45 protein-coding genes, 2 tRNA genes and 2 pseudogenes (1 of these 49 running past the window's edge) are annotated in these 57,671 nt (G+C 56.5%); 27 read left to right on the top strand and 22 right to left on the bottom strand.

From position 1 onward, the window contains the following. From ACQR35_RS09620 to ACQR35_RS09610, 3 genes are all read left to right on the top strand, one after another. Positions 1–871, top strand: partial view of an FGGY-family carbohydrate kinase gene (locus tag ACQR35_RS09620; protein WP_430269891.1) — the 3' portion only. It extends 602 nt beyond the left edge of the window; the window shows 871 of its 1,473 coding nt (coding positions 603–1,473); its start codon lies beyond the left edge, outside the window; its stop codon occupies positions 869–871. Positions 872–1,185: 314 nt separating this feature from the next. Beyond that, positions 1,186–1,341, top strand: coding sequence for a hypothetical protein (locus ACQR35_RS09615; protein ID WP_430269890.1), 156 nt, complete (start codon positions 1,186–1,188; stop codon positions 1,339–1,341). Between the two features lie 130 nt (positions 1,342–1,471). Beyond that, the gene (locus ACQR35_RS09610) at positions 1,472–1,678 is read left to right on the top strand and encodes a type II toxin-antitoxin system Phd/YefM family antitoxin (protein WP_430269889.1); all 207 of its coding nucleotides are present in this window, start codon (positions 1,472–1,474) and stop codon (positions 1,676–1,678) included. A gap of 71 nt (positions 1,679–1,749) precedes the next feature. On the opposite strand, the gene ACQR35_RS09605 is transcribed toward ACQR35_RS09610, so the two are convergent. The 3 genes from ACQR35_RS09605 to ACQR35_RS09595 all read right to left on the bottom strand — a co-directional run bounded on the left by ACQR35_RS09605 (position 1,750) and on the right by ACQR35_RS09595 (position 3,812). Then, on the bottom strand, positions 1,750–2,529 hold the full coding sequence (locus tag ACQR35_RS09605; protein ID WP_430269888.1) for a hypothetical protein: 780 nt from the start codon (positions 2,527–2,529) through the stop codon (positions 1,750–1,752). Between the two features lie 5 nt (positions 2,530–2,534). Beyond that, positions 2,535–2,795, bottom strand: coding sequence for a hypothetical protein (locus ACQR35_RS09600; protein ID WP_430269887.1), 261 nt, complete (start codon positions 2,793–2,795; stop codon positions 2,535–2,537). Positions 2,796–3,134: 339 nt separating this feature from the next. Then, on the bottom strand, positions 3,135–3,812 hold the full coding sequence (locus ACQR35_RS09595) for a DUF6308 family protein (protein WP_430269886.1): 678 nt from the start codon (positions 3,810–3,812) through the stop codon (positions 3,135–3,137). 959 nt (positions 3,813–4,771) lie between these two features. On the opposite strand from ACQR35_RS09595, the gene ACQR35_RS09590 reads away from it, so the two are divergent. The 4 genes from ACQR35_RS09590 to ACQR35_RS09575 all read left to right on the top strand — a co-directional run bounded on the left by ACQR35_RS09590 (position 4,772) and on the right by ACQR35_RS09575 (position 11,467). Continuing rightward, positions 4,772–5,206, top strand: coding sequence for a hypothetical protein (locus ACQR35_RS09590; protein ID WP_430269885.1), 435 nt, complete (start codon positions 4,772–4,774; stop codon positions 5,204–5,206). Between the two features lie 395 nt (positions 5,207–5,601). Continuing rightward, positions 5,602–8,304: a DNA methyltransferase gene (locus ACQR35_RS09585; RefSeq protein ID WP_430269884.1), complete on the top strand. Its 2,703-nt coding sequence runs from the start codon at positions 5,602–5,604 to the stop codon at positions 8,302–8,304. Beyond that, complete coding sequence (locus ACQR35_RS09580; RefSeq protein ID WP_430269883.1) at positions 8,301–10,277, top strand: DEAD/DEAH box helicase; 1,977 nt, start codon at positions 8,301–8,303, stop codon at positions 10,275–10,277. The genes ACQR35_RS09585 and ACQR35_RS09580 overlap by 4 nt, the downstream gene beginning before the upstream one ends. Further along, on the top strand, positions 10,274–11,467 hold the full coding sequence (locus ACQR35_RS09575) for a GIY-YIG nuclease family protein (protein ID WP_430269882.1): 1,194 nt from the start codon (positions 10,274–10,276) through the stop codon (positions 11,465–11,467). Before ACQR35_RS09580 ends, ACQR35_RS09575 begins: the two co-directional genes overlap by 4 nt. Positions 11,468–11,930: 463 nt before the next feature. Here ACQR35_RS09575 and ACQR35_RS09570 read toward each other — a convergent pair whose 3' ends face one another. Together ACQR35_RS09570 and ACQR35_RS09565 are read right to left on the bottom strand one after the other, a co-directional pair. Beyond that, complete coding sequence (locus ACQR35_RS09570) at positions 11,931–12,536, bottom strand: hypothetical protein (protein ID WP_430269881.1); 606 nt, start codon at positions 12,534–12,536, stop codon at positions 11,931–11,933. A 1,203-nt stretch (positions 12,537–13,739) separates the two neighbouring features. After that, entirely contained in the window at positions 13,740–14,366 is a 627-nt protein-coding gene (locus tag ACQR35_RS09565; protein WP_430269880.1) for a helicase associated domain-containing protein, read from the bottom strand. A 388-nt stretch (positions 14,367–14,754) separates the two neighbouring features. On the opposite strand from ACQR35_RS09565, the gene ACQR35_RS09560 reads away from it, so the two are divergent. Together ACQR35_RS09560 and ACQR35_RS09555 are read left to right on the top strand one after the other, a co-directional pair. Next, on the top strand, positions 14,755–14,925 hold the full coding sequence (locus ACQR35_RS09560) for a hypothetical protein (protein ID WP_430269879.1): 171 nt from the start codon (positions 14,755–14,757) through the stop codon (positions 14,923–14,925). A gap of 667 nt (positions 14,926–15,592) precedes the next feature. Further along, positions 15,593–15,739, top strand: a complete 147-nt coding sequence (locus tag ACQR35_RS09555; RefSeq protein ID WP_430269878.1) for a hypothetical protein — start codon at positions 15,593–15,595, stop codon at positions 15,737–15,739. On the opposite strand, the gene ACQR35_RS09550 is transcribed toward ACQR35_RS09555, so the two are convergent. The 12 genes and pseudogenes from ACQR35_RS09550 to dnaA form a co-directional block, all read right to left on the bottom strand. Then, positions 15,736–16,296, bottom strand: a complete 561-nt coding sequence (locus tag ACQR35_RS09550; RefSeq protein ID WP_430269877.1) for a thermonuclease family protein — start codon at positions 16,294–16,296, stop codon at positions 15,736–15,738. The two genes, ACQR35_RS09555 and ACQR35_RS09550, sit on opposite strands and share 4 nt — an antisense overlap. 434 nt (positions 16,297–16,730) lie before the next feature. Next, positions 16,731–16,803 (bottom strand) — tRNA-Ala (locus ACQR35_RS09545). 68 nt (positions 16,804–16,871) lie between these two features. Next, positions 16,872–16,988, bottom strand: a complete 117-nt coding sequence (locus ACQR35_RS09540; RefSeq protein WP_430267633.1) for a DLW-39 family protein — start codon at positions 16,986–16,988, stop codon at positions 16,872–16,874. A 60-nt stretch (positions 16,989–17,048) separates the two neighbouring features. Then, positions 17,049–17,122 (bottom strand) — tRNA-Ile (locus ACQR35_RS09535). 65 nt (positions 17,123–17,187) lie between these two features. Beyond that, a complete protein-coding gene (locus ACQR35_RS09530) occupies positions 17,188–17,916 on the bottom strand; it encodes a DUF3566 domain-containing protein (protein WP_430269876.1) in 729 nt (242 codons plus the stop codon). Next, positions 17,913–20,660, bottom strand: a complete 2,748-nt coding sequence (gene gyrA / locus ACQR35_RS09525; RefSeq protein WP_430267631.1) for a DNA gyrase subunit A — start codon at positions 20,658–20,660, stop codon at positions 17,913–17,915. Before gyrA ends, ACQR35_RS09530 begins: the two co-directional genes overlap by 4 nt. A gap of 64 nt (positions 20,661–20,724) precedes the next feature. After that, a complete protein-coding gene (gyrB, locus tag ACQR35_RS09520) occupies positions 20,725–22,704 on the bottom strand; it encodes a DNA topoisomerase (ATP-hydrolyzing) subunit B (RefSeq protein WP_430269950.1) in 1,980 nt (659 codons plus the stop codon). A 480-nt stretch (positions 22,705–23,184) separates the two neighbouring features. Further along, on the bottom strand, positions 23,185–23,718 hold the full coding sequence (locus ACQR35_RS09515; protein WP_430269875.1) for a DUF721 domain-containing protein: 534 nt from the start codon (positions 23,716–23,718) through the stop codon (positions 23,185–23,187). Next, the gene (recF, locus tag ACQR35_RS09510; protein WP_430269874.1) at positions 23,708–24,928 is read right to left on the bottom strand and encodes a DNA replication/repair protein RecF; all 1,221 of its coding nucleotides are present in this window, start codon (positions 24,926–24,928) and stop codon (positions 23,708–23,710) included. Before recF ends, ACQR35_RS09515 begins: the two co-directional genes overlap by 11 nt. Before the next feature lie 12 nt (positions 24,929–24,940). Further along, positions 24,941–25,888: pseudogene (gene gnd / locus ACQR35_RS09505) on the bottom strand (phosphogluconate dehydrogenase (NAD(+)-dependent, decarboxylating)); the annotation flags it as partial. 44 nt (positions 25,889–25,932) lie between these two features. Continuing rightward, positions 25,933–27,057, bottom strand: coding sequence for a DNA polymerase III subunit beta (gene dnaN, locus ACQR35_RS09500; protein WP_430267628.1), 1,125 nt, complete (start codon positions 27,055–27,057; stop codon positions 25,933–25,935). Between the two features lie 406 nt (positions 27,058–27,463). Then, positions 27,464–28,882, bottom strand: a complete 1,419-nt coding sequence (dnaA, locus tag ACQR35_RS09495; protein WP_430269873.1) for a chromosomal replication initiator protein DnaA — start codon at positions 28,880–28,882, stop codon at positions 27,464–27,466. Between the two features lie 486 nt (positions 28,883–29,368). On the opposite strand from dnaA, the gene rpmH reads away from it, so the two are divergent. The 8 genes from rpmH to ACQR35_RS09455 all read left to right on the top strand — a co-directional run bounded on the left by rpmH (position 29,369) and on the right by ACQR35_RS09455 (position 35,135). After that, a complete protein-coding gene (gene rpmH / locus ACQR35_RS09490) occupies positions 29,369–29,506 on the top strand; it encodes a 50S ribosomal protein L34 (RefSeq protein ID WP_003800212.1) in 138 nt (45 codons plus the stop codon). Positions 29,507–29,546: 40 nt separating this feature from the next. Beyond that, on the top strand, positions 29,547–29,957 hold the full coding sequence (gene rnpA, locus ACQR35_RS09485) for a ribonuclease P protein component (RefSeq protein ID WP_430267626.1): 411 nt from the start codon (positions 29,547–29,549) through the stop codon (positions 29,955–29,957). Next, a complete protein-coding gene (gene yidD / locus ACQR35_RS09480; RefSeq protein ID WP_430267625.1) occupies positions 29,950–30,342 on the top strand; it encodes a membrane protein insertion efficiency factor YidD in 393 nt (130 codons plus the stop codon). Before rnpA ends, yidD begins: the two co-directional genes overlap by 8 nt. 17 nt (positions 30,343–30,359) lie before the next feature. Beyond that, entirely contained in the window at positions 30,360–31,313 is a 954-nt protein-coding gene (yidC, locus tag ACQR35_RS09475; RefSeq protein WP_430269872.1) for a membrane protein insertase YidC, read from the top strand. Next, the gene (locus tag ACQR35_RS09470; RefSeq protein ID WP_430267623.1) at positions 31,313–31,852 is read left to right on the top strand and encodes a protein jag; all 540 of its coding nucleotides are present in this window, start codon (positions 31,313–31,315) and stop codon (positions 31,850–31,852) included. Before yidC ends, ACQR35_RS09470 begins: the two co-directional genes overlap by 1 nt. Positions 31,853–31,919: 67 nt before the next feature. Next, complete coding sequence (rsmG, locus tag ACQR35_RS09465) at positions 31,920–32,570, top strand: 16S rRNA (guanine(527)-N(7))-methyltransferase RsmG (protein ID WP_430267622.1); 651 nt, start codon at positions 31,920–31,922, stop codon at positions 32,568–32,570. Between the two features lie 89 nt (positions 32,571–32,659). Continuing rightward, a complete protein-coding gene (locus tag ACQR35_RS09460; protein ID WP_430267621.1) occupies positions 32,660–33,727 on the top strand; it encodes a ParA family protein in 1,068 nt (355 codons plus the stop codon). 67 nt (positions 33,728–33,794) lie between these two features. Next, the gene (locus ACQR35_RS09455; RefSeq protein ID WP_430269871.1) at positions 33,795–35,135 is read left to right on the top strand and encodes a ParB/RepB/Spo0J family partition protein; all 1,341 of its coding nucleotides are present in this window, start codon (positions 33,795–33,797) and stop codon (positions 35,133–35,135) included. 4,511 nt (positions 35,136–39,646) lie between these two features. On the opposite strand, the pseudogene trxA reads toward ACQR35_RS09455, so the two are convergent. From trxA to ACQR35_RS09430, 5 genes and pseudogenes are all read right to left on the bottom strand, one after another. Beyond that, a pseudogene (gene trxA, locus ACQR35_RS09450) lies at positions 39,647–39,994 on the bottom strand (thioredoxin); the annotation flags it as partial. Between the two features lie 11 nt (positions 39,995–40,005). After that, on the bottom strand, positions 40,006–40,962 hold the full coding sequence (gene trxB, locus ACQR35_RS09445; RefSeq protein WP_430269870.1) for a thioredoxin-disulfide reductase: 957 nt from the start codon (positions 40,960–40,962) through the stop codon (positions 40,006–40,008). A gap of 139 nt (positions 40,963–41,101) precedes the next feature. Continuing rightward, positions 41,102–42,841 (bottom strand): ABC transporter substrate-binding protein, encoded by a 1,740-nt coding sequence (locus ACQR35_RS09440; RefSeq protein WP_430269869.1) that lies wholly within the window; start codon positions 42,839–42,841, stop codon positions 41,102–41,104. 152 nt (positions 42,842–42,993) lie between these two features. After that, positions 42,994–44,940 carry a murein biosynthesis integral membrane protein MurJ gene (gene murJ, locus ACQR35_RS09435; RefSeq protein ID WP_430269868.1) on the bottom strand — a complete coding sequence of 649 codons (1,947 nt, stop codon included), beginning with the start codon at positions 44,938–44,940 and terminating at the stop codon, positions 42,994–42,996. Positions 44,941–44,988: 48 nt separating this feature from the next. Continuing rightward, positions 44,989–45,495 carry an NUDIX hydrolase gene (locus ACQR35_RS09430; protein ID WP_430269949.1) on the bottom strand — a complete coding sequence of 169 codons (507 nt, stop codon included), beginning with the start codon at positions 45,493–45,495 and terminating at the stop codon, positions 44,989–44,991. A 163-nt stretch (positions 45,496–45,658) separates the two neighbouring features. Between ACQR35_RS09430 and ACQR35_RS09425 the strand changes: the two genes are divergently transcribed. The 10 genes from ACQR35_RS09425 to ACQR35_RS09380 form a co-directional block, all read left to right on the top strand. After that, complete coding sequence (locus ACQR35_RS09425) at positions 45,659–47,173, top strand: CCA tRNA nucleotidyltransferase (RefSeq protein WP_430269867.1); 1,515 nt, start codon at positions 45,659–45,661, stop codon at positions 47,171–47,173. Further along, entirely contained in the window at positions 47,174–47,758 is a 585-nt protein-coding gene (locus ACQR35_RS09420) for a histidine phosphatase family protein (protein ID WP_430269866.1), read from the top strand. A gap of 597 nt (positions 47,759–48,355) precedes the next feature. Continuing rightward, on the top strand, positions 48,356–48,496 hold the full coding sequence (locus tag ACQR35_RS09415) for a hypothetical protein (protein ID WP_430267613.1): 141 nt from the start codon (positions 48,356–48,358) through the stop codon (positions 48,494–48,496). Between the two features lie 232 nt (positions 48,497–48,728). Next, positions 48,729–50,228 (top strand): glycosyltransferase family 87 protein, encoded by a 1,500-nt coding sequence (locus tag ACQR35_RS09410; RefSeq protein WP_430269865.1) that lies wholly within the window; start codon positions 48,729–48,731, stop codon positions 50,226–50,228. 33 nt (positions 50,229–50,261) lie between these two features. After that, complete coding sequence (locus tag ACQR35_RS09405; protein ID WP_430269864.1) at positions 50,262–51,767, top strand: phytoene desaturase family protein; 1,506 nt, start codon at positions 50,262–50,264, stop codon at positions 51,765–51,767. A 43-nt stretch (positions 51,768–51,810) separates the two neighbouring features. After that, positions 51,811–53,130 carry a sensor histidine kinase gene (locus ACQR35_RS09400; protein WP_430267610.1) on the top strand — a complete coding sequence of 440 codons (1,320 nt, stop codon included), beginning with the start codon at positions 51,811–51,813 and terminating at the stop codon, positions 53,128–53,130. Next, entirely contained in the window at positions 53,127–53,783 is a 657-nt protein-coding gene (locus ACQR35_RS09395; protein ID WP_430267609.1) for a response regulator, read from the top strand. Before ACQR35_RS09400 ends, ACQR35_RS09395 begins: the two co-directional genes overlap by 4 nt. A 280-nt stretch (positions 53,784–54,063) precedes the next feature. Then, on the top strand, positions 54,064–54,324 hold the full coding sequence (locus ACQR35_RS09390) for a hypothetical protein (RefSeq protein WP_430267608.1): 261 nt from the start codon (positions 54,064–54,066) through the stop codon (positions 54,322–54,324). After that, on the top strand, positions 54,300–56,639 hold the full coding sequence (locus tag ACQR35_RS09385) for a TIM-barrel domain-containing protein (protein WP_430267607.1): 2,340 nt from the start codon (positions 54,300–54,302) through the stop codon (positions 56,637–56,639). The genes ACQR35_RS09390 and ACQR35_RS09385 overlap by 25 nt, the downstream gene beginning before the upstream one ends. Before the next feature lie 110 nt (positions 56,640–56,749). After that, positions 56,750–57,671: ISL3 family transposase (locus ACQR35_RS09380; RefSeq protein ID WP_430269863.1), on the top strand; the 922-nt coding region annotated here is incomplete at its 3' end.

Below are 57,671 nucleotides of genomic sequence, written 5' to 3'. Positions count from 1 at the left end.
GGACCTGGAATTGCCGCCTCTGCTGTGGTCCGACAGCCCGATCGGCAAGGTAAACGTGGCCGTTCCCGGCATCCGCCAAGGCACCCCGGTCATCATGGGAACCATCGACGCGTGGGCCGAAGCGGTCAGCGTCGGGGCCCAAAACCCCGGCGACCTCATGCTGATGTACGGCACAACCATGTTCCTGGTCTGCACAGTGTCCCAACCCATCTACACCCCTTCAATGTGGGGCACCATTGGAGCCCTCGAAGGCACTCGCAATCTCGCTGGGGGGATGGCAGCCTCTGGCGCCATCACCGCGTGGCTGCGAGAAATGTTCGGATCCCCCGGCTTTCCCACCCTGCTAGGGGAAGCCCAGACATCCGGAATCGGCGCCCGTGGGTTGTTGATGCTCCCATACTTCGCCGGTGAACGCACCCCGATCAGCGACCCCAACGCACGCGGCGCGATCCTGGGCCTCACCCTAATGCACCGCCGCGGAGACCTATACCGGGCAGCGCTGGAAGCCACAGCCTTCGGGGTACGGCACAATATCGAGGTCATGCGAGACGCGGGCGCGCCAATCGACCGGGTAGTGGCAGTCGGCGGCGGCACCCAAGGGACTCTGTGGACCCAGATCGTCTCCGATGTCACCGGACTTGACCAGACCATCCCCACCACAACAATCGGAGCCAGCTACGGAGCAGCACTGCTCGCCGCCCGCATCGATGGTAGCCCCGACATCGACACTTGGAATCCCCCCGCGCACCGGGTTCAACCTGATCCGGAAGCTAGAAACCGCTACGACCGGCTCTACAACCTCTACCGCGACTTCTACACGTCCACCATGGAAATCGCCCACCAACTCGCGAGCGAACAATCCATCCCCTGAAGGTTCGGTCAGGGGGCCAAAAGGTTGCCCGCTGGCCATCCGGCTCTATTGCCCGCGGGTGGCGGCCAATTGAGCCACGTGGTAACGGCAGTTGGGAAGGCAGCTCTTATTGGATGCTTCGTCGGTACGGTGCGTGCGGAGTAACCGCGGCGGGGCAGGAAGTGTCTGAGTTCCTTGGTTGAGGAACAGTCCCAGCGGCTGGCGGCTGCGTGCCAGCAAGTTCTCTTTACGGTTGGAATGTTGAGCCGAGGTGTGCGGGCTGAACCTGAATCTGACCCCCGGACGGAATGTACCCGCTCGCGTGGGGTTGGGCCATGAACACTTCGATGTCATGGACCGAAAACGAAGAGTTGACCGTTACTCATGAAGGGCAGACCATTGCCGCCTCCGGCGAGGAGTGGCTGCATTTGGCTGTGGGCGCGCTGAGGTTTCTAACGGGCAAGCGCAACTCAGACGGCACAGGCTTCTGACTCGTCCCCTACGGAACAGACCCGGACATGATCGGTCAACTGGTCGCAACAATGCTTAAAAGTCAGCCGCCGAACAACAACGGCTGACGTCCAATACGGCTACTTTTCGCCGCCCCATATGGAGGTACTTATGGCCGTAACAGCTAGCGAGGCTCGGCGGAACCTCGGCCGTCTCATTGTAGGGGTCAACCTTGACCACGCCGAGATCGTGTCCAAGCGCGGATCCGCAGTCTTGATGTCGAAGGACGAGTACGACGCCTTGGCGGAAACAAGCTACCTGCTGAGCTCCCCACGCAAACGCGCACCGACTCATGTCCGCTCTGCAATCTGCCGCTGATGGAGGCCGCGCCAGCATCGACGACGCCTGGGCGACCTTAGAGCGAGGCCCGCTGATGCGAGCCTTGCTTTTTACGATGATGCTCTGGGAGTAGGAGCCTCCCGTTCCTGATCAAGCCGGGTGGGCAAGCCGTTGTCGCGGTCGATCAGTGCGGCGAGGTAGTCGCTCAATGAAAGTCCGTGTCGTGCTGCCTGTGTCGTGGCACGGGCGTGCTGCTCCGGAAGGACACGGCCACGCAAAGCGACGCGGTGGCCGTCTAGTTTCGGAGTTGCGTACGTCCGGTCCATGGAATCACCCTTGTCCAGGAATCGCTTCGTTGCCGATACGGAGACGTTTCGGGGTGTAACCGGAAGTTTGGTCACCCTATGAGAAGGGCCTTCGTCCCGCTGCCTCATGTCGGCAACTTGCTCGGAGAATCTCCCGGCGTCGATCTTCCGCTGCAAGGCCGTGTCGAGGATCTTGTTTATTGCCCTGAGCCCTTCAGGGTCAAGAATGCCCAGAGCCTTGGTAGCGAAATCGCGTACTTCATAGAGCCTCTTTATCCGCACTTGCGAAAGCATCACTTCCACGTTCGCCGGAAGCTTGGCGTCCTCACACAGCAGGTACTCCGGGTCCACGCCGAACACTGTGGCGATGGCGCGGAGGCACTCGTCGGGGACTACCTGAAACTGGCCGTTCTTGAGCATCGACCAGCGGGTGCGGGATATGAAATAGCCGGTCTTTTCAGCGGCGGCCTCGATCGCCGGGTAGTCGTAGGGCCGCCCTGCCTCGTCCACTAGGGCGTCGAGAAGCAAATTGATCTTCCGGGCAAGTATTTCGGCCCGTCGAGCCTTCTCCTCTTCAGTGAGCATTCGTTTCACAGAGTGCGGGAGGTGGAGATCGTGCTGGTCTTCGCGTCGGCTCCCTGAGCCCGTCGTGGCGGGTTGCCGAGCTGATCGAGGTCGATGGCAACGACGTGCGCCTCTATGATTGGCGCGAGATCATCAATCCCATTCATGTCAACGCGTTTGAGAATCTGGACAAGCTTTACTGCCCGGTTCATGTCGGGCTTCACGGAGGGTGATTGGCGCTCATCCTTCGAGAGCTGGCCGGTGCGTGGGTGCTGGATAGATGCCATGAGGCGATTATGCCGTGGGGGTTGCGTGAAAATGCTTCCGCCTGAGAGCTGGTAACAGAACCACCTCATAAACCAACACAAATTGCATTAGTAACATTTCGGCATATACGAGGGACGCGTTCCAATTCCCCCAACCTCTAGGAAGAGGGGCGTCGGCTGTTATTGCTGGTCCGCGTGGTGTCAGGGTGCCACCTCTCATAGTCGGCGTCGTCGCACTGGCGGTCTATGTCGGCAATCTGGTTCGATAACTTCGACCCCTCGGCCATTCTTTGCATCTCCAGTCTCCCCTCGTTCCACTACTCGTAGCTGGGCCCGCTGTGTCCCTGCACGCCAGAACGTTCAGAAGGCGCGGCGAGCCCGCTTCCTACGAGGCGTAGCCTTATCCACGAGTCGCCAGCCGAGGATGTCCAGTGCCCGGAGTGGGCTTATCGCCGGATCGGCCGCCAGGGCAGCGAGATCGTTCCAAATCTGGGATCCTTCCTGCAGGTCCTTGCGGACCTCCGGAAGCCAGACGAGCATTCGGTCCCTATCCTTCCGCCGTTTCACCGGCACAACGCGGACAGGATCGCCGAATTCGAAGTAGCAACGCCGGATATTTTCGTCGTACAGGGGGAGAAGGTCCGGTCGTTTTCGGTGCAGAACCTTGGAGAGCTTCGTCAGCTGAACCTGATGCTGCGGTTTCTCGTCCAAGATGCCGTACAAGTCGGCGATCGCTTCAAGTGTGTCATCATCGGCTTCTTGCAGAGTTCCCTTCAGCCTGGGATCGGCGAGGCGCCGGTTGATTTCAGGGAGTATCTTCAGTAGCCCATAATAGGTTGGAATGGCCTGCTGACCGGCGTTTAGCAGAGTAATCGCGAGTAGGTCCTGCTGAAGGACTTCCATGGTAGGGGCGTCCCGGAGGTAGCCGTCATAAGCCGGATAGGACCATTTGCCGTACTCGGTGACATATTGCCGGACGAGGCGCTCGGCCTCGTGAATTGGCTCAGTAAACCCACCAACGGTGATCGTCTCAGTCATGTACTTGAGCTTATCTTGGCGCCATTTCTTCGAATCCGGCGGGGTCGAGCCGATTGTCAGGCTATCGATGGACACGAACGTAATATAGGGACTCCGCTCAGCGCTGGGCGCCCTGCGCGACGACTTTTCACAGTGGTGATTGCCCTGGGTTCCGTCGACTCTGCGACTTTTCGGCTGAAGACTTAGACTCGTGATCAGCAACGCAGCAGTCTGCACAGACTTAGGAACTGCACACATTTGACTGCTCTCTCAACTGCGGGAGAGTATTCCTTTTCGAGGATACGGGGGTATGCGTGACGACTATCTATAGGACCCAAGAATGGAACGGGTACGGAAAGCAGAACTACTACTGGAACGAGTACAGGGTCGATGGTGACAATGTCTTAAAATACAAATGCCACAAACAGAAGTTCTTCGACGGCAAGGAAAGCACTTGGCAGGAAGACGAACGGTTAGTGGACACGTGGACGATTGATGATCCCAACATGCCTGACTGGATCAGGCAGCATTTCTGAGCGCAACCTCAGCCGGATGCATCAATCTGAGGCAACCAATGGCGCACTTACAGATCAGGCATGCTGACTTACGTCGTGACGTAGCAAGGCACTTCTTGGCAGGACGAGGAACAGACAATGGCCGATCCCGCGGGACCTTTCGACCCGCGCGAAACGGCTTCCGCCATTACCGCTGGACTGGGTAAGGCACCGGTGGAATGGCGCGATGAAACCGAAGCCGTGCATCGTCGATGATGCATGGCGAATGAATCGAAGGTTGAGCGGCCGACGAACAAAAGTGAGTCCGAGATCCGGTTCGCCTCAGTCCAGGAACACACATCACCAGTCGTGACCTTGTTCAATTGGCAAAAGTGACACCATGATGGATCTATCAGAAACTCTTCTCCATGAGAAGAAAGGGCGATAGAGCATGTTCACTGCAGAACACCCAGCGTCGGAGAAGCAATGACTATGCCCCATGAAGCGGTCTCTCCCCCGATGGCTCGGAGTCTCCAGGCTGCGGAGAGCATCTGGCGCACCATCGAGCAGGAATTTGGGCTGCTCACCAGCCGCGACGTAGCCGAACTTCTCGGATCCAGAAAACCTAGTGGGTCGATTGCGTCAACCCTGCGCAACGACGGGAGCATCGCCGGCATCATGCGAGGAAACTCCTACAGATTCCCAGGGTTCCAATTCGACACTGACCACGGCAGTGTTGTGCCTGTCATGCGGGATCTTATTGCTGTGGCCCGAGAGAACGAACGCTCCGACGAAGACCTGGTGTACTGGATGACCTCCCCGAGCAGCTTCTTCCACGAGCAGGACCGGCCGGTTGACCATCTTCATGACAAGGAACGCTTGCTGGCCGCAGCCAGGGACCAGTTCGAGGGCACTTTCTAACCACACCCAGGGTCCAGGCCCTGCTGGATGAGATGGTTCGAATCCGCTGCCGTTATGCGTCGAGACATTACGTTTGAGGTGTACCAATGTTCTGGGACAGCGATTGACAGTATTGTTCTTTCGTCCTCTAGACCTTTCTGTCGCGATGAGTTCAAGGTTAATGCCGTCGCGCTGGCCGGCCTCCCTGCCCTTTGTCCGCCCGATGACCAGGGCACGGCGGCGCATCCGGCCAGTCCCCGATAAGATCACGGAGGGGCAGTGCGCTCGTGCACTGCCTCGGTGAGGAGTAACAACGTGCGTGAACCGGGGGCATCTGCCGAGGGTACTTCAGCCTGCCCCAGCGGAAAGCACATAATCACCAATAGCAGGATCACATTCGCGAAGGAATCACATTAATGGCGAAGCTCAACCTGAAGGCCGTGGAGGAACGCGTTGCCCCTCTCGGGGGCCGTGAATCCTACGATCGGGAGTTCATCTTCAGTTTGCTGCTGGCCTACGGCAAGCCCCAGGGCAACGTCACCAGGTTGCGCAATGGCTCACTGAACGTTGCTCAGGACCCGTCGACTGAAGTGGCTCAGAAGAACGTCGTCTACTTCAAAGAGACGACTGGGGATCCTCTCGCGGTCATCGACGAGTTGAAGACCTCACCGTTGGTCGTCCGGTACAACACCCGCTTCGTGATTGTCACCGATTACACGGAACTCCTGGCCATCGACATGAAGACCGGCGAGAACTTGATGATCCCGATCCGGGACATCCATCAGCACTTCACGTTCTTCCTGCCCTGGGCCGGTATGGAGAAAGCACAGTACGTCGCCGAGGCGCACGCAGATGTCAAAGCCGCCGAACGAATGGGCAAACTGTTCGACGAGCTCCTGTCGGCGAACCCCGAAATGTTTGACATGGCACATGGGCGTCATGCGCTCAATGTGTTCTTCACCCGGCTGTTGTTTTGTTTCTTCGCCGAAGACACCGGCATCTTCGAAGAGAACCAGTTCACCAACTCAGTGGGATCTCATACGCAACCGGATGGTTCCGACGCAGCAGAGTTTCTTACCGACGTTTTCACAGCCCTCGACACGGAAAACGACAGCGACAAACCCGCGCACCTGGCCGGGTTCCCCTACGTCAACGGCCGGCTATTCACAATGTCACCTGAGCATGTGGTGCCGCAGTTCACAAAGAAGGCCCGAGATCTACTGATCGAATTGGGAACATTGATCTGGCGGGAGATCAACCCGGACATTTTTGGCTCAATGTTCCAGACCATCGTCACCCCGGGCAAACGCAGTAACTTGGGTCAGCACTACACGTCAGTGCCGAACATTCTAAAGACCATCGAACCGCTTTTCCTGGATGATTTGAAGGAACAGCTCGATGCGGGGTTCGACTCCGTAAAGAAGCTTGAAGCACTGCTCCAGAGAATCAGCACGATCAAGGTATTCGACCCTGCGTGTGGGTCCGGCAACTTCCTCGTCATTGCGTACAAGGAACTGCGCCGTCTGGAACACGCAATCCTTGAACGCCTCTTCGAGATCGATCCGAAGCATCAGATGCTGTACGCCGAGTCGAAGATCAACATCGAAAGGTTCTACGGCCTTGAGATCGACGATTTTGCGGTCGAGGTGGCGATCCTGTCCCTCTGGATCGCTAAACACCAGATGAACACCGAGTTCAAAGAGAAGTTCAACCTCTCCATTCCATTGATCCCGCTAAAGGAGACTGGCCGGATTCAGGCAGGCAACGCCACGCGCGTCGATTGGAACAGCGTCTGCCCAAACTACGGCAACGAAGAAATCTATCTCATCGGTAACCCGCCTTATAAGGGTGGGAAGTCCCAGAACAAGGAAATGAAGGCAGATTACCCCTTCGTATTCGGAAAGCGGCCCTACTCCAAAGATCTCGATTACATCGCGCTGTGGTTCGTCAAGGGAGCAGACTACATCGAAGGTACCCGGGCGGAGCTTGCGTTTGTGACCACGAACTCAGTATCCCAGGGAGAGCATGTCGGTTTGATGTTCCCGATGATCTTCGGCAAAGGTATTGAGATTGGGTACGCCTACACCTCGTTTAAGTGGGAGAACAACGCCAAGCGCAACGCTGGCGTTACTGTCGCCGTCATCAACCTTCGCACGGCGCGCGCCGGTGCGAAGTACATATACACAAATGACCTCAAGATTGAGGCGTCAAACATCAACGGCTACCTGGCCGATGCCCAGAATGTAGCGATGAAACGGCAGAGTAGGCCCCGATCACAAAACCTCCCTGTGATGTCACTGGGGTCAGTGCCCAAGGACGACGGCGCGCTCCTCCTTGAGGCGCGCGACGTAGAGAAACTCGTTGATGAATACCCTCAAATCAGACCTTTCATCAAGCGGTATGTGGGGTCAGCGGAGTTCATCAACGACAAGGAAAGATATTGCCTCTGGATTGCGCGCGACGACTGGTCCATTGCCTCGTCGATTCCCGACGTACAACGCCGTCTACAGCATGTGTCAAAATTTCGTGCAGCGAGCACCTCTGTGAACACGAGCGCTCTTGCTGACGCGCCGTTCCGTTTTTGGCATATTGCGTACAGGAAAACGGATTCCATCATTTTCCCGATCGTTTCGTCAGCTCGACGCGAATACATCCCGATTGGTTATCTTGGCGATGACTCGGTAATTTCGAGCTTGGCCTATGCCGTTTACGATGCCGAGCCCAGTGTTTTCGCTTTGCTGACTTCGGCAATGCACATGGCCTGGACCCGCGCCGTCGGTGGCCAGATGAAGACTGACTATCGCTATTCGAACACGATCGTTTACAACAACTTTCCAGTCCCGCCGATAAGTGATGCTGTGAAGGAACGTCTCACGTCTGCAGCTTTGCGCATCCTCGACGTCCGCGAGTACCACTGTGAACGGACGCTCGCTGAACTCTATGACCCGGACCTTATGCCCGACGATCTTCGCCAAGCCCATGCCGAGGTTGATGCCTTGGTGGATTCGATCTATTCCAAGCGCGGTTACGAGACTGATGAGCAGAGATTGTCTGACCTCTTTGCTATGTATGAGGAAATGGTAGCCGCAGAGTCTGCAAAGGGGAGCAAGAAGAAGTGAACAAGCCGGTCAACATCGTCGACGTGACGTATGCCCGCACTAAAGCGTCGGTCAACACTGATGCCATGGGTATGCGAGAGATGCAGCAGCGAGTCTTCGCTAAACGGGACGCGCAGCATCTCCTCGTGAAGGCTCCCCCAGCCTCGGGTAAGTCACGTGCGTTGATGTTCGTGGCGCTCGACAAGCTCTACAACCAGGGCCGCAAGAAGGTCATCGTCGCCGTTCCCGAGCGATCGATCGGGGCATCCTTTTCCTCGACAAAGCTCACCTCGCAGGGGTTCTTCGCGGACTGGGACATCAAGGATGAGCACAATCTGTGCGATCCTGGTTCCTCTCAGGGCAAAGTTGGAGCATTTATCGACTTTCTCAACGGTCCCGACGCCACGCTGGTCTGTACGCATGCGACTCTTCGGTTCGCGTTTGAAAAGCTCGCACCAGAAGCGTTCAACGGCACGGTGCTGGCGATCGATGAGTTCCACCATGTCTCCGCTGACACGGAAGCCAATCGGTTGGGTGCGCTCCTACGCGAGGTCATGAACGGCTCGGATGTCCACATCGTCGCGATGACTGGCTCATACTTCCGCGGAGACTCCGTGCCGGTTCTTTCGGCTGAGGACGAGGCACTGTTCACGCCGGTCACGTTCAACTACTACGACCAGCTCAACGGCTACGAATACCTGCACTCGCTCGGCATCGGACATCACTTCTACCAGGGCCGCTATACCGATGTGATCGGCGAGGTATTGGACCTGGACAAGAAGACCATCGTTCATATTCCGAACATCAACTCCGGTGAATCCACCAAGGACAAGATCGAAGAAGTCGGATTCATCATCGATGCCATCGGTCATGTCGAGAATACTGACCCGGAGACCGGAATCATCAATATCCGTCACAAGGACACGGGTGAGATTCTTCGGGTCGCGGATCTCGTGGATGACACAGATCAGAAAAAACGCGCTGACACGCTCCACTACCTCACCAAGTTCGCCTCGAAGGATCGCGATGCAGTGGACATCATTATTGCCTTGGGCATGGCCAAGGAAGGCTTTGACTGGCCCTTTGCCGAGCACGCCCTGACCGTCGGGTACCGTGCCTCCCTGACTGAGGTTATCCAGATCATTGGCCGTGTCACCCGCGACAGTCCCGGCAAGGACCATGCCCAGTTCACCAACCTCATCGCCGAGCCCGACGCCTCACAGGGCGAGGTAAAAGTCTCAGTGAACAACATGCTGAAGGCCATCACCGCGTCGCTGCTGATGGAGCAGGTACTCGCACAGAACTTCACTTTCAAAACGAAGAAATTCGACGATGACGACTCGAAGATCCCGGGTCAGCTAAAGATCAAGGGCTTCAAGGAGCCCTCGACGGAACGTGTCAAGCAGATTGTCGAGACGGACATGAATGACTTGAAAGCTACGATCTTGCAAGATGACACGTTCACGCGTGCAGCAGCGGGCTCGATCGATGCAGAGACGACCAACAAAATACTGATCCCCAAGATCATTCGGGAAAAGTACCCGGACCTCACCGAATCTCAGGTCGAGGAAGTGCGGCAGCAGGTCGTCGTGGACTCCGTGATCAAAAACGGTGAAGTACGCGAAGTCGGTGACAAACGGTTCATCAAGATGGCCGAGAAATTCGTCAACATCGACGAGCTCACCATCAACCTCATCGACTCGGTAAACCCGTTCCAGCGCGCCTTCGAGGTTATGTCGAAATCGGTGACTCCCTCGGTACTGCGGATCATCCAGGATCAGATCACTGCCACCCGCGTGGAATTCACCGAGGAAGAGGCCCTAGCACTCGTTCCCAGGATCAAGAGCTGGATCAAGGTCAACGGTCGGCGACCAGACTCTCGGGCAGAGGACCCGACAGAGAAACGGTACGCCGACGCACTGTTGTGGCTCCAGCGGGCCAAGCAGAAGCTGGAAGCCCAAAAGCGCTCAACTGAAATGGTGATAGACGAATGAGCGAGACCGACGATATCTTCGAGCCGGCACCTTCCTCCCTCCAGGATCTCATCGACAACGACCTCGACGGGCTCCTTGACGCTCCGGAAAAGCCCAAGAAGGTCACCTCGTCCGACCGGCTCGAGCGTGCGTTCCTGGAGATCGTTGAATTCCGCCGCGTGCATGGGCGTCAGCCGAGCTCCACGACACGGGAGATCGCCGAACGAAAGCTCGGGGCCCGACTCGATGGCATCCTCACGAACAATGAAAAGATCGCAGTTCTCAGACACCTCGATACGGAATATGACCTGCTGGCTGTAGAGGCGGCTCCTGAGTCACTCGGTGATCTTCTCGCGAGCGATGAACTGGACGATCTATTGGGCGATGAGAGCGGCATCCTTGACGTGTCGGATCTGCCCGTGATCAAGCGTCCGGAGGCGCCAGACTCAGTAGCTCACCGGGTGAAGGCCCAGGACTTCGGCCAGTTCGTGCCGCTGTTCAAGGCCAAGCACGCCGAACTCGCCGAGGGAACCTACAAACTGATGCCTTTCACCGGCATGGATCTTATCCGCGAGGGTGCGTTCTTCGTGCTGAACGGCGTAATGTGCTTCGTGGCTGAAGTCGGCGAGGACGTGGACCTGATCGTCGGTGGGAAGCCCAGACAGAAGCAGCGCCTGCGCGTCGTCTTTGAGAACGGCACTGAGTCGGCAATGTACCGGCAAAGCCTCATGACGCGCCTGTACGAGACCCAAGGCCAGGTGCTGGCCCGGACAAGCCACGATGCCAGCGAAGTCCTCGATGCTGATGTGGAAAGCGGTCACATCTATGTACTGCAGTCGCTCAGCAAGGATCCTCTCGTTGCCGGAATGAAGGATCTTCACAAGATCGGCTTCTCCACCACGACCGTCGAGACACGCATCAAAAACGCTGCGAACTCACCGACCTACTTGATGGCACCCGTGAAGGTCCTGGCGGACTACCGGCTCTACAATGTGCGTGCGTCGTGGCTCGAGCACCTCCTGCACCGCGTATTCGCCGAAGTGCGGCTCAACCTGACACAGGTCGACCGCAAGGGACGCGACTACGACCCCTCCGAGTGGTTCGTCGTGCCGCTGGAGACCATCAACAAAGCCGTAGCAATGATCATGTCCGGCGAGATCACCGAGTACGTCTACGAAAAGGCATTGCAGCGACTGGTCGAACGGGACTGAGGCTCTTCTCAAAGTGTCTTTAGATCCACAACGTTGGCAAGAGATTGGTCAAGGCCATAGATACCTCCCAAATCTGCCTTTGGCACGTGAGTCATCCTTGCGGCACAACGTCGGCGTCTTCGCGGGCGGTGCGACTGGTGACGGCACAGCCACCGCTGCATCGGCCAGCTGCTCTGACTCTCAGATTGCCGTCGGTAGAAGGTATTGGGATGCTTAGACTGGGCATCGCCCCCTATGATTCATTAATGGGGAACCAGTCGCCGCGGAGTCGGCAGCTATTCAAAGTTTTCGCAAGCCAAGATCGTGAAAGCCTCATCGTGCGCTCTCCATATCACCACGCCCATGGCAAGCGTAAACGGCAGGATGTTTGCACCGCTGAGGGTCCGCTTCCCATTGGAATGCGGACCCTCAGTTTTTTCTGCGGGCCGTCTATCAACGCGAAAGATGCCCTGGCGCTCAGGGGCTATGCAACCCCCCGATTGCGTCGAGCAATCCGGAGGGCCGCTTCCTCAGAAGTCATCGCTTCGAAGTCCTTGTCGACGTCCGCACGGAATTCTTCTACTAAATTCCGATCGGGAAGATAGACAACCGCTTGGGATCCGTTCAGTTTCTTGACCTCAGGATTCTGTTGTTTGAGTAGCCGCTTAGAGGGAATCAGCTTTACATCGCCCCTCACAACTGTCTGCTCTTCCTGCAGTGTTTCTGTGGCCTTGCGGTTGTAGAAAGAGCGGCTGGCCATGAGCAGATTCCCACGCGCCCACTCCACAGGGATCAGCAGAAGTTGTATACCATTGGCAAAGGGCAAGAACACTTCCTGATCGATCCAGTCAAGTGTTTGTGTGTCCCAGATGCGGACCATCCTGCTGACAGCTCCCACCGCCAGCGATGGATACAGTTGCATTATTTCCTGGGTGAACTCGACCAACACGCCGATGATCACGCGAGTGGTCATATCTGATGTGAGGTCTTTGCCCACCCCCGTAACAAACAGGGCGAGGTCTTCCAGCTTGGAAAGAGCAGCGCTACGGCAAACAGTAGTCCGCAGTTCATCCCAGAGGAGTTGGCCCATTTCGGGTCCGAACCCTTTACCCCGGCTTCCTTCTGCCGTCAGGCCCAAGCGCGTTTCGTTGGGTTCGTGCAGTTCCTGGAGGAGCTGAAGGCCACGGCGCTGCTCGGCCGGAATGGCGCTGTCCCTGCAACGGAGAACCTCCCTAAAGAAGGAATGGAGGCAGTCCCGGGCCCTCGGGGCACGGGGGTGACTGCTGTTGCGGATGGCGCTCGGGTCCAGGATGAGAGGGTTATCCGTATCGATGCAGACATCGAGAAACGGAAGCTGAGATGGTAGGCCAAAGGCCGTGGATATAGGAATCAAGGTCGTGCCTCAACTCTTTCCGGGACCCGCGGGCCCCATAGTTCGGTGCCGCCGGGACTGGTGTCCGGCGTCATGGTTTTGGACACAAATGCATGTCCGAGGACCAGATCCGATGTAGAGTTGATGCATATTCGCCCTCAAAAACGAATACATCAGCCCCGCTCGGATCACTCTTTCGTCAAAAAGAGCTGTTCTCCAGAGCGGGGTTTTTTCGTATTCCCACCCTTACCTAACATTCTACCGCACGGGGAGGACACTCCTGCGGGAATGGGCGCCAAAAGCCCGTGGGTGGCCCTGTGGATGGCGATCGTGGCCTGCTGGTAGAAACTGACCATCTAGCTGCCTGTGGCGCCTCAGAGGTGCATTCTATGGCCTTAGAAAGCCGCTCTGTCCCCTTGACAGAGATTTTGTTTTATGTTTCTGCAGACGTGCCACGGAGACTTACATCCCTGTAATTCCGCGGTTTTGAGGTATGCCCGAATCGAAATAGCGAGTCTTCCCTGACAGCATCAGCGTCCCGTCTATCTATAAACGACCCTAGCTTCGTGACTCAGGTCTTAATGCTTCAGATTCGTTACTTGTCTGTGGATAACTCCGATTGAATTGACTGCTTCGAGAACCAATTTCTTCACAAAAATCATGACCAAAGGCGGAAAAGCCAGAAAAACGGGTTACTCCATGCCGTGGTTGCTCCAAATCCCGTTTGCTATATGCCTACATACCAAGCATCAGCGAAACGAAGATCTCGTTGAAAGCAGAAATCGTCGTTTCTATAGGGCATGGACTCGTGGACCCCTAGATCTACAGTCTACAAAGGACTCATAGCAGGGGATCGCTGCAGATCTCGCAATGAACAAACCTCCAACGGGAGAAGCATCATTTCTACGAATATACGAGGTGCTAGTAGCCTCGGCCGCGCCAGCCGGGGAGGAGCTTGCCCAACTCGGCGAGCTGATCGGCCGGTAGCTTGCCGGCGTTTTTCTTCTGTCGTTGCATGTGCAGCCAGACACCCAGGCCGTGCTCAGGCTCCGGCGTGCCTACTTTGTACAGTGGCCAGCGGCCGGTGGCACGGTAGAAGGCCAGCAGAGCCTGACATTGCTCATGCCAGCGCTGGTCATCGCGAGAAGCTTTCTCTGATTGATCCCAGCGACCCAGAGCATCAAGAGCCGCACGAACAGCGTGGGGGAGTTCGTTGGTCTTCGCCAGATGACGCTGCTTGCTGAGCCAGAAGCCTAATCCGAGCTCATCTGCTGCATGCTCGCCAGAGGTAGCCGGGAATCTGGACTCCCTGGCAACGAACTCAGCAAGGTCGCTCAGACGTATCTGCTCGCCCGGTGTGGGGCGCCGGTCTAATCCCCGCAAACGGTTGGCCTCATGGACCGCCAGCACACTGGGGTCTTTGTCGATGCGACTTTTGAAGTGTGCGAACACCGTGCCCCGTTTCGCCTGGCATAGCTCAGCTATCTTGGGCCGGGGGATCCCCGACGCAAACATCAGATCCCACTCCGGGTGCCGTGAATCAGCCATGCTCGCATCCTACAAGGCCAGCTAAAACATGAGCCGTTTCCCGTGCCACTTCTCGTCGTCGACGCGTTGAACCAGTTCTATGGGCCACCATTCACAGTGCACTACAAACTCATCATCCTGCCACTGCACATCGACCGCGTTGTCGCGGTAGGAGCGTGCGTAACCATAGATAGAGCTGGCCTTGACGAAGGGCCAGTGGCCCCGCTCATACTAATGCAGCTCGCCGACAGGAGTGATATCTGGAATTTCCATACATCCATTGTGAACCGCGGTAGGTGGCTGGCAAGATCCGTCATGGCTGGGTGGCAGGTGTCCTACTGATGATTGAGCTGTTCGTCTGGCGGAGGCCATCGCAATTGCTGAGGTACTCCACATCCCGCTGGCTGCATTGTTGCGGGACAGGGCTGCGATCGACGATGAAATCGATGAGCTGGGACGCGACCTTTCGATCGAACTATCTCGCGCAAGCCAGGCCCAGGACGATCTCGACATGGCACGAGCGGCTGCACGAGCCATTGAGACACGCATCGCTGAACTCGAGGCCATCCGTCGCAGCTGAGCATCATGAACTGATTGCAGAACATGAGGCAGTGGATAATTTCCGAAGCACCAACGTTGGGACAAAAGGGACGCCGCCAATACATTCTTCCCATACGCCCGGGAGTGGGTAGATAAGTTTCCTAATGTCCCAAGTGTCCCAATGAGACTGGCACCCTGATTCCCACCTCATTCCAAGTATTTCTGAGCGCTGGCCGGCGTGCGGAACTCTCCTTTCCAGCAGGTATGCGCAGGCTCTAGGGCGGTCCCACAACGCTCAGTCAGGATGATTGCTGATGACCGGCTGCTCAGTGGTGGAAGAACTGCATGACTGGAAACAAGTTAGCATTTGTGCCATTTGTGCCATTTCTCCAAAAAAAATATGGCACAGTTCCAAAAAGGCCGCTCATCCTTGGATTGGCGGGGATTTTGAGGGGCTCAAAGGGGTGGTGTGCCATATTTTTATAGATCTATAAAAAGTAAATATGGCACACCCTAAAAGCCCGTGTTTACAAGGGAATACGACCCTATGAGCCCTGTTTGTGCCATTTGTGCCACCATATTTGAACTTGCTACACGCGCACGCGCACGCGCACACACGCACGCGCATCAACTTGAAAACTCGTGGCACAAATGGCACAAAGGCACTTGGAGGGGCCTGCTTCCCATACGGGACAAGGAAAAAGCCTGTGCCATTTCTGTTTTTAGAAATGGCACAGGCTTTTGGGAAAACAGGTGTCTGGAGGGGTGTTTTCCCGCATGATGGCGCTGATTTTGATGGGTGTGCCACGTTTTTTGAAGAAATGGCACACATGCCCTGGAGAGCGGCGTTTTAGGCCTTTGGAGCGGGGCAGTTGGCCCAGATGCCGTCCTTTTGATCGACGGCCCCTTTGGCGTACGAAGTGTACTGTGCAAACACCGCTGGCTCTCTTTGACCCTGAGGGTAGGACGCCGCGGCGAAGCCTTCCTTGACCATCCGCAGGCCAATGTCCTGGGTCACGCCGGCACCCGTGATCACGTACGCCAGGGTGTTCCCGTCTTTGTCCTTGGTGGTGGTCAGCAGTGGCTCAGCGGTGACTTTGACCAGCTCATTGGGGCGGAACAAGCGCTTGAGGTTGGCGATGGACTCGGCGCCTCCACACTCCGTAGGGGCCGGCGCAGCGGTGCCCAGCATGTGCACCGTGAAATTGGGGGCACCCGTTGGTTGCGACTTGTCATCTATCGGCTGGACTTCGATGGTGCTGCCATCAATGACACGGACGAACCGTGTGGCGAGCGGGGTCTGGGCGGAACTCACGACGTAGGTCGGTGCGAAAATCTGATCGTTCTCGCCAGGGGAACGCTCCTGACTACGGCTCAGCTCCAGACCAGTTCGACACATATTATCGATCATACGTTCTCCACACGTTTTCAACATGTGGATATGTATTTGATGCACCGCTGCACCGCGAAAGAAAATGCCTCTCACATCTGAAGAAAAAATAGACAAGGCGCGAGGTACCGGGGCATCGCCAAAAACGATTCAGAAGACTCACGAGGGCCCATTCTCAGAGCGACTGTATTAACCCCGTTGTCGAGATCGGGCGCACTCCGGGCGCACCTTGATAAGTGGGTGCAAATATTCTGCGGATTCCCGGGGCACACAAGGCACACCAAACTCAACACAAATTGATACTAAAATTTACCATTTTACTACCATCACGAATTTTCTTCGTGTCATCGTATGCGCGCAGATGATCAGCATTCCCTGGAAAAATCCGCGTATTTCCGGGCAAAACAAAAGAGCCAAACGTTTTAGACGCTTGGCTCTTTCGATATTCGCTACGGTGGAGGCACGGGGACTCGAACCCCGAACCCCCTGCTTGCAAAGCAGGTGCGCTACCAATTGCGCCATGCCCCCATAAGAAGCAACCCGTCAATCATACCCTAAGTTTTGGACGCAATGTCCAATTCCCTATGAGTTCTGAATCACTCTACCGAATCGGTGGAGTTGCTCCAGATTTCTTTCCGAGCTTCGGATTCCTGCACTTTCTTGTAAACAAGAACACCTGCGATCGCCGCTGCTATTACTAACAACTTCTTCACAAACACCTCGTTCCGAAGCTGCGATAAACAGCTTCCTTACTTGAACCTGTGCAGGTTCCGTGGGCGTACCTGGACTTGAACCAGGGACCTCTTCGTTATCAGCGAAGCGCTCTAACCGCCTGAGCTATACGCCCCGATGCCTCATCGGGCCGAGATATGACTTTACAGCACATCCCGGCCCGATCCAAAATCGAGCAGATTAGTCGTCTGTCAGAGTGACCCCAATGCCACCAACAAGGGTCGCAGAGAGGTTGTACAGAACGGCTGCAAGCATGGACAACGCGGTCAAAAGAACCACGTTGATTACGGCAATAATCGTGGCAAACGAGGCAACCTGGCCAAGGGACGCGATCTTCTTCAAATCGAATCCGCCACTTTCGGAACCGGCAACTTCTCCCAGGAGCTTGTTGACCTGATCAAAAATCCCCGTGAGATCCAAAACAGTCCACAACACAATCGCTGCCACCACCGTGACAATACCCAATGCCACAGAAAGCAAAAAGGACATCTTGAGCACGGACCACGGATCAACCTTGCTGATCAGCAGACGAGCACGGCGAACTTTGGCACGAGGAGCCGGCTTTACCAGATTGGGCGTACCCGCGCGCTGCGCGGCAGTACCCGGACGAGCAGTACCGGCAGCAGCCGGACGCTGGCCTTGAACTGGACGCCCCGCACTAGGAGTACCCGGCCGCGTTGCACCAGAAGCGGCTGGAGCCGGACGGGAAGCACTGGGGCCAGTGGCGCCTGGGCGAGAGGACGGCGTTCCGGCGGAAGACGCCGTCGGACTTGCTGTCCGCGCCGCCTGAGGTGCCTCCGGGCGCTGAACCGGCTTTGCCGGCGGCGTTACACCCGAGGATGCGGGTGCGGTGCGTGGCTTTTCAGGATTGCTCTCAAACGGGCTCGGGTTGGAGTTGGGCGTGCTCACTCGTTACCTCCGGTGTTTTCGTCGCCCGGTTCCGTGGCGTCGTTCGCTTCATCAGCGCTTGTGCCCGGTGCCGTTGCCTCGAGCGAACCCTCAGCAGCGTTGTCAGTTACTTGGCTCAACGTTACGTCATCGCCTTGCTCGAGTACGGACGCGTCAGCATTTTCCTGCGCATCAGCGTCCTCATCGGCAGCTTCCAAACCGCGTTCAGTGTTCTTTGCAACACCAATAATTCGGTCGTTCTTGTCCGGCTTGGCAAAGATCACGCCCATGGTGTCGCGGCCCTTGGCAGGAACACCCTGGACTGCTGAGCGGACTACCTTCCCGCCTTCCATCACCACAAGAACTTCGTCTTCTTCGTGGACAATCAACGCGCCCACCAAGTGACCACGCTCCTCTTGGTACTTGCCCACCTTGATACCCAACCCACCACGGCCCTGGAGTCGGTACTCCTCAACCTTGGTGCGCTTGGCGTAGCCGCCTTCGGTAACCACAAACACAAACGAATCATCTGTCACTACGTCAGCAGCAAGGAGTTCGTCGTCTTCACGGAACTTCATACCTGTCACACCTGAGGTTGCACGGCCCATGGGGCGTAGTGCTTCGTCGGTGGCCGTGAAGCGAATCGACTGGCCCTTACGGGAAACCAGCATCAAATCATCAGTATCGGACACCAATTGAGCCGAAACGAGCTCATCGCCTTCACGCAGGTTGATAGCAATCACACCGGCAGAGCGGTTGGTGTCGTAATCCTCGAGGCGGGTCTTTTTGACCAAACCACGCTTGGTAGCCAGTACCAAGTACGGAGCCTGCTGGTAATCGCGAAGATCCAGCACCTGGGCAATGTGCTCATCCGGTTGGAACGCCAATAGGTTTGCAACGTGCTGGCCCTTGGCATCGCGGCCAGCTTCAACCAGCTCGTAAGCCTTGGCGCGGTACACACGGCCCAAATTGGTGAAGAACAACAACCAGTGGTGGGTAGTGGTCACAAAGAAGTGTTCCACAACGTCATCCCCACGGAGCTGTGCTCCACGGATTCCCTTGCCACCGCGCTGCTGCGAACGGTAGTTGTCGCTACGCGTGCGCTTGACGTAGCCACCACGAGTGATCGTGACAACCATTTCCTCTTCAGGAATGAGGTCTTCCATGGACATGTCGCCGTCGAAGCCCATCAGAATCTTGGTGCGGCGGTCATCACCGTGTTTGGCAACAATCTCACCAAGCTCGTCGCTGATGATGCCCCGCTGAAGTTCTTCAGACGCCAGGATCGAGTTGTACTCAGTGATCAAGGCTTCGAGCTCTGCGTGACGATCTTGGATCTTCTGGCGCTCCAGTGCAGCCAAACGGCGCAACTGCATTTCCAGAATGGCCCGAGCCTGAAGCTCATCAATGTCCAGCAACTGCATCAGCCCATCACGGGCCGCTTCAGTGGTGTTGGAGGCACGAATGAGTGCAATAACCTCATCCAGCATGTCCAAAGCCTTGAGCAGTGCGCGCAGAATGTGCGCTTCTTCCTCGGCCTTACGCAGACGGTACCGGGTACGCCGGGCAATAACATCCATCTGGTGGGTTACCCAGTGGCGAATAAACGCATCCAAGCTCAAGGTACGCGGCACACCGTCAACAATCGCAAGCATGTTAGCGGAGAAGTTGCTCTGCAATTCCGTGTGCTTGTAGAGGTTGTTCAAAACAACCTTCGCCACAGCATCACGCTTAAGAACAATAACCAAGCGCTGACCGGTACGGCCAGAGGTCTCATCGCGGAGGTCAGCAATGCCGGCAATCTTGCCATCGCGAACCAGTTCTGCGATCTTGATGGCCAAATTGTCCGGGTTGGCCTGGTAGGGAAGTTCAGTGACCACCAAGCAGGTACGTCCCTGAAGCTCTTCGACGTTAACCACGGCACGCATGGTGACGGATCCACGGCCAGTCCGGTAGGCATCCTCAATACCCTTGTGGCCCAAAATCGTTGCGCCTGTGGGGAAATCAGGTCCCTTAACTCGCAAGAGCAGCTCTTCGAGAAGTTCCTCGCGGCTTGCCTGCGGATTGGACAAGTACCACTGCACACCATCAGCAACTTCCCGCAGGTTGTGCGGAGGAATGTTGGTGGCCATACCCACGGCAATACCTGAAGAACCGTTCACCAAAAGGTTGGGGAAACGTGCCGGCAGGATGGTGGGCTCTTGGTTCTTGCCGTCATAGTTGTCCTGGAAATCGACGGTTTCTTCGTCAATATCGCGGACCATTTCCATGGCCAAAGGAGCCATCTTGGTTTCGGTGTAACGCGGCGCAGCGGCGCCGTCGTTACCGGGGGAACCGAAGTTACCTTGGCCCAAAGCCAACGGGTAACGCATGGTCCAGTCTTGGATCAAACGAACCAAAGCATCGTAAATAGCTGTATCACCGTGCGGGTGATACTGACCCATCACTTCACCAACAACACGCGCGCACTTGTTGAAGGAGCGGTCCGGGCGGTAGCCGCCGTCGAACATCGCGTAGAGCACACGGCGGTGCACTGGCTTCAACCCGTCGCGTACATCCGGGAGCGCGCGGCCCACAATAACGGCCATAGCGTAGTCCAAGTAAGAGCGCTGCATTTCTGTTTGCAGGTCTACTTGCTCGATGCGGTCGGTCAAAGGATCGGTGATCACAGAGCCTTCGAGTACTACGTCCTGTGCTGCGGGAACCTCGGGGGTGCCGCTTTGAGGTGTGGCGTCGCCGTTGACCTCAGGAGTTTCGTCGCTCATAACTTAATAGTTTCCATTCCAGGTATATATCGGTTCGGGAATATTAGTGCGCGTGTGGCGCTGACTAGATATCGAGGAACCTGACGTCCTTGGCGTTCTGCTGAATAAAGTTGCGACGCGATTCCACGTCTTCACCCATCAAAATGGTGAAGATCTGATCCGCGGCGAGTGCGTCATCCATGGTGACTTGCAGAAGGGTGCGGTGGTCCGGGTCCATGGTGGTATCCCACAACTCGGTGTAGTCCATCTCACCCAGACCCTTGTAGCGCTGAATACCGTTGTCCTTGGGCAAACGCTTGTTGGAGGCAAGACCCTTGGCTACAGTGGCGTCTCGCTCGGCGTCACTAAACACGTAGTCGTGATCGGCATTGGACCACTTGATGCGGTACAGCGGTGGCTGGGCCAAGTACACATAGCCGTTTTCAATCAGCGGGCGCATGTAGCGGAACAACAAGGTCAGCAACAAGGTAGTGATGTGCTGACCATCAACATCAGCATCAGCCATCAAAACGATCTTGTGATACCGCAACTTGGTGATGTCGAAGTCTTCGCCAATACCCGTACCAAAAGCCGTGATCATGGACTGAACTTCGGCATTACCCAAAGCCTTGTCCAAGCGGGCTCGTTCAACGTTGAGAATTTTTCCGCGCAAAGGCAGGATGGCCTGGGTTTCCGGGTTCCGGCCTCGTTTGGCCGAACCACCTGCGGAGTCACCCTCCACCATGTAAACCTCACAACGCGAGGGATCCTTGGATGAGCAGTCGGAAAGCTTTCCGGGCATACCAAATGATTCCAGGGGACTCTTACGGCGGGCATTATCGCGGGCCTTGCGGGCAGCCATACGTGCTTGAGCTGCGGAAATGGCTTTGCGGATGACGTCGCGTGCCGGACCCGGATTCCGTTCCAGCCAGTCCCCGAGTTGATCGGTCACAACTCGCTGAACAAAACCCTTGACCTCGGAGTTTCCAAGCTTGGTTTTGGTCTGGCCTTCAAACTGGGGCTCGCCCAACTTCACGGAAATAACGGCAGTCAAACCTTCACGGATGTCATCACCCGTGAGATTTTCTTCCTTTTCTTTGATGATGGACTTTTCGCGGGCGTAGCGGTTGATGAGTGAAGTCATCGCTGCCCGGAAGCCTTCTTCGTGCGTTCCACCTTCATGAGTATTGATGGTGTTCGCGTATGTGTGAACGCTTTCTGAGTATGCAGTGGTCCACTGCATAGCCATTTCGAGGGAAATTTCGCGTTCTTTGTCTTCGGTTTCGAAGGAAATAACATCCTCGTGAACCAGCTCAGCTTTTTTGGAGGAGTTGAGGTGCACCACATAGTCCAACAGGCCGTTGTCGTACTGGTAAACCACCGAGCGGTGACCTTCGCCAACTTCACCTTCGCGAACCACATTGTCCAGGTCCAAGTCGGTGTCGGATTCGGTCAGCGCAGCGTTTTCAGGAATGCGCTCGTCCGTCAAGGTGATGCGAAGGCCCTTGTTCAAGAAGGCCATTTGCTGGAATCGCGCGCGAAGCGTTTCGAAGTCGAATTCAGTGGATTCGAAGATTGAAGCGTCCGGGTAGAAGGTCTGAGTGGTACCGGTAGCTTCAGTCTCTTCACCCTTGACCAGTCCACCCTGAGGCTTACCGCCATCGGCAAAACTCATCCTCCATGCGTGCCCCTGGCGGCGAACTTCAGTATCTACGCGACTCGAGAGGGCGTTAACTACTGAGATACCAACACCGTGCAGACCACCAGAGACCGCGTATCCGCCGCCGCCGAACTTTCCACCTGCGTGCAAAATGGTCATAACCACTTCGACGGTCGGCTTGCCTTCGGTGGGGTGGATGTCTACCGGGATACCGCGCCCATTGTCTACAACTTTGACGCCACCGTCGGCCTGGAGAGTGATCTCAATGTGATCGCAATAGCCAGCCAGGGCCTCATCAACGGAGTTATCCACTACTTCATATACCAAGTGGTGGAGGCCGCGAGGACCAGTAGAACCGATGTACATACCAGGGCGTTTGCGAACGGCTTCTAGCCCTTCAAGCACCGTAATATCGCTAGCGCCATACTCTCTCGGGGCGCTCTCTGGAGCGCTTTCTGCCGCTGGTACAACGGCCGGAACTTCAACAGCTGCGGCGCTTTCTTCCGGTTCCGAGGGCGTACTGGTGTCTGTATTGTCGTTAGCCACTGGCGCTTTCGACTCCTCTATTGCTAGGTGGCCGCCCGCCAGGCACACTCCGGGGTCCGGAAATTCCATGGTCAAGCTGGCACAAACCATCAGCGACGATGCCACGGACGCGGATTCGTCGCTTAGTTATCACGCCAATTCTACCGTGGAGTAGCCACTTTGCCCGCATTTTAGACCGCCAAATGGGACTAAACATAGCCATGAGAGGCCAATAAGTGCACCTGCAGCCGATTAAACAGACCTCGACTGGGGCCGGATACGCACTTCGGCGTTTTCAGGCGCTACACGCCCTTTGGTCAATTATCAAGAGTTGGCACCAAACGATGGAAGAATCCGGCTCTATCCGTAGGTATCTCGGGGACCTCTGCCATTAACCGTGCGGCGTCCCTTGCGCCAGGACGGTGCGGCGGGTCCCAGCACCTCGATTTTGGTCACCACACCTTCGCCCAGTTCCTTCCTGAACGATTCCAGGAGGCTTCCGCGCAGCAATCGTAATTGAGTAGCCCATGCCGTCGAGTCACAACGAACGTGAAGAGTGGTGGCTTCAAAACTTTCTGGAGTGCAATGTGCAGCAATTTCCGGGCCCACTAATGCGGGCCATTGCGCCATCACTGACCCAACGGCTACCGGGGAAGTCCAGCCGCGCTCTGCAACCAATCGCCCTACAACTTTACCCAAGCCCAAGGGGTCCCTCCCTTGACCGTGAAATTGCCCAAAACCTCGGGTGGACCCATACCTGCTGTTGCTGGTCTTTTTACTGGCTGCGGAAGTTCCAGGATAACGACGCCGGACCTCACCTCGTGCGGCGGCCGCATCTCTGACACGGTTTAGGGCAGCTTGGGCAGCGTCAACGTCCTCTGGTTCAGTGCTCATCTATGCCCCCGGGGATAACTTTTACCCGGCGGCCGGATAGCTCCGGCGGAATGTCTGCATCTACGGCCGCTGTGACAAGGACTTGTTCCGCGCCGGCCACAATAACGGCGAGTTTACGGCGCCTTTCAACATCCAACTCAGCAAAAACATCGTCCAAGATCAGGATGGGGGCAGCCCCAGGATCCATATCGTCATCCAACATCACGTAATAGGACGCTAGCCGCAGGGCCAAGGCCATGGACCAGGTTTCCCCGTGTGATGCGTACCCCTTGGCCGGTGCTGTACCCAACAAAACTTCGAGCTCGTCTCGGTGTGGTCCAACGAGAGACAACCCGCGTTCAAGTTCCCGACGACGTGACGCGGCTAGGGCGGCCAGGTACTGGGCAGCAAGCTCGTCCACGGATTTATTGGAAAGTTGCTCAGTTTCTGAGCCCGACGACGGTACTTCAGTGCCGTCGTCGTCCATGTGTTCAGGGAAGGAAAAACTCTCTGAAGGGCCCTGCGCGGCCGGCTCGATAGAGGAAATGTATCGCAGTCGGGCGATTTTGGACCCATCAGTGAGTGCCGCGTAAGCGGTATCCACGTGGGGCTGCAATAGCTCAACCAATTGCAAGCGAGCGTGCAATAGTGCTGCACCCGTCTGGGCCAAATGTTGATCCCAAACATCCAACGTCTCATCGAAGCCGCCGCGAGATCGGGATGCCCGCGCGGATTTCAGCAAGGCATTGCGTTGTTTGAGGACCCGCTCGTAGTCACTGCAAGTGGCCGCATGGCGAGGCAACAACGTCACCAGCAGTTCATCCAAAAAGCGGCGCCGATGTGAGGGATCACCCTTGACCAAGGACAAATCCTCGGGGGCAAAGAGAACGGTGCGGCACAATCCCAGTACATCCCGGGCCCGGACCGGATTAGCTCGATTAATCCGCGCCCGGTTGGCCCGTCCGGCATTGATCTCTACCTCAAGAACCAAGGATCGATTCCCGCGCACCAAAGTCCCACGAATCATGGCCCGTTCGGTGCCAAATCGTAGGAGCGGTGCGTCCGAGCTCACTCGATGCGAGCTCAGTGTGGAGAGGTATCCGATGGCCTCCATCAGGTTGGTTTTACCAATCCCGTTGGAGCCCACCAGAACCGTAACTCCTGGACCAAGCTGGAAATCTACTTCCGCATAACTGCGGAAATCCGTGAGCTGTAGGTTTTCTAGATACACGCCGTGTGCACGTTACTTAGCGCTTGTCTCGCCCGGCTTCTTAACCGCGTGGCCACCGAACTGGTTACGCAAAGCAGAAACCATTTTCATAGCGGGTGAATCATCTTGGCGCGAGGCGAAGCGGGCAAAGAGCGAGGCAGTGATAGCCGGGGCGGGCACCGAGTTGGCGATGGCTTCCTCAACAGTCCAGCGGCCTTCTCCGGAATCCTCAACGTACCCAGCGATCTGGCTCAATTCGGGATCTTCATCGAGAGCTTTGACCATCAGGTCAAGGAGCCAGGAACGGACAACTGTGCCCTTTTGCCATGCGCGGAAAGTACCAGGAACATCCTTGATGATGTCCTTGGCTTCGAGCAGTTCGTAGCCTTCGGCATAGGCCTGCATCAGGCCGTATTCGATACCGTTGTGCACCATCTTTGCGTAGTGGCCGGCACCTACGTCACCAACGTGAACAAAACTTTCGGCACGCTCGCCTTCGGGACGGAGTGCATCAAAAACGGGAAGTGCAAACGCGATGTCTTCGGCGGACCCGCCGGCCATCAGGCCGTAACCGTTCTCCAAACCCCACACACCACCGGAAACGCCACAGTCCACAAAACGGATGTTCTTCTCGGCAAGCGCTGTTGCGTGCTTTTGGTCTTCGGTGAAGCGTGAGTTTCCGCCGTCGATGATCATGTCACCAGCGGAGAGTTTGCCACCCAATTCGGTGATAACGGCGTCAGTAATTTCGCCAGCCGGAACCATAACCCACACCAAGCGAGGCGCGGGAAGAGCTGCAATCAGCTCATCGACGGTGGCCACGTCAGTCTTTTCCGGATTGCGGTCAAACCCGGTGACTTCAATACCAGCATTGCGCAGACGCCCACGCATGTTGAAGCCCATTTTTCCAAGTCCAATAAGACCGATGTGCACAGAAATCACTCTTTCCTGAATTGCTTGATGCCCTGTTGTTCGCTCGTGAGCTTGTTGTTGGTGCGGCGCCTAGGGCCTAGGGCGTCAACAAGCTAGTTGGGTAGACGTACCGGCATCACGAGATACCGGTAGTCATCCTGATCTTCGCCATCAATTTCTGCTTGGGCAGTGATCATGGCTGGCTTCGGGGCTGAGGTGAAGGAGAAACGAACAAACTTCGCTTCAATAACACCTAGTCCTTCAATCAGGTAGTGAGGGTTAAACGCTACGGTGATGTCATCACCGACGAGTTGTGCCTCGAGCTCTTCAGAGGCCTGGGCATCTTCGCCCGTTCCGGCATCCAAGTTGAGTTGGCCTTGAGTGAAGACCAGTCGGACTGGGGTGTTTCGTTCAGCAACCAGGGATACACGGCGCACCGCTTCAACGAGTTCTTGGGTGGAAACCGTTGCGTGGATGGGCGTGGAATCGGGGAACAGCGAACGAATCTTGGGGTAATCACCGTCAACTAGAAGTGAAGTGGTGGTACGTCCGCCACTTTCAAAACCGATCAAACGGCTGTCATCTTCAGCAATGGCTAGGTTGATGTCCCCAGCACCGCCAAGAGTTTTAGCTACTTCGTTGAGTGTTTTGGCTTTGACCAAAGCACTCGTAGAAATTCCCGGGGTGACCGGCTTCCAAGGCAATTCGCGCATGGCCAGACGGTAGCGGTCAGTGGCCAAAAGGGTGATGAGATCATCTTCAATTTCCATCCGAACACCGGTCAGGATGGGCAAAGTGTCATCTTTGCTCGCAGCAATGATCACTTGGGAAACAGCTTGTGCGAAAGCGTCGCCTGAGACGGTGCCACTCAATGTTGGCAGCGTGGGAAGTGTGGGGTACTCAGCTTCTGGCATGGTGGCCAAGTGAAAGCTGCTTCGACGGCAGCTCAAGGTCACTCGAGATCCGTCGGTTTCAACGTCAACAGGTGCTGAGGGAAGGCTTCGGCAAATATCTGCCAAGAGCCGTCCGGAAACCAACATGGTTCCTTCTTGGCTTACATCTGCGGCAATTTCCAAACGAGCTGAGGTCTCGTAGTCAAAGCTGGAAAGGCTAACGGTGCCTGCTTCGGCTTTGAGAAGGAGACCTGAAAGTACAGGAACTGGCGGCCGCGGAGACAACGAGCGGGCGGTCCAGCTGACTGCTTCTGCCAGGACATCCCGGTCCACTCTGAACTTCACGGAAGGGTGCCGCCTTTCATTACGAGGAGCTTGCTGCTGACAGCTTAGCCGGAGTTACAAGAATAAACCCATTGGCAAAGCTCGGTTGGTGGGGTTCCAGAACAGGTCCGGGGTGATCAAGTGAGGTTGTTATTTGAGGGATTTCATTTTCTTGGGATTAGTAGTGTTAATAACTGCTGTGGATACTGTGGATAACTCGATCTCACGGTTCGTTTTCGGGGTTAAGCCCTGTGTGTCTGGTGTGGGAAGACTGGGGTTTAAACAGGCTGTGGATGTGGGTAAAAATTTCCGTGTTTTCGGGGATCCACAGCAACCTTAAGGGTTTTAAGGGGGTCAAGGCCGGTTCTCCACTTAACTATCCACAGCCTTATCCACATGCTGCTGTTAATAAGGTAGAGAGAGCGCCTCAGGAATCTCGCTGCTGTTGTTTAATTCGGTTGGTTAGCTCGGTCACTTGGTTGTAAATCACACGACGCTCAGCCATCAGTTCACGAATCTTCCGGTCAGCGTGGATCACCGTGGTGTGATCACGTCCACCAAGTTCTTGGCCGATCTTGGGTAGGGACATGTCTGTCAGTTCGCGGCACAAGTACATGGCGATCTGGCGAGCGGTTACCAAGGTGCGCGTGCGGGATTTGCTGCACAGCTCTTCCATCGTGAGCTTGAAGTAGTCAGCCGTCTGATCCAAGATCTGCTGCGAAGTGATTTCTTGGGCTCCGTCATCAGTGATGAGGTCCTTCAAAACCATTTCCGCCAACCCAACATCTACTGGCTGACGATTCAAGCTAGCGAAGGCAGTGACGCGAATCAGCGCGCCTTCGAGCTCGCGGATGTTGCTGGAAATCTTCGAGGCGATGTATTCGAGAGCATCATCGGGTGCAGAAAGACCTTCGCTGAGAGCCTTTTTGCGCAGAATCGCAATACGCGTTTCTAATTCCGGTGGCTGAATGTCCGTTAGGAGGCCCCATTCAAAGCGGGACTTGAGGCGGTCTTCAAAACCTGCCAGCTGCTTGGGGGGCAGGTCAGAGGTGATAACCACTTGCTTGTTGTTGTTGTGCAGGGCATTGAACGTGTGGAAGAACTCTTCGAGCGTCCGGTCTTTGCCTGCCAGGAACTGAATGTCGTCAATGAGCAGGACGTCAACGTTGCGGTACGTGGTTTTGAAGCTTGCGCCTTCGTCGTCACGAATCGAGTTGATGAAATCGTTAGTGAATTCTTCGGAATTGACGTAGCGAACCCGGATTCCGCTGTACAAGCGCCGGGCGTAATGGCCAATGGCATGTAGCAAGTGAGTTTTACCCAGACCAGAATCGCCGTAGATGAACAACGGGTTGTACGCCTTTGCCGGCGCTTCGGCTACAGCCACAGCGGCTGCATGGGCAAAACGGTTCGAAGAACCGATCACAAAGGTGTCAAAAATATATTTGGGGTTCAGCCGGCCAAATTCGTGTGAGGTGCTGGGGAGCATGGGCTGCGGCTTGGGTTCGGAGCTTTCAGCAGCGTTTTTAGGTACGACGACGGGTTCCGGCTCCACATGGACGGGAACCAAGTCGGTGTCTACGTCGATGGCACAACGGATGTCTTCGGAGAAAACTTCTCGGAGGGCGTCGTCGAGAGCGTCCTTGACCTGGGTCTGCAGGACTTCTCGAGTGAGTTCGTTGGGTACAGCCACTAGAAGTGTTGAACCGATCAGACCCTGTGCTTGAGCCAAAATCACGAAGCCACGTTGTCGGGGCGAAACACGGTGGTCTTCTTCGAGAAGACGAATTACTCGCCGCCAGGAACTTCCCAGAGTGTTCGCGTGGTCGGCCTCGTCAACTGTCATCAAAAGTCCCTACACCTCGGTCATACGCATTTATTCGATCAGCCGGGTTCCTCGAGAGGATACCGGGTAGCCATTGCGGTCCTCACAGGCCCGGTATTCCACAGGTTTATGCACAGACCATGGATAATCGGCTACTGAGCAACTGTAAAGGATGGACTCCCTAGAAGATAGCTGGGATTTAGCCTGTGGAAAATTACACGGTTGTGGTTCTCTTTGGGCGCATCTGGATGTAGTAATCCACAGGTCTTAACGTGTTGATAACCACATGTGTGGATAGGCCAGTAGGGATGGTTCAGTTTGACTTGGCGCCTTGAATTGGCCTAACGTTGTGAAGTCCTTTGTGTCTACTTTCTGCCCTGGTCCCCGTTCGCCGAACGCTTGCGATTGGCCTGGTCCGGGCGGTGGGCACCAAAAAACTTAGCGCCGGCCTCTTCTTCCCCAAGTTGATATCGGTAGGCGCGCCATTGACCTACTGGAGCAACTACTGTGAGCAAGCGGACTTTTCAGCCGAATAACCGCCGTCGTGCCAAGAAGCACGGCTTCCGTCTTCGTATGCGTACTCGTGCTGGCCGTGCCATCTTGGCAGCCCGTCGTGGCAAGGGCCGCACCGAACTCTCGGCGTAAATATTGACCAATCGGTCTAGACAACTCTTTTGTATCTAAGGTGCTAGCCACCCAGAACCGATTGAGAACATCGGCCGATTTCTCAGCAACTGTACGTTCCGGCGTCCGCAATGGACGCCGGAACTTAGTGTTATATACGGCCAATATTGATTCCGGCCTGCCCAGCAAGATTGGGTTCATCGTTTCAAAGGGTGTTGGGAACTCTGTTGTCAGGAACCTCGTTAAGAGGAGACTGAGAGAAACAGCTGCCATTACCGTCAAGGAACATGGCACTGGTCTGAATATTGTGGTTCGTGCCTTACCGGCTGCCGCAGCGGCCTCTTGGCAGGAATTGAGTGCTGACTACAATGCAGCGTTGACCCATACCCTGCGACGCTTAGCGAATCCATCGGCCTCAAATTCCGGTGGATTTTCAAAGTCTCCGCGAAACGAAGGGAAACAGCATGACTGAGGCGCGTTCCGACGTCGTCCGTTTTGCTGTTCCCGAAAGCGGCGTGGGTAGCTTCATTTGGAACCTGCCGCGGAACATTCTTATTGGTTTGCTTAAGGGCTACCGTAAGGTGATTTCGCCCCTCTACGGACAGGTATGCCGTTTTTTTCCTTCCTGCTCGGCCTATGCGCTCGAAGCAGTCACGGTGCATGGCGCCGTTAAGGGTAGTTGGCTCGCCGTCAAAAGACTGCTGAAGTGCCACCCCTGGAATGATGGCGGAGTGGACCACGTCCCTGCTGGGCACCGTCACTGGTCTGAGGGAAAGACCCCCCAAATTGTTGTACTGAACAATCCGGACGTGTACCTAGGTGTTCAGTCTGATGAAGACGGCCGCAGCGCGGCTTGAGGAAATAGGGAAAATATATGGACTTCTTTGGAACAATTTTGTTCCCGTTCAAGTGGCTTGTGTCCATCATTATGTTGGGCTTCCACGACGGGCTGACCTTCATTGGTATGCCTGCCGCATCTGGCTGGACCTGGACACTGTCCATCATTGGCCTGGTGCTGGTGATCCGTGCTGCTCTGATCCCCGTGTTTGTTAAGCAGATTAAGGCTCAGCGCGGTATGCAGCTGCTTCAGCCTGATCTGAAGAAGCTGCAGGACAAGTACAAGGGCAAAACTGATCAGCTTTCCCGCCAGGCCATGGCCCAAGAGCAGATGGCGCTGTACAAAAAGCACGGCACCAACCCGTTCTCGGCTTGTTTGCCCATGCTGATCCAGATGCCGTTCTTCTTCGCCTTGTTCCAGGTTCTATCCGGAATTTCTCAGGCCAAAGAACAGGGCAATGGCATTGGTGCGCTGAGCCATGAGCAAGTGGTTCAGTTTGACCAGTCCTCAATCTTCGGTGCCCCACTTTCCTCGGCTCTGCTGCACGGCGGCGCCGGCAATGTTGCCGTTGTGGTGTTGTCCATCATCATGATTGTGGCCATGACGGCTTCGCAGTTCATTACTCAGCGTCAGATCATGGCGAAGAACATGTCTGAAGAAGCCTTGGCTAGCCCCTTTATGCGTCAGCAGAAAATGATGCTGTACGTACTTCCTTTGGTCTTTGGTATTGGTGGTATCAACTTCCCCATTGGTGTCCTCATCTACTGGACCACCACCAACTTGTGGACCATGGGTCAGCAGTTCTTTGTTATTCGTCGTATGCCCACTCCCGGCTCCCCCGCAGCGAAGGCACTGGCCGAGCGCCGTGCCGCTAAGGGCCCCCCTGCGTTGAACGCACTGGGTAAAAAGGCAGTGGAAGAAGAGACAGTAGTCGAGCAGCCTAAGGGCCAGCGGGTACAGCCCCAGCGCAAGAACAGGAAGAAGAAGTAATGACTGTTGAGAGCACCTCTGCCGTGGAAGAAGAAGCCACCGTTGATGCACCTGTTGATGCGTCAACGCCGTTGAGCCGCTTGGAAGAAGAGGGGGACGTCGCCGCCGATTACCTTGAGGAACTCCTAGACATCGCCGATATCGATGGTGATATTGACATTGAGGTCCGTAACGGACGTACCTACATCTCCATTGAGACAGAAGATGAAAACTCCAGCCTTGAGGCCCTTGTAGGTGAGGACGGCGAGGTACTGGATGCTCTTCAGGAATTGACCCGTTTGTCTGTACTTTCTGCAACGGCCAACCGGTCTCGTTTGGTGTTGGATATCAACGGCTACCGCAAGGAACGTGCCAGCTACCTGCAGAAACTTGCAGAAGAGGCTGTGGCTGAGGTGAAGAGCAGCGGTGCACCTAAGCCGCTTGAACCTATGAGCGCTTACGAGCGCAAGATTGTTCACGATGTTGTTGCTGATCTTGGTTTTGTGAGCGAATCCGAGGGCGAAGGCGCTGGCCGCCACATTGTGGTTTCGGCAGAGTAGATTCCGCTTTCTTCCGCGCACCTTGGTGTAAGGGAGTGCGCTACCGCTACAGCGAAGGAATGGATTAGTGGTTGAACTGACTGGTGTAGAGCTGGCTGGAGTGGAACTTACTGCGGCTCAGCAGATATTTGGCGAGCGTTTGCCTTTGGCTGTTCGCTATGTACAGCACCTCGCAACGTCCGGTATTGAGCGTGGCCTGATTGGTCCGCGTGAGGTTCCGCGTTTGTGGAGCCGCCACGTCTTGAACTGTGCTGTGATCGAATCTGAAATCGCTCCCAAGGCACGAGTTGCCGATGTTGGTAGTGGGGCCGGTTTGCCAGGTCTTTGCTTGGCGATCGCCCGCCCTGATCTTGAACTGACCTTGATTGAGCCCCTTGAGCGCCGTTGTATTTGGCTTCAAGAAGTGGTGGACGATTTAGGACTTGAGAATGTAACTGTCCTGCGTGGCCGGGCTGAGGCTTTTGTTGGAAAGCTCGACGTCGACGTTGTCACCGCCCGCGCGGTGTCGGCACTGATTGGTTTGGTGGCACTGACCATTCCACTCTTGGGTGGCAAGGGCGAGGTCGTGGCTATTAAGGGCAAAAGCGCCGCGGAAGAAATTGAAAAAGCCGCCAAGGTGATCAAGCGTATGGGCGGCGTTAAAACTTCCGTAGAAGTAGTGGGCGAAGGCCTGTTGGCTGAGACCACCACAGTGGTGAAGATTGTGGTCAATAAGTAGCTTTGCTTAGTGCGGGGCCGGAGAGCAGGGGTCCAAGCAGTTAGGCTAGATAGCGGCAAGCATGGCCAATTGAGAGTGAGAGTGGCACTTTGAGCAGCAGTGAGGCATCTGCCCAGCGCATCCCTCCGTTTGTATCGTTGGGATCCGCACGGGCAATGACCAACCCTGTTCCCGTGCCCAAATCCACCCAAACCCAACCTAAAACGGTTGTGCGAGGTGGAACATCTGCGAATGTTTCACGTGAAACAACTGCAGGGAAGCGAGGCACGGTGATCGACAATATGGACGATTCGAGTCCCATTGCACGTGAGTTGGCCAGTGAAACACGGCGACGAGAGAAGCTACTAGGGCGCCCGCTCCCCAGACCTGCCCAGACCCGAACCTTTACGGTCTCCAATCAAAAGGGTGGTGTTGGTAAAACCACCACCACTGTCAATATTGCTGCAGCTTTGGCCTCGGCTGGCTTGAACGTGCTGGTCATTGACATTGACCCTCAGGGTAACGCTTCCACCGCGTTGGGAATTGAACACCACGCCGAAGTTGATTCAATCTACGATGTTCTGATCAACGATGTCCCCCTGGGTGAAGTTGTAGCCCAGTGCCCGGACATTCCTAAGCTCATTTGTGCTCCTGCCACCATCCACCTTGCCGGCGCCGAGATCGAGCTGGTCTCTCTTGTGGCCCGCGAACAACGTCTGCGCCGTGCCATTGATGTTTATGCCAAGGAACGCGAAGCTAACGGCGAAGAGCGTTTGGATTTTGTGTTTATTGACTGCCCACCGAGCCTTGGTCTGCTCACGGTTAATGCATTCTGCGCAGCCAACGAGGTATTGATCCCCATCCAGTGTGAGTATTACGCACTAGAAGGTTTGAGTCAGCTGCTCAAGAACATTGAGATGATTCAGAAACACCTCAATGCTGACCTTCGTGTTTCAACGATATTGCTGACCATGTATGACGGCAGGACCAATTTGGCGGCCCAAGTGGCTGCAGAGGTTCGTGAACATTTCCCGAAGGAAGTTCTCAAGGCCGTTGTACCGCGTTCGGTACGTATCTCTGAAGCGCCGAGCTATCAGCAGACGGTTATGACCTACGACCCGTCTTCAAGTGGCGCGTTGTCCTATCTTGAGGCCGCAGCGGAAATCGCTGAACGGTAGAATCCAACACGTACTTTCATTCCATTCAGCTGGGCACCGCTTGGCACTTTCTTTGGAGGAATAGCCCATGAGCGAAAAGCGACGCGGTCTTGGCCGCGGTCTTGGCGCACTCATCCCCAGCGCACCAGCGTCGGAGAACGAATCCGCGCCGGCCAATGCTGCTCGTCCTGTGGACTTGTTTTTCCCGGATGCTCGAAAGCCCAAGGGACGTTCTGCTGCCGAAGGTACGGAGGAGTCTGCTGCCAGCACTGCCCGGCAGGCTGGTGCTAGGAGTACTGCTGCTTTGTTAGCTGAGCGACCGGCTAAGCGTGCTTCCAATGGGCGCGCTCCTGCTCGTTCAGGTTCGGCTGCTCCTAGCAAGAGCGGAACCAAAGCTGGGGGTGCCGCTACCAAGAACGCTGGGACCGCAGGAGCCGCTAAAGCAGTCGCGTCGAAGAGCGCATCCAAAGTCGATGCCGCTGAGGCATTGGAAGCCGCGGCCGGCAAGGCAGCGACTTCCGCTAACGCGGCCACAGATGACGCTGAGATCGCTGCTTCACAGACTGCCGATCTTCAGGGCTCCAAGGATGACGGACCCGATCTGGTAGAAGTTCCCGGTGCACGTTTTGCCGAAATCCCGGTCCATGACATTCATCCGAACCGAAAACAGCCTCGCCAGGTTTTCGATGAAGACGAGATGGCGGAGCTGGTCCACTCCGTTCGTGAAATCGGCGTCCTCCAGCCAATTGTTGTACGTTCTTCAACCGAAGAAGGTGGAGAACCGTACGAGTTGGTGATGGGTGAGCGTCGGTGGAGGGCAACTCAGGCCGCCGGGCTCACTCATGTGCCAGCAATCATCCGTGACACCACAGATGATGATCTCCTGCGTGATGCTTTGCTTGAGAACCTTCACCGCAGTCAGCTGAACCCGCTTGAAGAGGCAGCAGCTTACCAGCAGTTGCTCGAGGACTTCGGAACTACTCATGTGGAGTTGGCTGACCGTATTGGCCGATCACGCCCTCAGGTCTCCAACACTCTTCGTCTACTCAAGTTGCCGCCACTAGTACAGCGTCGTGTGGCCGCGGCAGTATTGTCGGCTGGTCATGCCCGCGCACTCTTGGCTCTGCCCGACGCTGCGGCCATGGAACGGCTCGCCCAACGCATCGTTGCGGACGGTATGTCCGTACGTGCCACTGAAGAGGCAGTGTCCATGTATCAGGATCCAGCAGCGCCTCAGAAGAGCGCTATTCCCAAGCCGGGTGCTCGCCATGAACGGCTGGACTTCCTTGCCTCATCGCTGTCCGACCGTTTGGACACCAATGTGAAGATCACTTTGGGTGCCCGAAAGGGTAAGGTCAGTATTGAATTCGCCAGCGTTGAGGACCTGAACCGTATTATGGACGTTATTAATCCTGGTTCTGGTAACTGACGCTGTCCCCCCGTTTTAGGCGGTGCATGTTTCACGTGAAACATGCACCGCCTTTTTGGTACCGTCATGTATGTTTCAGTGCTGCACTGTATGGACGCTCCCCGAAAGGTGTTGCTGGTGCGGTCTGAGCGCAATGTGGGGTTCCTTCTACGGTGAAAGTTAGTCCGATCCTTAGATCATTCGTCCCTCACCCGCTCAATCTCCTTCAAATTTGAGGCCTAGATTGCACCGATTGAGAGATCTGCGGCTGAAGGGATTATATTTCTAGGGATCCGTGGATTCGTGACTACACTTCGTCGCGGGATGTTAATTAGGAATAAGTTGCTGTTGTACAGGCTTACTCTTTACCCTGGGAAGCCATCCAGGGCCGGCGGGAGATCGCTTCCGTTCGTTTGTAAGGTGCCGTTCCTCGCGTGGACCCGCATGCAGACCATAGTAGTTGGCTATGGGCGCGAAGGTGATTTTATAGATGGTCTCTGCTTCGTGCGGCCGACCTCGCCACATTTATATGAAGGCTGCGGTGCTCCGTGGAGGCCTACAGACCGAAGTGATCGGGGCACGTGGGATTAGGCGTGTGTTTCACGTGAAACGCGATAGGGCAGCCGGGATCTACGTGGTGGATGGACGCCCGCTAATGCGCAGTTTGGTTGGCCCCAGGCTAGGCAGGACGGGTCTTAGCCAATTTCCCTGCGCTGGTCCCTACTAAGGGCCGAATTCTTGAGTCACACGTGCCGTCTATCTGGCTTAAGACTTTTCTCTGGACTGCACGTGCTGGTCCGACACAACTCAGCAAGCCACGCGCAGAGCACATGACTAAGCATTCTGGAGGTTCTTCTTAGGAGCGGCGGCCAAGAACCATTGACGTTTCACGTGAAACCTAGCCGCCTAATCGACAGAAACTACCGCTACGAGGCGGCCATTGCGCCTTTTAGACCAGCAGACGCCGGTAACGCCCATTGTGGCTGGTGCGGTTTCACGTGAAACAAAGGATGGCACCCGGAAGTCTTCTGTAGTTCATACAGCCTCTCCCCTACCCGAGGCAAGGCGTGCGGAGTCTCGTCGAATTGAAGTGGACGTTTCACGCGAAACAATAACTCTCGACGACCGTGCTTGCTAGTGCATTTTCTCCGTGCCCTTATTCGCACAGAGCACCCATCCTTCGCACAGTGCACCCATCCTTCGGCGCGTGGGGCCCTTGTACTGCGGCGACCATTCGACTGTGATGTTGAATCTCTTGAGTAAGGTGGGTGGCAGTGATTGCTGGCAGACGCCATAAATGGAGTTATGAGGGTGCGAGCCCTGGGGCAATACGAGCTCCTCAGGGCTGCTGGCTGGCTGTGTCATAGGGCAACCGTGGGATCCGGCACTGTGAACGACACAGCCGCCTACATCCTAGGGTGTCAGGCCGCCTTGAAGCCTTGACCTTGCGTTGCCAACAACGTAAGTACCGTTGTGCGCTATGCCGGTTCCAGGACTGTAACAGGAGGAAGGGCAGTTGAGAATCTGATCTGGCTACCGTGCAGGCGGGCCGTCGTCAGTGGCTACGGTTTTGTGTGGTATTGATCATCAAGGCAACAAGCGGGGGCTCGATCTGGCAGCTGCTGTGGCAGGTGTCTTGCCCAAAATGAATTTCTCTAGAACACCAGTGTCTCAGCTACTCGAATCTCTGGCCTAACCGTTTTCTTGATCGGGCAGGTAGGCGGCACATGGGTGCAGGGAGCCTGCCGGGAAGCACGTATGTGGGGAGGGTTCCCCATTCCATGCCGCGTGTGGCAGCTGTGGATAACTTTGTGCATATCGTCGCTGGGTTTAGTGACAGACCTGTGCACAACTTCGGATGTCGATGACTATTGCGGCCCGTCAAGGGATGTATCGCCAGCTGATGGATTAAAGGTGGCACTACGGTTATCTGCGTGGCGACGATGAGTCCCTGAAAGCATCGTTTCACGTGAAACAGCGGAGGTGGACGGAAAATTGGCTCATAGAATAGAAAATGCTGCGCAAAATCACTCAAATGTCGCTTATCCATACGCATTTACGGCCGTTACTGGCTAGTACGTCCAAAGAGAGCGTTATGTGCATTGCCTGTTCGTTTGGCGGTACCTCAGGCTGCGGCGGATGATGGCGTTGAGTCTTGACTCGGAGTACACATGAATTAACCTTCAACAAATGACCGACTTCGGCACGGTGAAAGTTCTCCACAGCAGCAGACTATTCTGTGGATAACTGCTCCACGAGTCTGTGCACAACTTGACGGTGCCTTTATGGAAACTTGTAGCTTGCCGCAGACGTCTCATTTCTCCCGAACTGGGACACGCGCTTCTTGCCTCGTGTGGGTCATTCTCGCTAGCCGGCGACATTTCATTGCTCAGTAACTCTCTATCTGCGTTTGTCCTTGTACCTGAATCTGTGACTGATCGTGTGGGACAGCTCCGGATAGAGCAATGACCTGGGTGAAGGATTCATGGTGAAGACGTCCATGTGAAGACATCAATTGGGCGGTAGCTCGTTAGCGCAAGCACTCGTTATAGTTCCGGGACATGAGACCTCATCGTTCAATGAGGAGTGAATCAAATAGGTCGTTTCCGATTCTTGAATTGGCGAGCGTCCGCCGCTGTGCACATCGAGCTCAGCCAGGGACAGCCGGTCACCTGAGGCCACAACGTTTCACGTGAAACAAGAAGTGAAGAATTGATAGATCTACTTGTCTGCACGGGCTATGGGGTGGGTTGTGTTGGACCTAGGTGCTCATCATTGGCGATACCTAGGGCCGGAACGATGCCCACTTATTGGATCGGTGGACGCTGGCTAATTTTAGGCTCGATACTTTGGACTTCTCGTCATGGCTTTTCGTGTTCCCAACAAAGCGTAGAGACGTGAATGAGCAATCAAAATGCGCAACCATTCTGAGCCATGGCCGTGGAAGGAATGCACCGGTGTAGGGCGTTTCACGTGAAACAGTATGGGCTGCAGCAGAAATACCTAGCCGCGGGTTCCTATGGGTCTTTGTTCCCCGATTAGCTAAAAGTGTTACGAGTCGACGACACGACCGGACCCATTACAACCGGAAGCTTTGACGAACAGATCGTTCCGCATCAGCCTAAGCGTCAGGAATGCGCGGGTCGTCCGCCCAAATGCGGCTGAATGTTTGCTTCATTAGCGGTTGAAGTCTTCGTGGGCCACACAGACCGCGGAGGCCCACCTGGGAGCCTGCGCGAGGCTCTTAGACGGTCATGTGGAGTGGAGTTGGACTGTGTGCGCTTGAACCGTGTGCGCTTGAACCGAGAGCCGTTCAGGAGGAGAGACGCTGACATGCTCAGGGCGCGGACCGTGGGATTCCAGCGGGACCATCAATGCACTCCGGCTGCGGTTGGCCGCTACAGGGCCGCTAGAAGCGCTTCTACGGCTGTTATGCCGGTGGGCTTACGCCGTGGACCGTAACGCTGATCGGAGCCTGCAGGCAGCCATAGGGGCCACCAACAAAAACGGCCGGTTGCTCCATGGGCAGGAATGCCCGGTTGAGGTCAAAATGTCCGACTGAAATCAGCCATGCTTTTGCTGTGCGGTATAGGTCGGGTGAGGCAGGTGGTGGCAAATTGTGGATGAAACGGGCTCATCGTAGGGACCGGCATCGGTGGGTTCCGACCTAGGAAGTTATCGCCCGAATGGACTTCGGAGGGTTGGATTCGTGCTTGCCCACTGTGCATTCTGATGCATTCAGCGACATTGACATGACGAAATTTGGCAAGATCGCTGTTTTTTGTCAGAACACATAGGGCCAAAGCGAGTGTTCGCTTATAGTTGCGCCTCGTTCAAAAGCCGGATTTTGGACGATTCTAGGTCGCCGCCATCGTTTGCCAGACTTCTCGGCTGATGTTTCACGTGAAACAAGCCGCACCATTACCGGCGTGGAGTTCGCGAATAAGGATCTATACCAGTCGGTACTGATCAAGGAGAATCTCTGACCATGAGTACGCCCACGCGTGAGACCTGACCGATACCACAACCGAGACTAGAGCACGAGCGAGAGTACGTCCACGTTCGGGCGCACTCCCACAGTCGAGATTATTCACACCTTCCATAGTATGTACACCTTCGAGACGAGGAGGAGAGGGGGCTTTGGTCGGTCCGTGGTGGCTGCCTGGTGACAGTGGAACCCGCGCCCGTGGCCGTGTGCGTGGTCGTAGGGTGCAGAAGGAAGGCCGAAGAGGTCTATCGGCAGAGTTGAACGAGCCCCTCTATGGGGAAGTCCGGGTTCATTTCGCCCTTACCCCAGCCAAGGAAAAGCGTCGCACCGATTTGGAGGACGGTGAGCTAAACAAATGGAATGATGAGATCAGTAACAGTTGCATTCAAGATTTATCACTTCGACTTCACGGACTCTGGCAGTTCACAGGCGCTGACGAGTGTTTCACGTGAAACCAAGACTCAGGCAAAAGAAAAGTCCGGACCCACACGCAGTGGATCCGGACTTTCGAAACCGTACCTAGACCCGTGAAGGCCGATCGGTCTTAGGACAGAACGTCAGAGAATTCCTTCTCGAAGAACTGCTTGGGGCGTGCACCAATAACGGTGTGCTTCACTTCGCCACCCTGGAAGAGGTATACGGCCGGGATTGACGTGATACCAAACTGGGCTGCGATGGCAGGGTTGTCATCAACGTTGACCTTTACAACTTCAACCTTGTCCCCGTACTCCACTGAAATCTCGTCCAAAATGGGGCTAAGCTTGCGGCAGGGACCGCACCATTCTGCCCAGAAATCAACAATTACAGGTTTCTCAGATGCCAAAACATCGGTGCTGAAACTAGCGTCGGTCACATCTTTTGCGTTGCTCATAGTGTTCTCCTTAGCGGTATTCGAAACAGGTCTTAGGCGCCGTGGTTGGCGAGGTAGTGCTCAACATCCAAGGCGGCCACACAGCCCGATCCTGCAGCCGTAATGGCTTGACGGTAGCTCGGGTCAATAACGTCGCCGGCAGCAAAAACGCCCGGCAAGCTGGTCTTGGAAGAACGTCCATCTACAGCGATGGTCCCCTGCTCGGTGAGTTCAAGTACGTCCTTGACGAGGTCTACGCGAGGATCGTTACCGATCGCCACGAACACACCAGTTACGTCCAACTGAGACTCGGTGCCATCAACAGTGCTCCGAAGTTTCAGCCCAGTAACTTTGTCCTCGCCCAAAACATCAGCAACTGCACTGTTCCACACAAACTTGATCTTTTCGTGTGCCAAAGCGCGGTCGGCCATGATCTTGGAGGCTTTGAGTTCTTCGCGGCGGTGAACCACCGTGACGGACTTTGCGAACTTTGTCAGGAACAAAGCCTCTTCCATGGCGGAGTCACCACCACCGATCACGGCGATGTCCTGGTCCTTGAAGAAGAAACCGTCACAGGTTGCGCACCAACTAACGCCGTGGCCGGAGAGACGCTTTTCGTTCTCCAAACCTAGCTCGCGGTAAGCAGAACCTGTGGACAAAATAATCGCCTTGGCGCGGTAGGTATCGCCGCTTCCGGTGGTCACCGACTTGATGTCGCCGTCGAGCTCTAGAGAAACAACGTCCTCGAACTCGATTTCGGTACCGAAGCGTGCTGCCTGCTTCTCGAAGTTCTCCATCAAATCAGGGCCCATAACGCCTTCAGGGAAGCCAGGGTAATTCTCAACGTCGGTGGTGTTCATCAACTCACCGCCGGCTGTGACAGAACCAGCGATCAACAACGGCTTCAGGTTAGCCCGTGCCGTATAAATCGCGGCCGTGTAACCCGACGGACCCGAACCGACGATAATAACGTCGCGGACGTCGGCTGTGGTGCTTGCTTCAGTGCTCACAGAACGGTGAACCTCTTCCTTTGTTGACTCGCCCGCATAAATGCGCTGGCATCATGGCACAACTATCTAGAGCGCGGGTCTATTCCACAAAGTGACGGAACACAACCTCGCCCGTATCAGCGTACCGAAAGGAACGGAACTACTGGACTTTGATTTCGGCCAAACGAAGACCATAACCAAAGCGAGTCTTCGGTGCTGCCAGCTTGGGCAATGCCGTGATGTCAACAATCACGTACTGAGCCTTAGTAGGCTGGCTCAGCGTCATGTTCAAGGACGGGCCTGTGAAGCTGTTGGTGGCTTGCTGCTTAGCCCCATCCATGGTTGGTTTGTCATTCGTGTAGATCGAAACGGCACCACCAGAGCCACCCAATTGCTCCAGGGTCACAGACTTGATGTCAGAGTTCGCTTTGAGTTTAACCACCAAGGGAACGTCACTCGCGTATCCGCCCCAGGCGTCGTTGGCGAACTCCATGTCAGACCAGTAGCTGGCGGCATTTCCGTCGTACGTGGCAACCAAATCACCGTCGTAGGTGGCGGCGAACTGAAAATCGCCTTCACGGGTTACGGTTTCAATGGCCGGAGGCACAGTCGCGGGAGTTGTTGGCGTAGTGCTCTGAGTAGCCGTAGAAGGCGCAGTCGAGGTGGTTTGAGACGTGGTTGTATCCGTAGCTGAAGGCGTACCACCAAAGATGTTGCCCAAATTAGTGACAGCGAAAATCAGCGCTGCAATCAATACGGCAGCCAAAACTCCGCCAACCAGCCACCGCGTGGAGCGGTTCTCTTTCTCTGGCTCGTCGTCGTATTCCTCCGAGTAGTCATCCTCTGCCAAAGAGTTCTGACGGGCGGCAGCGGGGAAAAGGCCAGCAAGACGCCCAGCGGAATGTTCACGCTGAGGCTGATCTTCAGCCTCTTCCGCCTGCTCAGGCTCACCCTGCTGAAACTCCGTGTGGTGCGCCTCATTAACAAAGTCGTAGTCCTCATCTGACCACAACGAAACTTTGGGATCGCTGGCCGGCTGGGCCTGCGTTTTAGGCTGGGCGGCCGCAGCAGAAGCAGCCCCGGCAGCCGCCGTAGGCACCGCGGCGATATTCGTCGTCGCGCTTTCAGACGATGCACCCTTAGTCGGTGAGGAAGCAGCGGGAAGTGTGCTCTCAGGTGCACTCTTGGTGGCGCTCACTGTGGGGGTATTCGCCCGGGTCTCGGTGGTGGATGCCTGGGCCGGCGTTTCGCTGTCCTTGTGGACGGTTGGAGGCGTTGGGGGAGTTTTCGGCGCGGTGGCACCATAAGCGACCGCGCCCGCAACGGCAGCTGCAGAACCTACGACGCCGGCACTAGAGTTCCGCGAGTTACTAGCCTGGGTGCCGCTCGGTTCAGCTGAAGGCTGTGCGGTTGCCGGTGACTGCTCCGCAGTTGAGGGTTCAGCGGCTGGCGTTTGGGGGTACTGAATATACGCGCCCTGATCCTTCAGATCATCATATAAACCGTCATAGGTTTCCGGTTCGCTTGAACGCGGTTGGCCAAAAATTTCACTGCCCAAAGTGTCAGTAAAAAACGGCTCAACATAGGGCGGGTTGGTAGCCACCACAAGATCCAAAAGATCCGGGGCTGAACTGTGATTTGTGATCAGATACGTGGTTCCATCGCTCACACCCAGATCTAGAATCTGCATGGAGCCAGGACGCTCGCCAGTGGCAACTTCGCGCGCACTCTGGGCTACCTGATCGCCGTTACCGGGACCGGCCACAAGAATGCTGACCGGGCGGTTCAGAACCTGATCAATACCGTCCAGCACCAAGTCCTGCTCGTGCGAGACCAAGACATTGGCGGTGACTTTGTAACGTCCGCCAAGCACGGACCCAACATCGATCTGCGTGGTCACGGTTCCTCCTGGTCCACCCGATGAGCGGGGGCTTTATTGCAACTCAACCGGAAGCCCAATTGCTCCGGCGGTGCAGAAATGGTCAGTACTAGCTTCTGATCCTAGCGGATTTACTATCCCAGACTGGGAAATTCACTACTTTGCGAACAGGCTTATTCTTCCCCGGAATCCTGCGGAAAATGAGGGTTACTTCCGGGCTTGCCCTGATAACCATGGCGGCCCACCCAAGGAGCAGGCTCCTGCTCTACCTGAACGGCCGGACCGGCGCGGAAGGACGAAGCATCAAACTCCCCCGAGATCCGCGGAATCAGGCCGGTTTCATCCGAGACGGTTGCGCGTTTGACCTCAGGTGCGGATGCCGCCGAAGTGCCGGTGGAACTAGGCCCAGCAGTAACCCCTGCGCCGCGGCCAAAGCGCGAAAGTAAGGGCGCCAACAAATCGCGTAATTCGTGCACGTGCAGGGCCTTGAGCAGCAGTAGATAAACCACCAACATCACAGGCCCGACGACGACAATTGTCACGAGCGCCGCAGGCCGGGAACTCCACACAAAACCATCGGCCCGGTAGCTGCCCAAAAGCCACAAAGCCAAGCTGCCAGCAATGGCCGATCCCAGAGCCGCGTAACCCATCCGAATGTAAGAATTGGCCACCTTCGGCCCGTCTAAGTGACCCAAAAGCCGGCGCAAGAAGTACGCGCTAATAATCACGCTCAGAATGTTGCCCACCGCGTACAGCACGGCAATGGCAAAAATGATGCGCTCCGCGGGCAAGAACTGAATAATCGCTGCCCCCACCACGTTCAGAACACCCAAAGCCAATTGAATGAAGAACGGAGTTTTGGCGTCCTCATTGGCGTAAAAAACCCGGGCCATCATAAAGTTGGCGCTCATAAACGGCGTGCTCAGAGCCAAGATGGAGAGCGTCTGAGCCAGCATGGCACCATCCGGGCCCACCCCGCCGGAAAAGAACATCCCCAAAGGGCCAGCCAAAGCGAAGAGGGCCAAAGCGCTGAAAACTGTGGCCACGGCCATGGTTCGCAATCCATGCGAAAGCGCATTGCGAAGGCCAGGCTTGTCACCGTCAAGTGATGCACGAGTCATCCGGTTGAACAAGACTGTGGCCAGTGAGAGCGCAATGATTGAATGCGGCAACAAGTACAGCTGACTTGCGATCTCCAGTACCGCGTTGCCCGGAATATTCTTGTACCCCGGGTCCCCGGCCTCCATCAATTGCTGCCGCGCACCACCGGGGATCGAGGCAATTTTCATGATGTACAAAAAGGTCAGTTGGCCCACGGCCGCGGTCAGCAAGGTCCATAAACCAAGCTTTGCTGCCTGACCAAGACCCACACCGCGCCAGCCGAACTTAGGCCGAAGGCCTAGCTTGAGCCGTGCTACGGGGATCATCAAAACAGCCGTCTGGATGATCACACCCAGGGTGCTCATCCCCGCCACGAGCAAAGTCTCCGTGGTGCCCCAATTGCCAACTGTGTGAGGGTTGCTGGCGTTGTCCCCCATCAGCCAAATAAACATTCCTAAGCCAGCAATGGCCACGATGTTGTTAACAATCGGCGCCCACATTGCAGGGCCAAAAGCGCCGTGAGCGTTGAGGACTTGAGTCAACATGGCGTACAAGCCGTAAAAGAAGATCTGCGGCAAACAGAAATAGGCGAAGGTTACGGCCAACGTCATCTGTGGACCGGTGTAATTCTCTGTGGTGAGTTGCATCAACAACGGCGCCGCAACCGTCAACAAAACGGTGAGCCCAAGAACCACAATCACAGCGAGAGTCAACAGTCGGCTGATGTAGTCAGCACCGCCGTCGGACGCTTTGCTCGCCTTAATGATTTGCGGGACCAAAACCGCGTTGAAAACCCCGCCAGCGACCAACAAGAAGATCAGGTTAGGCAGGTTATTCGCGTTGACGAAGGTATCCGTCACGGTGGAGCCCAAGCCCAGGGCGGCGATCAACATCCATGACTTCACAAAGCCTAGAACACGCGAAATGAGCGTCCCTGCTGCCATGATGGCGCTGGAACGACTCTCGCCGGCAACTACGGCCGGTTTGGATATGGCGGGGCTGGGTTTAGAAGCTGACATCAGTCCTATGCTCTCACTGCCGACTGGCAGGAGCGTTAAGGCGCCTGCTCAGTTCTTAAGATGCTCCGGAAGAACCTCACGGGCAAGGTCTGCGATTCGGCGCTCGTTGGGAAAGGATAACTTCTTGGCAAGATCGGCTAAGGGAACCCACGCCACATCAACGGCTTCGTGATCAGGATCATTTTCAATGGTCAATTCGCCGCCCGTGGCCCGCAACAAATAATGGTGCACGGTCTTGTGCACACGATGGCCACTGACCGTAAACCAATAATCGATGCTTCCCAAGGGCGCCAAAATTTTGCCCTCAATACCGGTTTCCTCGGCGATTTCCCTGACCGCGGCTTCCTCGTTGGACTCCACACCCTCCGGGTGGCCTTTAGGCAAACACCACTCAAGTCTGCCGCCACGATTGTGCCGAGCAATGATCGCAACCTCGAGGGCCGGAGAAGCGATATTGATCACCACGCCACCAGCGGAAACCTCTTCAACAGTAGGCAATTGATGGGCCAAAGAATGTCCAGCGAGCGCCACATGGGCACCGATTGCCGAAGGCAACGGTGCGCCACTCCCCCTATTGGGAGCGCTCGGAACTGGATGGGCCATGATGAACACTCTAACGACCTTTGGCCGATGATGATGACCGGAACATGACCTCAGGGTGGACAGGAGGGGTGCCTGTGGCGCATTGGTGCGGGAAATCTGACAAGCTTAAGAAACTATGGCGCACGAAGAGAACACGATTGACTCCCAGACGGTATCCGATGCCGCCTCCCACACTGTCGATTTCACCCTCGACCCGGTGGTTTTGGAGTTGGGCAAACGATTCGTTGCCGCCGGCTTCGAGCTATCCCTAGTTGGTGGACCGGTCCGCGATCTGTTTATGGGCCGTAGCTCCTTGGACATGGACTTCACCACAAATGCCACGCCCGAACAGATCTTGCCACTGATCAAAACTTGGGCTGATACCTACTGGGAAATTGGCCGCGAATTCGGCACCATTGGCATGCGCAAATCTGGTCTCCAGATTGAAATCACCACCTACCGCGCCGAAGCGTACGATCCCGAATCACGCAAACCCATGGTGGCCTTTGGCGATTCGTTGATCGAAGACCTCCAACGCCGCGACTTCACCATCAACTCAATGGCCCTGCGCCTGCCCTCGTTAGAACTGGTTGACCCCTTTGGTGGTGTGCGGGACCTCGCCGCCGCCCAACTGGCCACCCCGGCCTCACCAGAAGCGTCCTTCTCAGATGACCCGCTACGAATGATGCGCGCCGCACGCTTTGCCTCACAACTAGGTGTGGACGTTCACCTGAACGTCAAAAAAGCCATGACAGATATGGCGCAACGGATCCAAATCATCTCCGCTGAACGCGTCCGCGACGAACTCGTCAAACTCATCAACGGCAAACGTCCCCGAGTGGGGATTGACCTCCTGGTGGACACTGGCCTGGCCGAGTACGTGCTTCCCGAAGTGGCTGCGCTGCGGTTGGAACTCGATGAACACCACCGCCACAAGGACGTCTACCAACATTCGCTGCAGGTTCTGGAGCAGGCTGCCGACTTAGAAACCGACGCCGATGGCGCAGTGCCGGGGCCGGACTTTATTTTGCGCTTCGCCGCTCTAATGCACGACGCCGGCAAGCCAGCCACGCGCCGATTCGAGGCCGGCGGGGCGGTCAGCTTCCGCCACCACGACATGGTGGGGGCCAAACTCACTGCCAAGCGGATGAAAGCCCTACGCTTCGATAACGAGACCACCAAAGCCGTGGCCCGCCTGGTTGAACTGCACATGCGCTTCTACGGCTACGGAGAGGCAGGCTGGACCGATTCTGCAGTACGCCGCTACATCACTGATGCGGGCCCTCTCCTAGAGCGTCTGCACCGACTCACCCGCTCAGACGTCACAACCCGTAACCAGCGCAAAGCCGAGCGTCTCGCCTTCGCCTACGATGACCTAGAAGCACGGATTGTCTCGCTCAAGGAACGTGAATCCCTCGAAGCCGTCCGGCCGGATCTAGACGGCGCAAAAATCATGGAGCTCTTGGGACTCGCCCCCGGCCCCATCGTGGGACGGGCCTACAAATTTCTACTCGATCAACGTATGGAACATGGTCCACTTGAGCCCGCCATTGTCGAAGCCAAGCTGCACGAATGGTGGGCCCAACAGCCCGAGGCAAGTGCCGGCGTCGACCCTGTTTCTCCAACCAACCCAACCACTCAGGAGTACTAAGTGAACGCCCCCGCCAACACGGCACGCCCCCAGCTCTGGATCCTTCGCCATGGCGAGACCGAATGGTCCAAAAGTGGCCAGTACACCGGCCTCACGGACCTTCCGCTCACCGCCGAGGGCGAGCGACAGGCCGTAAGCGCACGCAAGGTCTTGGATGAAGTGGACTTTGACCTAGTCCTGACCTCTCCGCTGCGCCGCGCACGCCGCACCGCTGAGTTGGCAGGCTTCCCTGACGCCGAGGTGGAACCACTCGCCGTCGAATGGAACTACGGCGACTATGAAGGCGTAAGTTCTGATCTGATCCGTAAGGACAATGCGGACTACTTGATCTGGACCAGCGGTGTTCCCAACGGCGAAACGCTTGAAGAAGTTGCAGCTCGTGCGGACGCAATTGTGCAGCGAGTTCTCAATTCAGGCCTGGAAAATGTCCTGGTCGTGGCACACGGACACTTCTCCCGAATTCTTACGGCCCGCTGGTTGCAACTGGCCCCGGTAGAAGGACGGCACTTTGTCCTGGGCACCGCCAAAGTCTGCACCCTTGGTTGGGACAAAAAGACTCCGGCAGTTGTTCGTTGGGGACTGTAGAAAGTCGCTCTCGAAAATATTTTTAAGAAAGTTTGGCTAATTAGTAGTCAACAACCTTATTTATGAGGTAATTTATTTATGAGCCCCAGAGCGATTCGCCGGGGCCGAGGCGTTCGTACAGTCGACTAATCACCGATTGGCGGCAGAATAGAAAAGGAGGTTGGGAAAATGATTACTTTGACTAGCGGATGGAAGTTTGACTCCACGCGAAACCCGGCCTTCTTTGCTGCCCAGCGCCCGAATCACACAATTCTCGGCGTTCGATAGTAGAAGGCCGGGCCAGCGCCCGGATTCTCGCCATTCTTGTGAACTAGCCTCCACCGGACATCCCTCTTTGCTGCCAACCTAGTGGCGCTTCTCTTGGCGTTCCTGCGTCCTGTATAGCCGCAGCTGCTCTTGGAGGACTTCGAGGGCTGACAGTTGCCTCAATGTCGCCAGCAGAGTCACATCACAAGTCTCCGCAATTCTCTACCCGCTATTTACCTGACTAAATTGCCCTGCATTTGCATATCCGAATGGGGCTCTATTTGTTGCGCCTAAATTCAATTAGAGAATGCGCTAACTGCGCCAAAAACAAATCAAAAGGAGGTGAAAGCCTTGGAAAAGAAACTCCGCAACTCGCTCGTGTACTTAAAGCGTTCCATGCCCCGTGAAAGCACCAAGTACGGCACGGTCAGCATCGAACAACAGCGTGAAGACGTCTTCGTCGCCATGTACAAGCTCAACGTCCTCCGGTGATTAACCACCATTCCAACTCTTCAACCAGGGAGGTACGGATGGCTACGCATCACGCCACTGCGCCAATTGATGTCTGCGAAGCCCACGCTGCACAGCGTGGGCTTCGTCCTTTAAACGCTGGGATCTGACTTTTGAGCGCTTAGTGCCGGAGTGAGTACTTGCTACCGCTACTTTCAGTCGCTCCACAGGATCACTGCCATGGGCAGGCAGGTTCGCCGGTAAGCTCGACCTCATGCAGGAGACGCCCAATCCTCACGCCCGGCGTGCCCGGTACGATGTGCCCAGCCGAAGCGATTCGCTCATGAGCAAACTCACCGAAGTAATCGGCGGGGACCTTGGCCGCCGCACGGCGCCGGGGATCCTAGCGCCAGGGTTCTTCACACCCGAACGAGTCCTCATTCTCCTGACCGTCTTTGCCGCACTCCTGGCACTCCTAGTGAAGGGCTATTGCCGCGTCAACGGCTGGCAGACCCCCGGGCAGTTCTACGCCACGTGCTACTCCGACTTCCCAGAACTGTTCCGCAACCGCGGTATAGGTGACGGAGCGTTCCCGTTCATCTCCACTGGATCCCTCTTTGAATACCCCGTGATCATGGGCCTTATTGCCGGCGCCACGGCACTAGCTATCCCCGGGAGTGGGGCAACACCTGAGCGCACACTGGCCTACTTTGACGTCAACGCAACACTCATCTTCGCCGTATGGATTGTTACCGTCCTAGCAACGGCGCGGATGGCCCGGCGTCGGCCGTGGGATGCCGCCATGGTGGCCGTAGCCCCTGGAATCATTCTGGCCGGAACCATCAACTGGGACATGTGGGCCGTTGCGCTGCTTGCCGTTGGAATGTTCTTCTTTTCACGCAACAAGCTGATCTGGGCAGGTGTTTTCTTTGGCCTAGGAGCAGCCACCAAGGTTTACCCCGTGCTTATTTTGGGTGCTGTTTTAGTCCTCGCCCTGCGAAGTGGCAGATTCAAAGCCCTCGCCATCACCTTTGCCGCAACTGCCGGAACCTGGCTACTGGTGAACATCCCCTTTGCTGTGGCGAATCCAAGCGGGTGGCGGTACTTCTTCGAGTTCACCCAAGAGCGTCCCGCCGGGTACTCCTCCCCATGGTTTGCCTACAACCTTGTTGCAGAGCGGCTGCAATGGACTCAGATTCAGGCAACGGCGATCAACAACGGCGCCACCATATTGTTCGTGGCAGCGTGTGCCCTCGTGGCCTTTATAGCGCTCACCGCGCCGCGCAGGCCACGAATGGCTCAGCTCGCATTCCTGATTGTGGCCGCCTTTATCCTGACCAACAAGGTCTACTCCCCTCAGTTTGTCGTCTGGCTGATCCCGCTCCTGGCGCTCGCGCGGCCAAGATGGCGCTCCTTTTTAGTCTGGCAAGGAATTGAAGGCCTGCACTGGGCTGCAGTGTGGTTGTACCTAGGGCAGGCAACTAGCAGCGGGGCCACCCAGCACAACATCGACATGCCGTACTACGTGGTGGCTGTACTGCTACATATGGCCGCAACGGCATATTTGATGGTGCGAGTGGTTTGGGAAATTTACTTCCCGGAATATGACGTTGTCCGGCGTCATAACGTGGATGATCCACAAGGCGGTCCGTTTAGCGGCACGAACGACTGGCTGGCGATTAACCTTGCCCAGCTCAAAGACTCTGTTCTCCCCTGGCGGCACCCCCGGCAGGCCGATCGCGCTGCAGCAGTTCCTGGGCCCGAGGACAGCTGAGAACGCTAGGCACATGGATAGCAACATGAGGGGATGGGCGTGAAGGAAAGGTCAACCGCGGATGCCGCTGTAGTTGGATCGGGGCCTAACGGTCTAGCCGCAGCAGTGACTTTGGCTAGGGCCGGTCTGTCCGTAGAGCTATTTGAAGCCGCGGAAGAAATTGGTGGTGGCACACAAACCCGCGAAGAAATACTCCCAGGCCACTTCCACGATGTTTGTTCAGCAGTACATCCAATGGCCGTAGCATCCCCCTTCTTTCAAGCTTTTGAGCTGAGCCAGCGAGTAGATTTCTTCACTCCAGATATTTCCTTCGCTACGCCCTTGGACTCCCCAGCTGGGTCCGGGCATTCTGCTCTGGCTTATCGATCCCTGGACCGCACGGTCGCTGATTTGGGGATCGATGGCGCTGCCTACGGGAAGCTGCTGCGCCCCTTAGTTGAACACCTAGATGGTCTTCTGGATCTCAGCCTCAACCAGCTGATCCGTGTGCCTAAGGACCCCAGCACCGCAGCTGCATTTGCGGCGGCAACCCTGCGGCAAGGCACAGGATTCTGGAACGTGGGTTTCCGTGAAGACTTAGCTCCGGCGTTATTAACCGGCGCCGCGGCTCACGCCAACACTCAACAACCAAGCCTTACTTCGGCCGGGGCCGGTCTGATGCTCGCCGCGCTAGGACATGCTGCAGGCTGGCCCATTCCTCAGGGCGGCTCAGCGTCTATTGCCCAAGCCATGGCACAAGACTTTCGGGCCCACGGCGGTGTTATCCACGCTGGGCGCCGGGTGGAATCACTTTCTGAGCTGAGCCATACCCGAGCGGTGCTATTGGATGTGGCGCCGCCAGCTTTCGCGAAGATGGCGGACGGGCGCCTAGACGCAAAATATGAGCGCCAACTCGAAATATTCCGGTTCGGGAATGGAGCGTGCAAGGTCGACTTCATCCTGAATGGCCCAGTTCCATGGCAAGATTCACGCCTCGCTAACGCCGGTACCGTCCACGTGGGCGGCACTCGCGCCCAGATGGCAGCAGCCGAGAATGAGATTGCTCGCGGCAAACACCCAGCACAGCCCTACGTTCTAATCTCGCAGCCCTCGACTTTTGATTCCACCAGGGCGCCAGAAGGCTCACACGTTCTCTGGAGTTATTGCCACGTGCCAGCGGGATCAACAGTGGACATGACCGAGGTGATCACAGCGCAAATTGAACGCTTCGCGCCTGGCTTCCGCGACGTCGTCGTACATTCAAAGGTGCGGACAGCGGCAGGGCTCCAGGCCCACAATTCAAACTATGTGGGCGGCGACTTTGGTGCTGGTCTGATGGATCTGCGTGGGCTGATTCAACGCCCGGTGATCTCTTTGGTTCCGTGGCGTACGCCGTTGGCAGGCGTTTACCTTTGCTCGGCGTCAACCCCGCCCGGACCAGGCGTCACAGGCATGCCGGGATTCCACGCCGCAAAATATGCCCTCAAGGACATATTTGGGCTCGAAGTTCCCAATCTGGCTACCAATAGTGGCTCCGCACAGCCATGCGACCAACCGTAAATGCGAGTCAATCGGGCAGCAGAACGGGGCTTAGGGTAGAAGCATGGAAACGGGTGGAGGTGCAGAGGGAACAGTGCAGGCAACAGGCTCGGCCGTGATCTTACGAGTACTTCGCGTGGCTCTCCACGTAGGATTCGCCGTGCTCCTAGCCGTTGCCATGGTTCGCCAAATCCTTGGCGCCTCCGGCAGTACAGACGTTGTAGCGCTGATTCTGGCTGTGATTCTGGCCGCCGTGTACCTGACCGGAACCATCCTTGAGAAGCGATTTACAGCCGTTGAAAGCGCCTTCAATCCCCACCCCTACGCACACTGGTGGCTCACTGCAGTCTGCGGACTTTGGCTTGCCCTGATCTGGGTGAGCGCCGATTTTGTGTGGCTCGCCTTCCCAATTTTCTTCCTCCAACTTCATCTTCTGCCACGCAAATGGGCGCTGCTCGCCGTGGCCGCGAGCACCCTGCTGGCCATTGCGGCTTTGGGTAATCACAGCGGCGGATTTACCGTGCCCATGGTGCTGGGACCGGTGTTTGGTGCGGCGTTCGCAGTGGTGACCGGGCTGGCCTATCAGGCGCTCTACCTCGAGGCTGAAAACCAGCGGCTGGCCGCCGAAGAATTGCGCCGAACCCGCGCCGAGCTGGCAAGCACGCAGCACGCGGCTGGTGTCTTAGCTGAGCGTGAACGGTTAGCTCGGGAAATCCACGACACCTTGGCCCAAGGGCTGTCCAGCATCGTGTTGATGGGCCGTTCCGCCGAGAGCTCCCTAGCCGCTGGCGAGCTTGAACAAGCGCGGGCCAGGCTGCAAACAGTCCAAAGTACTGCGTCAGAGAACCTAGCCGAGGCGCGAAATTTTGTCCGCGGCCTCCAATCCCCCCAGCTTCAAGCACGTTCCCTTGTGGATAGCCTTGAACGGCTCTGCGCGCGGACTCAGCAAGAGGCACATGCGCGCGGCAAGGACCTCGAGTGCCGATTCCGGCTTGAGGGCATCCCCATCGAGTTACCCAACCCATCCCAGACCACTTTGCTCCGGGCAGCGCAGGCCTCGCTCGCCAATGTGTGGACGCACGCTAAGGCCAGTGCCGCCGTTGTCACCTTGTCCTTTCTGGACACTGAAGTGACCTTGGACGTGTTCGACGACGGCGCTGGCTTTGATCCCTTGGCGACGGCCGCAGAGGTGGCGCGGCGAGCAGACGGCAGCGGAGTTGGGCTGGCGAGCCTGCGAGAGCGGGCCAAAGCTTTGGGCGGTACTTTGAATGTTGAATCCTCACCCGGTGAAGGCACGGTCATCGCCGTGCGGCTGCCGTTAGTGGATGGTCCGGCTGAGGAACACTGCGGCCCAGCCGCCGACGCAGAAGAAGTGAGCAGATGAACAGCATTTCCGTGATGTTGGTGGATGACCACCCCGTGGTTCGGGCAGGGCTGCGCGCCATGCTGGGCGAATTTGAGGGCGTTGAAGTGGTGGCTGAAGCAGCCGATGGTGCCGAGGCGCTGGCCACAATGCGCAAGCTGCTCACTTTGGGTGAGTCGGTGGATTTGGTGTTGATGGACCTACAAATGGGTGACGGTATGGACGGCGTCACGGCTACCCGGAAGATCCGTGCCGGTGAGGGTGGAACACCTGCTCCGCCTGTTTTGATTCTCACTACCTATGACACGGACGCTGACATTATGGCGGCCGTGGAAGCTGGCGCCAGCGGGTACATGCTCAAGGATGCCCCGCCTGAACAGATCCGGCAGGCCGTGGTGTCCGCTGCTGCCGGGCAGACGGCTTTGGCGCCTGAGGTGGCGGCCCGGCTGATGGGCAGAATCCGCAACCCGGAGCCGGCATTGAGCGCCCGTGAAGTTGAACTTCTGGAGTTGTTGGCCACAGGTCTGGCTAACCGGGCCATTGCCAAGAAGCTGTTCATTTCAGAGGCCACAGTGAAGACTCACCTAGTTCATATCTACTCGAAGCTCGGAGTGGACAACCGCACCGCGGCCATTGCGGCAGCGGTGCAACGCAGGATCATCCGCGGTAACTAGTCCCACTTTTCCTGCGGTCTGACATCGAGTTCAGGCCGTTCGATGCCGTATGCCCACAGCAGCGCTAGGCGTCGCCCACACGAGCGTTAGGAGACGTCCAACACCCTTGGGATCTGCGTCTATCCGGCGTTCTCAACGAGACCAATGAGCGGGATGTTCAACCTGTCATGAACCTATAAAAATTTGACAGACTCTTGACCACAGCCATTCCGGCTGTGACGATTGGTGAGATCAATCACATCAAAACAATCACAATCACTCACCTATCCCCGAGGTGCCCATGGATATCCGCAAGCTCGGACCGTTAGCCAGACCAGCACTCCACCCAACAGAAGGTTCCGTATCGCGGCGCCAGAAGAATCGCCGTCGTGCAGCCGCAGTCGTGGCCGGAGCGGCGCTGCTCCTGAGCGCCGTCCCCGCATTGGCGTACCCCGCCCAAGCCACGCCAGAGGGCCAGGTAGCTACGCAAACACCCACAACGGCCAGTCCCATCAAGGCCGTTACCCAGAAGTTCCCGTGGACACCACCGGGACACCACTAGGGAAGATCACAGCATTCACGCAGGACAAAAACGTTGTAAACCTGACCGGCGAGCACGGCGGAGCACGAATAACGTTCCTGGATGACAGCACTTTCCGGGTAGAAGCGGACCCCAGCGGAACCTTTACGGACCCGGCTAACACCGACGAAGGCGATCCCGCCCGCACCGCCAACATTGTGGTTGGTAAAGAGAAGTTCTCAGGCGCCACGCCCACGGTGACCGACGGCGCAACTATGGTGTTCAAAACAGCAAAAATCACGCTCGAGCTGAACAAGGCCACAGCCACTTTCCGGGCTCTGCGGGCCGATGGCTCCCTCATTTTCGCCGAGTCTTCAGCCATCACTTTCGGCAAGGACTCCACTACTGAGCACCTCCAACACCAAGACGGCGAGCAGTTCATTGGTGGCGGAATGCAGAATGGCCGTTCCGTCCACACGGGCGCCATCATCAACGTGGCACGCAATTATGACTGGGACGACGACGGCTACCCCAACGCCGTTCCCTACTACATGTCCTCGAAGGGCTACGGCGTTCTGCGGAACACCTTCGCCCCGGGTTCCTATGACTTTGGCGCAAACCCCACGGCCACTCACCGAGAAAAGCGTTTTGACGCGTACTACTTTGTGGGGGATTACAAGCAGTCGCTGAACGCGTATACCACGCTCACGGGCCGCCCGCTGATGCCACCGGTTTACGCACTGGAGTACGGCGACGCAGATTGCTACAACCGCTCAAACCCTGACTATTCCTCCTCCGGCTTCGGCGATCCGGACGGTGCCAAGCAGCGCACCCCGGATGCCATCAAAACGGCCAAGAAGTTCGTGGAAAACGACATGCCCGCAGGATGGATGCTGGTCAATGACGGCTACGGTTGCGAATACCAGCAACTGCCAGAAGCCGTCGCTGACATTAACAAGCAGACCGGCTTGCAAGTGGGCCTGTGGACGCAGCGTTCCCTGTCCAACCAGGCTTATGAGGTTGGTGAGGCAGGGGTTCGGATGCGCAAGCTGGATGTCGCGTGGGTTGGCGAGGGGTACCGTCAGGCGCTGACCGGATGCCAGTCTGCACACGACGGAATTGAACAGTATTCGGATGCTCGTGGAACGGCACTTATGGTTGAAGGCTGGGCCGGCGCCCAGCGTTGTGGCATGCAGTGGACCGGCGACCACACAGGAAACCTGGACGCCATCCGCTGGCAGGTTTCTGCTCTGACAGGTGCCGGGAACTCTGGTTCGGCGTTCACCACCGGTGACGTCGACGGGATCTTTGGTGGTTCGGCAGAGTCCTATGTGCGCGACTTGCAGTGGAAAGCCTTCGCCCCGGCACTGTATTCGATGTCTGGTTGGGCTCAGACGGACAAGCGTCCGTGGCTTTACGGCGATGAGGCCACCAAGATCAACCGGAATTATCTTCGATTGCGCCAACAGCTTATGCCGTTTATTTACACGCTTGCCCAGGAATCCTCCGCCACGGGTGTATCGATGATGCGGTCCATGCCGTTGGAATACCCGGAGCAGGAGCTCTCCTACGGTGCTGAGGCCAACAACCAATTTATGTTGGGCGATGACTTCCTGGTGGCGCCTGTGTTTACCGATTCCACGGTCCGCAACGGTATTTTCTTGCCAGCCGGTGAGCAATGGGTGGATTACTGGAGCGGCAAGGTCTATCAGGGCGGTCAGGTCCTCAATGGATACAACGCTCCGTTGGATACGCTGCCAGTGTTTGTGAAGGCTGGCGCAGTGGTTCCGCAGGGAATTGTGGCCCGCAATGCCTCACTGGTTCCGGAAAACTCTGCGATCACCCTGGACGTGTACGCCAAGGGGAACAACAGTTTCACCCTCTACGAAGACGACAAGGTCACCAGAGCCTACAAGGTCGGTAAGGCATCTCGCCAGCAGTTTGACGTTTCTGCACCCGGTGACGCTAACGGGGCAATCTCCGTGACGATCGGCCAGCGAAAAGGCGATTACGCGGGCAACTCGGCCTCCCGGCCCTACGAACTGAAAGTTCACGCCGGTCCCGCACCGAAGATGGTCAAGGTGGGCGGCACCAAGCTGAGCCAGTTCAGCAGCAAAGCAGCGTACGACGGCGCTAGCACTGGATGGTTCTTTGACCCGTCCAACGCTGGTGTCATCTACGTCAAGGCCGGCTCTGTTGCTTCCGGCACCAGCGCCACCGTTCAATTGCTTCAGGCGGGCCCGCTGGGCGGCAAGAACCAAGAAGACACTGCCGCGGAATTGCGCGTGACCACGGCAAAGCAGGTGTTCCAGAATCAGGACACCACCTTTACCGGCTCTTCCGAATCCAGAGTGTAGTCAGCGCTGCCGGGTGTGAAGTCCGGGGCGGGGAACTTGGTTCGGTGTAGGTGAGGGCCTTGGTAGAGAATCAGATTGTCTAGATCGAAATTTTCTACAGCAAGGCCCTCGTGTTCAACGCTACCTTTCAATGCCCTGACCTGACTACTTTTTGCCGTCTTGATGGCCTCGGACTCGAGGTGACCGGGCAGTATGTCCGTCCGGATCGTGCTGTTCTTGCTTGCCGTGTTCTCGCTCCTGATCAGTGGTGCCACAGGTGCGGATGCCAGGGCGTCTCCCGGGATACTGTGACGCGCGAACTGGGTCATGAACCTTTCGGTTGGCGACCCACCACGTTGCTGGTGCGTATCCGCCGTTACCAGTGCACCGGTTGTGGGCATGTGTGGCGCCAAGACACCACGAAAGCGGCCGAGCCCAGGGCTAAGCTCTCCCGTCGAGGGCTGCGTTGGGCGTTGGAAGGGATCGTGTGCCAACACCTCACCGTGGCCCGGATCGCTGAAGGCCTTGGCGTCACCTGGAACACCGCGAACAAGGCTGTTCTCGCCGAAGGAAGACGTGTGCTGATCGATGACCCACACCGCTTTGACGGGGTGAAAGTCATCGGTGTTGACGAGCATGTTTGGAGACATACTAGGCGCGGGGATAAGTACGTCACCGTCATCATTGACCTCACACCGATCAGGGACGGAACCGGTCCTTCCCGCTTGTTGGACATGGTCGAAGGACGTTCGAAACAAGTCTTCGCCACGTGGCTGCAGGGACGCCCACAGGCATGGCGAGACAGTGTTGAGGTCGTCGCCATGGATGGGTTCTCCGGCTTCAAGAGCGCCGCGGCCGACGAGCTGCCCGACGCTGTCCCGGTCATGGACCCCTTTCATGTCATACGCCTGGCAGGGGATGCGTTGGACCACTGCCGCCGACGCATCCAACAGGCAACGTGCGGGCACCGCGGACGTGCTGGCGACCCGCTCTATAAAGCACGACGCACATTGCACACCGGTGCAGATCTACTGACTGAGAAACAAAAAACAC

Origin of the sequence: Pseudarthrobacter sp. J1738 (assembly GCF_050490315.1) — a bacterium.
Taxonomy (GTDB): domain Bacteria; phylum Actinomycetota; class Actinomycetes; order Actinomycetales; family Micrococcaceae; genus JBNPEO01.
This window is presented reverse-complemented; position numbering and strand designations above follow the sequence as displayed.

Coding starts and splice junctions, on each gene's coding strand:
- ACQR35_RS09615 (WP_430269890.1), top strand. CDS start 1,186: ATGAACACTTCGATGTCATGGACCGAAAACGAAGAGTTGACCGTTACT.
- ACQR35_RS09610 (WP_430269889.1), top strand. CDS start 1,472: ATGGCCGTAACAGCTAGCGAGGCTCGGCGGAACCTCGGCCGTCTCATT.
- ACQR35_RS09605 (WP_430269888.1), bottom strand. CDS start 2,529: ATGCTCACTGAAGAGGAGAAGGCTCGACGGGCCGAAATACTTGCCCGG.
- ACQR35_RS09600 (WP_430269887.1), bottom strand. CDS start 2,795: ATGGCATCTATCCAGCACCCACGCACCGGCCAGCTCTCGAAGGATGAG.
- ACQR35_RS09595 (WP_430269886.1), bottom strand. CDS start 3,812: ATGACTGAGACGATCACCGTTGGTGGGTTTACTGAGCCAATTCACGAG.
- ACQR35_RS09590 (WP_430269885.1), top strand. CDS start 4,772: ATGACTATGCCCCATGAAGCGGTCTCTCCCCCGATGGCTCGGAGTCTC.
- ACQR35_RS09585 (WP_430269884.1), top strand. CDS start 5,602: ATGGCGAAGCTCAACCTGAAGGCCGTGGAGGAACGCGTTGCCCCTCTC.
- ACQR35_RS09575 (WP_430269882.1), top strand. CDS start 10,274: ATGAGCGAGACCGACGATATCTTCGAGCCGGCACCTTCCTCCCTCCAG.
- ACQR35_RS09570 (WP_430269881.1), bottom strand. CDS start 12,536: ATGGGCCAACTCCTCTGGGATGAACTGCGGACTACTGTTTGCCGTAGC.
- ACQR35_RS09565 (WP_430269880.1), bottom strand. CDS start 14,366: ATGGCTGATTCACGGCACCCGGAGTGGGATCTGATGTTTGCGTCGGGG.
- ACQR35_RS09550 (WP_430269877.1), bottom strand. CDS start 16,296: ATGATCGATAATATGTGTCGAACTGGTCTGGAGCTGAGCCGTAGTCAG.
- gyrA (WP_430267631.1), bottom strand. CDS start 20,660: ATGAGCGACGAAACTCCTGAGGTCAACGGCGACGCCACACCTCAAAGC.
- ACQR35_RS09515 (WP_430269875.1), bottom strand. CDS start 23,718: ATGAGCACTGAACCAGAGGACGTTGACGCTGCCCAAGCTGCCCTAAAC.
- dnaA (WP_430269873.1), bottom strand. CDS start 28,882: ATGACAGTTGACGAGGCCGACCACGCGAACACTCTGGGAAGTTCCTGG.
- yidD (WP_430267625.1), top strand. CDS start 29,950: ATGACTGAGGCGCGTTCCGACGTCGTCCGTTTTGCTGTTCCCGAAAGC.
- yidC (WP_430269872.1), top strand. CDS start 30,360: ATGGACTTCTTTGGAACAATTTTGTTCCCGTTCAAGTGGCTTGTGTCC.
- ACQR35_RS09470 (WP_430267623.1), top strand. CDS start 31,313: ATGACTGTTGAGAGCACCTCTGCCGTGGAAGAAGAAGCCACCGTTGAT.
- ACQR35_RS09455 (WP_430269871.1), top strand. CDS start 33,795: ATGAGCGAAAAGCGACGCGGTCTTGGCCGCGGTCTTGGCGCACTCATC.
- murJ (WP_430269868.1), bottom strand. CDS start 44,940: ATGTCAGCTTCTAAACCCAGCCCCGCCATATCCAAACCGGCCGTAGTT.
- ACQR35_RS09425 (WP_430269867.1), top strand. CDS start 45,659: ATGGCGCACGAAGAGAACACGATTGACTCCCAGACGGTATCCGATGCC.
- ACQR35_RS09410 (WP_430269865.1), top strand. CDS start 48,729: ATGCAGGAGACGCCCAATCCTCACGCCCGGCGTGCCCGGTACGATGTG.
- ACQR35_RS09405 (WP_430269864.1), top strand. CDS start 50,262: ATGGGCGTGAAGGAAAGGTCAACCGCGGATGCCGCTGTAGTTGGATCG.
- ACQR35_RS09400 (WP_430267610.1), top strand. CDS start 51,811: ATGGAAACGGGTGGAGGTGCAGAGGGAACAGTGCAGGCAACAGGCTCG.
- ACQR35_RS09395 (WP_430267609.1), top strand. CDS start 53,127: ATGAACAGCATTTCCGTGATGTTGGTGGATGACCACCCCGTGGTTCGG.
- ACQR35_RS09390 (WP_430267608.1), top strand. CDS start 54,064: ATGGATATCCGCAAGCTCGGACCGTTAGCCAGACCAGCACTCCACCCA.